A 57,193-nucleotide genomic window follows, 5' to 3' on the forward strand; every position below is an offset into this window, starting at 1 on the left:
GGCAAGTCATTGATCTGGGTCAGAGCCTAGTTCAGAGATGAATGGTTCTCGACAACACTCAGGGCTCCGCCCCGAGACCCCTATTTCTGCTGCTTTCTGGGGGAGGGCGCCTGCGGCGCAGAACGGGCACAAACAGGGACCCCAGATTTCGAAATCCGTTCATCTCTGAACTTCGTTCGTTCATCTTTGAACTTTTGGGCGACCGCCCCAGCGGCGATTGCGCCGCTATCACGGGTGGTGGCGGTCAGACAGAAATGCTGCGGCAGGGGCGCGCCAGATCTGCGTCGGGCGCCAGCAGAAGCGCTTCGGATCTGCACGGCGCCACTCGGCCTGCGGCGAACTTTTGCTGCAAGAGGTGCGCTGGACAGAGTTGGTCCTTACTAGGCCAGATCCACCGCGCGACGCCTAGCGTGCTCCAGCTCATCGACGCCGGCACGGTGCCGGTGCTCGACCTGGCGCAGTTGGACCAGGCTGGCGCCGAGGTAGGCTTGCAGCTGCTGGCCAGCGAGGTCCAGCGCGATCGCGGGCACGAGCAGGGCCCTTTGCCCAGCCAGTGCAGATCCGTACGCCTGGAGGGCCGCTGAAGCGGCCGGAGCACACTCGACCAAGCCGAGGCCTGCTCAGACCCACCGCGAACCACCTGGCGTGCTTCATCGCATCGGTGGCCTGGCATAAAAGTTCAGAGATGAACGGTTGCCGGGTTCAAAGATCAATGAGTACGAATCCGCCAAGTGGTTGATCTGCAGCTTCTGGGAGCGGTCGCCTGTTCAGAGATGAATGGTTCCCGGAAGACGCGACGGCGATAGCCTTGTGGCGCTTCGTGAAGCCGCGTGGAGGGCTGTTCGCGAACCATGACGAGGCTTCTGCGTTGGGCGCCAGCAGAAGCGCTTCGGAGTTGCATGGCGCCACTCGGCCTGCGGCGAACTTTCGCTGCAAGAGGTGCGCTGGGCAGAGTTGGTCCTGACCAGGGCGTGGCCTGGCCAGATCCACCGCGCCGCCTAGCGTGCTCCAGCTCATCGACGCTGGCACGGTGCCGGCGCCTCTGCTCGACCTGGCGCAGCTGGACGAGGCTCTCGCCGAGGCAGGCTTGCAGGTGCTGGCCTGCGACGTCCAGCGCGATCGCAGGCACGAGTTGGGCCCTTCGCCCAGCAGTGCAGATCCGTACCCCTGGAGGGCCGCTGAAGCGGCCGGAGCGCCCTCGACCAAGCTTAGCTCGGAACCTTGGGGCGGCCCCGGTGGGCGCCTGCCGGTCCCTCCAGCCGCCTTCGGTCGGCGGAGTGGGGGAGGGCGACCAACATTGCTAGGCCTGCGAGAGCCATGCCTCTGGCGGGCCTTGGCTACGCGACAATGGAGGTATGTCAGCTAGCCGAACTTCCCCTTCCGGTCCTCACAGGGCTTCATCTGGTCAGCTGAGCAAGCGGGAGACTGCGTTGGAAGAGGTCCGCCGACTTCTCGCGTCGGCGCGTCTATTGATGGCTGAGTACGGTCTCTCCGAAGCCGATTTGAAGGTCGAGAGAAGCGCCCCTGACGCTGTGCAATCGCGAGGCTACAAGTTGCCTGCTGAGTTGCGAAAACAGATCTTGGATTCGGCGCCGGGCAGTGGCGCTGGTTCTTCAAAGCGCGCGCTCGTCCCGGGCGTCGACGCAACGGGGGCGCAAGGGGCAGGTGACGCTCCGCAATCGCGAAGCTACGAGCTGCCTGTGGAGTTGCGAACGCAGATCTTGGATGCGGCGCCGGGCAGTGGCGCTGGTTCTTCAAAGAACTCTCTCGTCCCGAGCGTCGAAGCAACGGGGGCGCAAAGGGCAGATGACGCTGCGCAATCGCCAAGCTACGAGTTGCCTGTTTTTTTGCAAAAGCAGATCTTGGATGCGGCGCCGGGCGGTGGCGCTGGTTCTTCAAAGAACGCTCTCGCCCCGACCGTCGACGCAACGGGGTCGCAAGGGGCAGACTGGCAATCGCGGTGTAGGGCGGTTAGAGCTGACTTTGAAGCGCGCGGGGTGGTGGTCGCCGATTGGGCGCTGGCGAATGGTTTTCAACCGAACGCTGTCTACCAAGTGCTGGGCGGCTACGTCCAGGCCATGCGGGGCAATGGCCACCGTATCGCTGTAGCGCTGGGCATCAAGCCACAGCCTCCCAAGTAGTCTGCGTCGGGCAGACCCGCGCAGGAGGGCCCGTCTGAGGCCTCTATGTCTTTGACGCACTCGAACCCGCCAAGCGCGTTGGCCCATGACGCGGTTCGATTACCGCTTTCGGTGCTGAAGGCATTCGGCCTTCCGGTGTCGGACCGAACAATCCGCGCGGAGGAGTTCGAGCGCGGACTTCGTACTGAGCAACCCGGTGTGGTGATCCGTCACAGCAGGTCGAAGCCGCGCAAGTGAGCGTGCGCGCCGAGGCCACAGCCGCCCACCCCGCGCTGCCGGCCCCTTGCACCGGCCGCGTGTCAGCAACTCGGATGCTCGACTTGGAGCAGCTGGACCAGGTGCCGAGGTTTGGCTGCAGTTGCTGGCCAGCGATGTCCAGCGCGATCGTGGGCACGAGCTAGGCTCTTGGCGCCAGCCAGCGCGGGTCTGTACGCGTGACGTTCCGCTGTAGCGTGCCGGAGCACACTCGACCAAGCCGAGGCCTGCTCAGACCCACCGCGAACCACCTGGCGTGCTTCATCGCATCGGTGGCCAGGCATAAATGTTCAGAGATGAAGCAGCAAAACCCGTAAAAGTTCAGAGATGAACGGGTACGGGGTTCAAAGATGAATGAGCACGAATCCGCCAAGTGGTTGATCTGCAGCTGCTGCGAGCGAAAGTCAGTTCAGGGATAAATGGTTCTCGGCAGCGGCACACCACCCCATGCGGGTGTGACCGAGTGCCCGACCGGGGTGCCGCTGCTATCCTCGCCCGGCCCTTTTCCGCGCCCGGCGCCACGCCCGGCGCGCCCCTCACGACCTGACCCTCCGCAGCCCATGATCGTCGGCATCGACCTCGGCACGACCAACAGCCTCATCGCCGTCTTCCGCGACGGCCGCCCGCAGCTGATCCCCAATGCGCTGGGCGACTTCTCCACCCCGTCGGCCGTGGCGCTCGACGAGACCGGCAAGCTGATCGTCGGCCTGGCCGCCCGGGAGCGGGCCGCCACCGATCCGGGCCGCAGCGCGCAGGCCTTCAAGCGCTGGATGGGATCGGATCGCACGGTGACCCTGGGCGACCGCAAGTTCCGCGCGGAGGAGCTCTCCGCGCTGGTCCTGCAGTGGCTGAAGGCGGACGCCGAGGCCTTCCTGGGCGAGCCGGTCACCGAGGCGGTCATCACCGTCCCCGCCTACTTCAACGAGGCGCAGCGCCGCGCGACCCGCACCGCGGGCGAGCTGGCCGGGCTCAAGGTCGAGCGCCTGCTCAACGAGCCCACCGCCGCCGGCCTGGCCTACGGCCTGCAGGACCGGCCCGACAACAGCACCTTCCTGGTCTTCGACCTCGGCGGGGGCACCTTCGACGTGTCGGTGCTCGAGTACTTCGACGGCGTCGTCGAGGTGCGCGCCAGCGCCGGCGACACGCGCCTGGGCGGCGAGGACTTCGCGCACGCCGCGGGCAAGCTCTTCCTGGAGCGCTGCACCGGCCTCTCCCCGGCCGAGCGCGAGCGCCTGCTCCAGGACCCCACCCTGTGGTGGCGCGCCGCCGAGCAGGCCAAGCGTGACCTCAGCGAGCGCGATCAGACGGTGATGGGCCTGATGCTGGACGGCCGCCGGCTGGAACTGGAACTCACCCGCGCCGATCTCGAGACCGCCACCGCCGAGCTGCTGCAGCGTCTGCGCCGCCCGATCGAGCGCGCGCTGCAGGACGCGCAGCTCTCGCCGACGGCGCTGGACGAGGTCGTGCTGGTGGGCGGCGCGACGCGCATGCCCATGATCCGGCAGCTGATCACGCGGCTGTTCCAGCGCCTGCCGCTGCGCACCATCGATCCCGACCAGGCCATCGCGCAAGGCGCGGCCGTGCAGGCCGGCCTGAAGGCCCGCGACGCGGCGCTGGAGGAAGTCGTCCTGACGGACGTGATGCCCTTCTCGCTGGGCGTGATCAGCTCGCAGCAGATCGGCCAGCAGCGCGTGGGCGACCGCTTCAGTCCCATCATCGAGCGCAACACGCCGGTGCCGGTCTCGCGCATGAACCGCTACGTGACGGTCAGCGACAACCAGTCCCATGTCGAGCTGGACATCCGCCAGGGCGAGTCCCCGGTGGGCAGCGACAACCTGCACCTGGGCAAGCTCGAGATCGAGTTGCCGCCGCTGCCCGCAGGCCAGGCCGAGGTCGAGGTGCGCTTCACCTACGACGCCAACGGTCTGCTGGAGGTGGACGTGCGGGACGTGCAGCGGGGGCGCACCGCCAGCACGCTGATCCGCAACACGGCCACCGAGATGAGCGAGGCGCAGATCGAGCAGGCCCTCGCGCGGCTGCGCATGCTCAAGCGCCATCCGCGCGACGAGGAGGAGAACCGCTACCTCATCGAGCGCGCCAAACGGCTCTACGAGGATCGCTTGGGCGCGGAGCGCGAGGCGATCCAGCACTGGCTGTCGCAGTTCGAGCAGGTGCTGGATACCCAGGACGGCCGCGCGATCCGCCAGGCCCGCGTGCAGATGCGCGAGGCGCTGGACAGCGTCGACGGCGGCTTCCGCTTCTGATCGGGGCGCGGAGCACGGCGATGGACGACGACGGCACCGACGACTGGATGGACGACTGGCGCGCCGACTGCGCGCGCGTCGGCCTGGCCGCACCCAGCACGGACCTGGCGGCGATCAAGCGCGCCTACGCGAAGACGCTGCGCGTCACGCGGCCCGATGACGACGCCCAGGCCTATCAGGCCCTGCGCGAGGCCTATGACCGCGTGGTGGCCCATGCCCGCGGCGAGCAGGCGCGCCAGGCCGCGGTCGCTACCGCGGCGGCGGGAGCAGACGTCGAGGTCGAAGTCGCGACCGAGGTCGCGGTCGAAATGCCAGACACCAGGCGCGTGTCGACCCCGGCGCCTGAGGCGCCGGCAACATCCTGGGCTTGTCGAGCTTCCGAGGCCCCCGCGGCGTCCGCCGCCGACGTGCCCCGCGCGCACCACGAGGACGACGCGACCGACGACGCGCCTCGCTACTCGCCCGAGGCACTCGTCGCCTGGGTCGAGGCGCAGGTGCTCGCCGGCGAGCAGGCCCAGGTCGCGTTGTTGCCGCCGTTGCGCCTGGCGTTGCAGCGGCTACCGCTGTCGAGCATGCCCGAGGCCTCGGTGCGCTTCGCCGATCTGCTGATCCGCGTCCGGCCGGTGGCATCTCCGGCGCTGGTCCAGTTGCTGGTGCAACAGTTCGGATGGGTCGGCGACTTCCGGGCCGAACGGCTGCTGGGCTCGTACCGGATGCATCTGCTGCAAGAGCGGCTCGCCCGGGAACCCGTCACGGACCCCGCGCTGCTGCGCGAGTACGGTGTGCTGAGCCGCCTGCAGCGTCTGCGCATGTCCCGGCAGTCGCTGTCGCGCTGGCGCGCGGGCCTGGCCGTGCTGTTGATGGGGCACACGCTGCTCGTACAGCTGGGCCGCGCGGGCGATCCGCTGCTGCGGCGACTGGGCATCGACGCGGTCGGTGACCGGCTGATGCGCGACACGGCGCGTCTGGCGATCGCCGTCCACCTGGCACTGATGACGCTGCTGGTGCTGGTGCTGATGCTGCTGGGTGGGGTCGAGACGGACCGCGCACTGAACGGCACCTGGCTGATCGCCCTGACCGCCGTCGCCTTCCCGGCCGGCTGCTGGCTCCTGCAGATGGGACTGGGCTTCGTTTGGGGCCTCTGCGGGATCTCGCCCCTCAAGCGGCTGGACGGGCCGAGGTGGCAGCGCATCGCGCCCTGGCTGGGCACGGCCACGCTGATCGCCGCGGGCGTGCTCGCGACGCAACCGGGCATGGACAAGGGCGACGCGCCCGACTGGGTCGTGATCCTCGGCCTCCTCGGACTGGTGCTGTCGATCTCGCAGCTGGCGATGTTTGTCTCGGCGCTGATGCTGTCGGTGGCCGTGTTGATCCCGCTGCTGCCGACGCCCTCGCCGCTGTGGATCGGTGGCGTCCTCGCCTGGACCACCGCCGGCATGACCGCGCTGCGTCAGGGCCTTTACCGGCCCGACGACGAGCCCGTCACCCGCGCCCATCCGACCTGGCCGCGCGGCGGTCCGCTGGCGCTGGTCCCGCTGTGCACGGTCGGCTTGCCGATGCTGCTGGGCTGGCTGGCGGTGCGCTGCGGATTGCGGCTGGTCATCGGCGGTTTCATGATCGCCGGCGCGGCGCTCGTCGTCCTGCACGACAACGCGCTGCCGCTGGGACTGGCGACACCGGTGCCGCTGATCGGCATGGCGCTGCTCCTCGCGGCGCAGCGCGTCGGTTGGCGCTGGGGCCAGCGGGTGGTGGCGCGGGCGCCCGATCACGCGCACGACGGAGACGCGGCATGAGCGCGGACCTCGAGGATCACGATCCGTCGACGGCGGCCTGGCGCGAGGACTGCGCCCGCATCGGCCTGGCCGAGCCCAGCGTCGACCTCACCGAGATCAAGCGCGCCTACGCGAGGACGCTGCGAGTCACGAGGCCCGACGACGACGCCCAGGCCTATCAGGAACTGCGAGAGGCCTACGACCGCTTGCAACTGCACGCTCGCCGGATCCAGGCGAGCGCCCAGCGCGTCGAGCTCGCGCCGGCCACGGACCAGCCCGGCGCCGATCGAGCCGAGACGGCAATCGGCGAAGGCCCGGCGCCGTGCGAGCAGCGCGGCGCGGACCACGGCAGCGGCTCGCGCATCGATGCGCGGGATCTCCCCTTCGTTGGCATGCCGGACCTGCGCAAGGAGGTCGACACGCCACCGCCGCGGGCGGATGCGCCGATGGCCACGCCGATCGGCGAGCCCGATGCCGAACCGGCGCGCGATCCGGACGCCGAGGCCCTCTCCGATTGGCGGACGCCGGAGGAGCTCTGCCATTGGCTGTTCCAGTTGCGTCGTGACGGCCAGGCCGGCCTGCGCACCGCGATGCCGGCGCTGCGCGAGGCGCTCGCCGCGATGCCGCTGACCGCGCAGTCGCGGGCCTCGGTGTGCTTCGCCCACCTGCTGCTGGACACCAACGCCGAGTTCCCCATCGTGCTGGTCCAGCTGCTGCGTCAGACCTTCGACTGGGAGAACGATTTCCGCGTCGAGCGCCTGCTCGGCCGCGAGCGCGGGGCCGCCCTGCGCGCGCTGCTCAGCGTGCTTCCGCCCCCGGTGAGCGACCCCGCGCTGATCCGCCGCTTCGGGCCGACCGCGGGCACCGCGCTGCTGGCGGGTTCGCCGCGCGCCGGCGACCAGCGACTGGCGGTGCTGATCGCGCTGCTGATGGGCCGCTCGCTCGACCGCGACATCCACCTCGCCGGCTGGCGCGTGCTCAATGGCCTGGGCGCCGCGAAGTCGGACCTCGCCGCCGCGCGCGCACCGCTGCGACTCTTCGCTCCCACCGCCTACCTGCTGTTGCTGGGCCTGGCGATGTTCGGGCTGATGCGACTTCACGACGTGGACATGGCCACCACCGGCAAGCTCGTGTTCAGCGGCGGCTTCGGCCTGCTGATGACGCTGTGGCTCTACCTGATCGGTCTGGGCGTGCTCGAGCGCCTGCGGACCTGGCTGGGGGCGACCGCCCTCGGCGCCTGGCGGCCGCCCGGCTGGACGGCGTTCTGGCCCTGGGCTGGCGTCGCGCTGATCGCCGCGTCCGGCTGGATCGGCCACGGCACGCCGCTCACGCCCGGCATGCCGCTGGCGGCCAGCCTGGCACTGGTGGCCGGGCTGCTGCTGGCGCTGCCGACGGAGTCGCAGGCCAGCACCACGCTGGCGCTCATGTTCTGCTACCTCGCGTCGACCTGGCTGGCCATCGACGTTCGTGTGATGGGCGTGCTCGGCGCGTGGCTGATCAGCGGCGAGCTGGTCCTGCGGCTGGGCTTCTACGACCCCACGCGAGCGGACGATCCGTCCCGCCCGTTCGCCTCCGCCCCGCCGTCCATCGCGGCCGTCCCGCTGCTCTGCACCGTGGGGCTGCCGCTGCTGATGAGCTGGCTGTCCCGCGCGTCCGGGCCCCTGCTCACCATCGGCGCGATGCTGCTCGCCAGCGTGCCGGTGATCAGCGCGCTCAGCGACGGCGGGCAGCACAGCGCGCTGACGGTCAACTGGCCGACGCGCGTGGCGACGTCGATGGGATGGCTGTACGCGTCGCTGATCGCGCTGCTGCTGATCCAGGCCGCGGCCCGCGGGCTGGGCCGCCGGCTCGCGCTGCGCGGCTTGCGCGGCGCTTGAGGAAGCCCCGCGCCCCGGCGCCTGGTCCCGTCGGTGCGCTTCGTCGGCACCGCCTCACGGGACGACCTGCCATCCCGACGACGACCAGCGCAGCAGCACGTCCGACAGCGGATTGGGCGACTTGCCCATCACCTCGCGCACCTGGGCGCGCAGCGCGTCGATCGCCGTCGGCGAGTCCTCGCCGATGTAGAGCACCGTGCCGTTGTCCGGCGCCGCCACGATCAGCACGCCGTGCTGCGCGTCGGCCAGCGGCTTCCAGTCGTCGATGAAGATGAGCCGGCTGGGTTGCGGCACCGTGCCGTCGATGCGGCCCACCTCGCCGGACGGCGCGGGCTTGGCCGTCTGCAGCACCTGCGGCAGCGCGTTGTAGGTGTTCTTGCGCGCCTCCTCGCGGGCCTGGTCCACCGACAGGTTCAGCGTCTTGTAGTCCTTCTCGCTGATCAGCCGCGTGGCGCGCGTGGTGTCGAAGACGGGCACCGTCACCAGCGGTCCGACGAAGGGCCGCGGCCGGTAGGTGGTCGCGTCGCCGCGGTTGTCGCGCTGCGCCTGCTGCACCGACGCGGCCGTGCGCACCGCCAGCCGCAGGGACTCGCGCGTGGCCGGAATGGTGGACGCGCGGAATTGCTCCGCCGTCGTCTTCACGAAGACGTTGACGTCGTCGGCGCAGTTGCCGCGGTTGGACTCGCAGCCCGCATAGAGCTTGTCCAGCTTCGTGCGCTGGGCCGCGATGCCCAGCACCAGCGGCTCGCGCACGGCCACGGTCTCGCCGCCGAGCTGCTGGCGCAGCAGCGAGGCGACGTACTCGGTGAAGCCGCTGGCGTCGTGCGGCACGCCGCCGACCTGCGCGAACGCAGGCGCGCCCAAGGCGCAGGACAACGCGGCCGCCGCGGCCAGGGAGGAAGCGGATCGAATGCGCAGGACCGGCATGAGGACCTCCGGGTGTTCATGGGGAGGTCCGCATCAGGCAAGCGGCGATCCCGGCCTTCGCTGGGCGTACGACAACGCCGACGGCGGCCCCGCGCGATCGCTCGCGCGCGGGCCGCCGTCGGCCGGGGCCGATCCTCGACGGATCGGGCGTCAGCGGGCGCTCAGCCCGCCGCTCAGCCTTGCACGCGGAACTGGTCCGCCACCGCCAGGCCTTCCATCGCCGGATCGCTGATGGACGGCGCGCCGGTCTCCACGTGGCCGGCGAAGCGGCGCAGGAAGTCGGTCTGGCCGGTCACCCGCACCGACACGTCGTACCAGAAGGCGCTGGCAGCGATCGACAGACGCAGCTCGCTGCGGCTGCGCGCCGGGACGCTCACCACCGTCGGCGCGGTGCTCTGGTACTTGTTGTGCGCGACGCTGAAGCTCGCCGCCACCGGGCCGGTGTTGACCAGGGTCAGCAGCAGCTCGCCGGTGGCCGGGCTGGCCTTGACGATCACGTCCGGGTTGGGCTGGCCGGCCGCCGCGACGCGTCGCGCGTTGCCGGCGAAGTGGCGGTGGAAGCCGTTGGGGCCCAGCACCCACAGGTCGTAGGCGCCGGTGGCCGTCGGCGCGAAGCTGCCGGTGATGGACTTGCCGGCCTCGACCGTGTAGCGGCGCGGGATGTCGCCCAGGCGCAGGCGGTCATAGACGTGGAACACCGCCGCGGCCGCACCGGTGTTCTGGAAGCTCAGCGCCACCGCGGTCGCGTTGGGACCGGCGCCGGCGGCCAGCGCGGCCGTCGCCTGCAGGTCGTAGGGCAGCGCGCGGGCCGGGCGCACGCCCGTGTTCTGCGACGGCAGCTGCAGCGTGGTCGGCGCGGTCGGCGTGGTCGTGCCGGGCAGCGCGCGCGCCTTGTTGGCCAGGGCCACCGTGGCGGGCAGCTTGGAGAAGAACTCGCTGTCCTCGGGGTCGGCGAAGTTGAAGCACGAGGTCAGGTCGCCCGCGACCGCGCGGCGCCAGGCGCTGATGTTCGGTTCCATGATGCCGAAGCGGGCCTCGATGAAACGCAGCACCGAGGTGTGGTCCGCGACCTGCGAGTTCACCCAGCCGCCCTTGCTCCACGGCGAGACGACGTACATCGGCACGCGCGGGCCCATACCGTAGGGGCGGTGCAGGTAGGTGGCCGAGGCGCCGTTGAGGATCTCGCAGTGCTCGCCGGTGAAGTCCACCGTCGAGGCGCCGGCCATCACGGCCTGCGCCGGGTCGGCGTTCCAGCTCACGTAGGACGGCGCGGCCGGCGGCGGCATGTGGTCGAAGAAGCCGTCGTTCTCGTCGAAGTTGATGAACAGGACGGTCTTGCTCCACACGTCCGGGTTGGACGTCAGCGCGTCCAGCACCTTCGAGGTGTAGTCCGCGCCCTGCGCCGGGCTGGACGGTCCGGGATGCTCGGAGCCCTCGGCGGTGGCGACGATCCAGGACACGGCCGGCAGGCGGTTGTTGAGCACGTCGTCGCGCAGCAGGTCCAGGTCGCGCGTCGAGACGCCGCGGTCCTTCAGCGCCTGCGAGAAGCCGGCGCGGCCGTACCAGGCGTCGCGGAACACCTTGAACCCGGCCAGCGGGTTGTCGGTGAAGTTGTCGCCCATGTTCTCGTAGACCTGCCAGCTGATGCCGGCGGCCTGCAGGCGCTCCGGATAGGTGGTCCAGGTGTAGTCGGTGGCCGGATTCGCGTTGAAGGAATCGTGGCTGTTGTCGGTCGACGGGCCGTTGCCCTTGCGCAGCGGATCGTTGGTGCCGGTCCAGATGAACAGGCGGTTGGTGTTGGTGCCGGTCTGCGTGGCGCAGTGGTAGGCGTCGCAGAGCGTGAACGCGTTGGCCAGGGCGAACTGGAAGGGCAGGTCCTGCTCCTTGAAGTGGCCCATCGAATGGTTCTGCTTGGCCTTGGGCCAGTTGTTCATGCGGCCGTGATCCCAGGCGGCCTGGGCGTCGGTCCACGAGTGCGGCGTGCCCGTCACGCGCATGAAGGCGAAGTTCTGCGCGGTGTTCAGGTGGAAGGGCGCGATCGCGCCGGGCGCGGCGTTGTTGACCGTGGGCTGGACCCAGACGTTGCGGGACTTGACGTTGGTCGAGTCGGCCACCGGCGCCGGGAACGGATCGCCGAAGCCGCGCACGCCGTTCATCGTGCCGAAGTAGTGGTCGAAGGAGCGGTTCTCCTGGGTCAGGATGACGATGTGCTCGACGTCCTGGATGGTGCCGGTGCGCACGGCGGCCTTGATGGACAGCGCGCGGGCGATGGCCGGCGGGAAGGTGGTCAGGGCGGCGGTGGCGCCGGCGGCCGTGGCGACGGCGCGGAGGAACTGGCGGCGGGGCGGATGCTGCTGCGTCATGGCGGTTCTCCTCAGGCGGCGATGGCGGTGGAAGCGGAGGCGCCGGCCTTGCGGCGGCGCACGATCAGCGCGGCGAAGGCCAGGCCGCCCAGGGCGAGCGCGCCGGAGGCCGGCTCGGGCACGGCGGCGCTGAAGGTCAGGTCGTCCATGACGAAGAAGGCCGGATCGCTGCTGCGGAAGACGATGCGGTCGACCAGGCCGGCGTAGCCGCTGTTCAGGAAGGTGGGCGTGTCGCTCAGGCCCAGGGTCAGGGTCGAGGCGACCAGGCTGCCCGCGAAGTACATGTCGACAGCGACGTTCACGCCCTGGAAGCCGGCGAACCAGGCGCCCTGGAAGGTGCTGGGGCTCAGGAAGCCGATGGCGCTGGTGGCGCTGGAGCCGTCGAAGCCCAGGGTGGCGCGACGGTCGCCGGAGTGGGCGGTGTAGGGCGACTGCTCGCCGGCGAACTGGAACCAGGAGCTGGCGGACCAGTCCAGGCCGGCGTAGTTCGCGGGCAGCGTGCCGTCGTCCTTCAGGTCGTCGAAGGTGACGACGGTGGCGGAAGCGAAGGGCGCGGCCAGGGCCAGCGTGAGCGGGAACAGGACGGCGCCGGCCAGACGGGCCAGGCGGGCGGGGCGAGCGATGAGCTTGCGCATGGGAGTCTCCAGAGGATCTGCGGGAGGGGCGTTCACGCGCGGGGTCAGGTCTTGCCTGAGCGGGTGAACGTGGAACGCGGCGGATCGTCGGAGGACGGGGTGACACTCCGGTGAACGCTCGGTGTCAAGGGTGGGGACCTACCTTCATCTGAGGGGGAAGGTCGCCGGAAGCCGGGGCGCGTCGTCAAACCGACGCGGGAGCGTCATGTAACGCTGGATGTGGCGAGGGTGGTGACGGATGTGACGAGACGATTCGGCGGGCCGCCGTCGCTGCAGCCGCAATGACCTTGATCAGTCTCTGCAGGGGGACTGACCTCCCTGAATCAGCACCCCCATCAAGACCGCATTTCGGAGGAGATACAGACGGCCGTTCGTTGCCGAGACTCTGCGGGTCGGGCCGTGGGGTCCGGTCAACAAGGAACACACCATGCATGCAGAGATCGATCCGCACCGGGCGGGACGGACTGGGATGAATGTCGCCGACCGTCAGCACGAGCCGCTGGATGCGGCGTCCTTTGAGGAACTGCTCCTCAACCTCCAGCATCCACATCTGGCATTTGGCGACGCCGCCGATGCGGACCTTGTCGCCAGGTGCGAGATGGCCGATTGGCAGGCTTGTGCTGAGGCGATGAGAAGGGTGCTGCGGCGCAGCGGGCTTTCAGCCGAGCACGCGTTGAAGTTGCTGAAGCTGGCGGGGGACTTCACCCGTCTTCATCACATCCGTCTGCAGGGTGCTCCATGGCTGTGCACGTTCGAGATGGACGATGACTTCTGGATCCGCTACGACGTCCACACCTGTCTGGACTACGACCATGTGACCATCTGGGACAACCGGTTCGACGACCTCCTCACAAAGCACCAGCTCAATCGAGAGCGCTTCTTCCTGCGCTTTCTGGACGGCGGCCCGCGCTGAGCGGCTTGCAGGCATTCGCGCCGGAGGGTTCATGTTCCACCAATCTCACGACTGGCTTCGGCTCGCCCGGGAGCTCGGGCAGCGCCCCGACGAGACCGCTCAGCGGTCAGCCATCAGCCGCGCGTATTACGCGGCCTATCACTGCTGCCTGACCTGGGAGCGGCTGCTTCCCGCCCCAGGCGTGGACGGAGGATTGCCAAGCGTCCATTCGGCGCTCATCGCGCGGCTGGAACATCCTCACCGAGCTTGCAGTCGCATCGAGGCAGCGCGCTCCAGGACGCTGGGAAAGTTGCTGCGTGCGCAGCGGACACGAAGAGCGACAGCGGACTATCAGTGGGACAAACCGATATCGACCGATCTGGTCGACAAGCAGTTGCGGGCGGCGACTCTGGTCATACGCGAATGCGACCACACGGCCTCTCCGCGAGCTCCCCGCAGTTCGCCTAGCTCCGCCCCTCGGCGAAGCGCTGATACCAGGCCACCGCGTCCGCATTCGCCATCGCATCGCGCTTCATGACCTGCTCGGCGGCGGCGCCGAGCAGCAGCTTCTTGATCGGCAGCTCCATCTTCTTGCCCGAGAGCGTGCGCGGGATCGCCTCGACCTGATGGATCTCGTCGGGCACGTGGCGCGCGGACAAGGCCTTCTTGATCGACTCCCGCAAGCGCCGTTGCAGCGCGTCGTCCATCGCCACGCCCTCGCGCAGGTGCACGAACAGCAGCAGGCAACTGGGACGGCCCAGGTACTCCAGGTCGACGACCAGGCTGTCCAGCACCTCGGGATGCGTCTCCACCGCGCGATACAGCTCCGCCGTGCCCATGCGGATGCCGTGGCGGTTGATCGTCGCGTCCGATCGGCCGTAGATGATGCCGCCGCCCGTGGGCGTGATCCTCAGCCAGTCGCCATGGCGCCAGATGCCTTCCCCGTGCGGGCCGCGATACATGTCGAAGTAGCTCGACAGGTAGCGCTCGTTGTCCTTGTCGCCCCAGAAGTACAGCGGCATCGACGGCATCGGTCGCGTGCAGACCAGCTCCCCGACCTCGTCCACCAGCGGACGGCCGTGGCCGTGTTCATCAGCCTCGGAGAAGGCATGCACCGCCGCGCCCAGGCTGCGCACCTGCATCTGCCCGCGCACCAGCGGCTCGGTGATCAGCCCGGTCAAGAAGGCCCCCGCGAAGTCGGTGCCGCCGCTGATGATGCAGATCCAGATCGGCTTCCCGTCGGGCTTCGGGCAGTTCGCCCAGATCCAGTCGTAGCTCTCGTCGGCGAGCGGACTGCCCGTGCTGCCGATCGCGCGCAGACGGCTCAGGTCGCCGTGCTTCAGGGGCTCGACACCGGCCTTCAGGCAGCTCGCGTAGAAGGCCGCGCCGGCACCGAAGAAGGTCGCGCCGGAGAGCGCCACGAATCGCCACAACGTGCTCCAGTCCGGGGCGTCCTTGGGACCGGCGGGACTGCCGTCGAAGAGGCAGATCGTCGTGCCGCCCATCAGCGCGCCGACCTGGCAGTTCCACATGATCCAGCCCGTCGAGCTGTACCAGTGGAAGCGGTCCCCCGTGTCCACCGTCGCGCCGACGTTGTTGTGGATGCCGCCCTTGAGCATCTCCATCATCACGCCGCCATGGCCGTGGACGATGGGCTTGGGCAGGCCAGTCGTGCCGCTGGAGTAGACGATCCACAGCGGGTGGTCGAAGGGCACGGCCTCGGGCGCGCGGGGCGCCGGATGGGCGATGAGGTCGGACCAGCGATGGGCGCGGCGGGAGGTGCTCGACAAGGGCGCGGGATCGGCGGAGGGGTCGAGGTTGCCGAGCAGCACGACGTCGTGGACGGTCGGGAGCTCGTCGAGCATCTGCGTGAGCAGGCCCATGCGATCGATGGTCTGGCCGGCGTAGCGCACGCCGTCGGCGGCGATCAGCACCTTGGGTTCGATCTGGCGGAAGCGGTCGAGCACGGCCACCGGACCCATGTCGGGCGAGCAGACCGACCACACGGCCCCCAGGCTCGCCACCGCGAGGAAGGCCACCGCGGTCGCGGGGACGTTGGGGAGGTAGGCGACGACGCGGTCGCCGCGGCGCACGCCCAGGTCGTGCAGGGAGGCGGCGAGGGCGCCGACCTGGCGCCGCAGCTCCGGCCAGGACATCTCGCCGAGCGAGCCGCGCGCGAGCATCGTCTCGTCGGCGTGCACGATGGCCGGATGCCCGGCCGCATGGGCGGCGTCGACATGCCGCAGGGCCTGCGAGGCCACGTTCAGCGTCGCGCCGCGGAACCACACCGCGCCGGGCATGCGCTCCTCGCAGAGCGCGGCGTCGAAAGGCGTCTCGGAGCGCACGTCGAAGTGGTCCCAGATGCTGCGCCAGAAGGCGTCGAGCTCCGTCACCGACCAGCTCCACAGCGAGGGGAAATCCTCGAAGGTCAGACCGCGCTCGTCGCGCAGGAAGCGCAGGTAGTGGTCGATCTGCGGCGTCGGGGTCATGCGAGGCTCCTTGTCGAGGAGCGATGACGATAGCGCTTGTCGCCGTCGGTCGCCGTCACTCAGGCGACCGAGCGGGAACGCCCCCTCACCCCAGCCCTCTCCCCCTCCCGGGGGCGAGGGAGTGGATGGCGGCGAGCTCGCAAGGCTGCATCCGCGGCATCTTCCGCATCTCCCGCGTCTACTGCGTCTGCGTCTGCGTCGGCGACGGCTGCAGCGGCAAAGGCTGCGGCGGCGACCGATGCGTCAGGGACGCGGCAGGAGGTGCCGCGCTCAGCGCGCCGGCTGCCGGGTGGTGTCGATGTCCACGTAGGGCCAGAAGATCTGGTTGAAGTAAGGCCGGCGGAAGCCGATGAGCCAGGGCTGCGACAGGTCGTTCAGGATGCGGTGCACCCGGAACTTCTGCGGCATGTAGGCGGTCAGCAGCTTCTGCGCCTCGCGCAGCTGGGCCTCGCGCTCCGGGCCGTCCGGCATCACCAGCATGCGGCGATAGATCTCGTCGTAACGCTCCAGCTTGAAGCGCCCCAGGTTCTGTCCGCCGGACGCCGGGCCGTACATCAGCTCCAGCCCGATCTGCGCGTCCGGGGTCGTGTTGTTGAAACCCAGCTGCCAGATCATCAGCTGCCCCGCCCGCGCCGCCTTCAGGTTCTCCGGCCACTGCGCGGTGCGGATGCGGATCCGGATGCCCAGCTTGTCCATGTCGCGCTTCCACAGCTCGTCGTAGGGCTTGGAACGCGAATCGGGCGTGGACGCGATCTCCAGCACCAGCGGCTTGCCGTCCGGCAGGTCGCGCCAGCCGTCGCCGTCCTTGTCCACGTAGCCGTAGGTGTCCAGCAACGCCTTGGCGCGGGGCAGGTCGAAGTCGCCGTTCTCGCTCTTGAACTGCTCGTCGTAGCCCCAGGCCATCGGCGACACCACCGACTGCGCCGGGATCGCCTGGTGCTTGCGGGTGGATGCGATCTCGGTCGGGATGTCCGTCGCCAGGCCGATCGCGCGGCGCAGCGCGACCTTCTCCGGCGTGTAGCCCCCGACGATCGGATCCTCCATGTTGAAGTAGTACATGGTGCGGTCGCTGGCCAGCGAGCGCACCAGCCGCAGCCCCTGCTTCTCGAGGTTGGGCGCCAGGTGCCCGTGCGGCACCACGAGCTCCGCGTACTCCTCGGGCAGTCCGAACATCAGGTCGAACTCCCGGTTCAGGAAGGACAGCCAGCGCGGCTGGCCCTCCTCGATGATGCTGATCTCGACCGCGTCCACCATCGGCAGCCGCCGCCCCTGGAAGCGCGCGAGCAAGGCCTGACCCTCGGCGTCGTCCGCGTTGGGCTGCGCCTCGTAACGGACCTCCCGATAACCGGGATTGCGCACCAGCCGGATCAGCGAGCTGCGCCGCCACTTGTCCAGCAGGAAGGGCCCCGTGCCGACCGGGTGCGCCATGATCCGGTCGCCATAGTGCTCGACCACCTCGCGCGCCACCGCGCCGTAGGTGTCGCCGCTGGCGAGGTTGTAGAGGAAGCGCGGCCGCGCCTCCTCCAGCTTGAACTGCAGCGTGTAGCGGTCCAGCGCGCGCACGCCCTCGATGGGCTTGTCGTAGTCGAAGGGCCGCTTGCGCTTGAGCGCGTCGTCGCGCAGCCCCTGCAGGCCGAGGATGCCCTCCTGGCGGAAGCTGGAGTACAGCGGGCTCTTCACCGCCGGGTCGTAGAAGCGCTTGAGCGCGTAGACGTAGTCCTCGGCGACCAGCTCGCGCCGCCGGCCCTTGAAGGCCGGATCGTCGGCGAAGTAGATGCCGGGCTTGAGGCGGATGGTCCAGGTGCGGAAGTCCTCCGACACCTCGGGCATGGCCGCGGCCGTGTTGGGCTTGAGCTTGAAGGGCCGCGCCAGGTAGTCGTAGTTGTAGAGCGACTCGAAGATGTGGGCCGTGACGATGCGCGAGTACAGGTCGCTCAGCTGCGCCGGATCGAAGCCGGTCTCCGCGACCAGGAAGGCGTAGCGCAGGACCTTGGGCGGCTGCGCCGGGCCGGGCGTCGACGCCCCCGGCGCGGGCGTCGCGGTGGCGACGGCGACGGCGGCCTCGGCCGGGGCCGCGCGCGCCGGCGACAGGGCGGCTCCCGCGCCCATCAGGGTCAGCGCGGCGACGAGGAGGGAACGGCGTGTGCTCATCGGATCAATCCCTGTGCGGCTCGTGACGGAAGGTCGAGCGCGTCCTGTCGGTTCGGGAGCGCCCCGGGGCGCCGCGGCGCTCAGTGCGCGGTCTTGGCCAGCGCGGGATCGATGTCCACGTACTCCCACCAGTTCTGCCAGAACACCGTGCGGCGGTAGCCGATCAGCTGCGGTTGCGCGATGTCGGTGATGAAGCGGTGCCCGCGGTACTTGTAGGGCATGTAGGCCGCGGCATAGCGCGAGGACTCGTCGAAGAGATGCTGGCGCTCCGGGCCGTCGGGCAGGTGCGAGGCCTGCTCGTAGAGCTTGTCGAGCGCCGCCAGCCGGAAGCGCGCGTAGTTCTGCGCGCCGATCTGGCCGCTGTACATGCGGGCCAGCGAGTCCTGGCTGTCGGGCTTGGAGGCCGAGGTCGCCAGCGACCAGATCTGGTACTTGCCGGCGCGCAGCGCCTTGAGGTTCTCCGGCCACTGCGCCGGCTTGAAGACCAGGCGCACGCCGATGGCGGCCAGGTTCTTCTGCACGATCTCGTCGATCTGGCGCTGGAACAGGTCGGGCGTGGTCAGGCTCTCCAGCACCAGCGGCTGGCCGTCGGGCTGCTCACGCCAGCCGTCGCCGTCCTTGTCGACATAGCCGTACAGGTCCAGCAGCGCCTTGGCGCGGCCCGGATCGTAGGTGCTCATCTCGCTCTTGAACTTCGGATCGAAGCCCGTCGTCCCCGGCATGTAGAGCGACTGCGCCGGCATCGCCTGGCCGCGGCGCACCAGGCGCAGCTCGCGCTCCACGTCGATGGCCAGCGAGATCGCGCGGCGCAGCGCGATCTTCTCCACCGAGTAGCCGCCGATCACCGGATCCTCCATGTTGAACACGGTGAACATCACGTCCGAGGCCACGGTCCGGTAGGCGTGCATGCCCCGCTTCTCGAGGTTGGGCGCGATCTTGCCGTTGGGCATGGCCTGGCTGATGAAGTCCTCGGGCGTGCGCTCGATCAGGTCGTACTCGCCGCTGAGGAAGGACAGCCAGCGCGGCTGGTTCTCCTGGATGATGCCGACCTCGACGCGGTCGATCATCGGAATGCGGCGGCCCTTGAAGCGCTGCTTGAGCGCCTGGCCCTCGGCGTCGTCCGGCGCGGGGTCGACCTCCTGGTCGTAGAAGCGCTCGCGGTAGCCGGGGTTGCGCTCCAGCACCATCAGCGAGCTGCGCCGCCACTGCTTGAGCACGAAGGGCCCGGTGCCCACCGGGTGCGCCATCGAGTCGCCCGGATAGGCCTCCATCACCTCGCGCGCGACGGCCCCGTACAGGTCGCCCTGCGCGAAGACCTCCATCAGGCGCGGCCGCGTCTCGCGGGCATGGAACTGGATCGTGTAGCGGTCCAGCGCGCGCAGGCCGGCGATGGGCTTGTCGTAGTCGAAGGGCTTGCCGCTCTTGCGGACCTGGTCGCGGTACTCGTTCAGGCCGATGAGCTCGAGCTCCTCGATCTCGCTCCAGGCCGGCGAGGCCACCGCGGGATCCGCGAAACGCTTGATCGAGTAGACGTAGTCCTCGGCGGTCAGCTCGCGCCGCTTGCCCTTGAAGGCGGGATCGTCCGAGAAGTAGATGCCGGGCCGCAGCTTGACGGTCCACAGCTTGTAGTCCTCCGACACCACCGGCATCGCGGCGGCGGTCAGCGGCTTCATCCGCGCGGGCCGCGCCAGATGGTCGTAGGTGTAGAGCCCCTCGAACATGTGGGGCGTGATCATGCGCGAGTACAGGTCGCTGATCTTGGCCGGATCGAAGCCGGTCTCCGCCACGCGGAAGGCATAGCGCAGCACCTTGGGCGAGGTGGCGGCCTGCGTGGCCGACGGCGCCGTCGACGCCGTGGACGCCGCGGTCGAGCCCTGCGGCGCGGACGCGCCCGCGGCCCAGGCCGAGAGCGCCGGCACCGCGGCGAGCGCGGCCCCCAGCAACGCGCGACGGAAGGTGGAGGGGGAGGCGGTCGCGCGAGGCTTGGAGCTCATGGTCGTCTTACTTGGCCTTCAGATGGGCCTTGGCGATCGCGTCGGCGTCGATGTCGACGAACGAATAGAAATCGCGCTGGTACAGGTTCTTGTCGTAGCCGACGACCCAGGGCTGGGTCATGTCGGTGAAGATGCGGTGCACGTGCACCTTGTAGGGCATGTAGGCGATCAGCAGGCGCTGCATCTTCTCGATGACCGCCAGGCGCTCGGGACCGTCGGGCATGCCGTGCTGCTGGCGGTACAGGGCGTTGTACTCGGGCAGGTCGAAGCGCGCCTTGTTGGACTGGCCCTTGCTGCCGACATAGCCCAGGCTCAGGAAGTTCTCGCCGTCGGGGACGTCGGCGCTCCAGCCCATGCCCCACATCATGAGCTTGCCCGCGTTGGCGGACTTGAGGTTCTCCGGCCACTTGGCAATCTTGAACTTGATGCGGACCTTCAGCGCATCCATGTTCTTCTGCCACAGCTCGGCCAGCTGGCGGTTGGCGCCGTCGGGCTGGGTCGAGTACTCGATCACCAGCGGCTGGCCGTCGGGCTGGTCGCGCCAGCCGTCGCCGTCCTTGTCGACGTAGCCGTACAGGTCCAGCAGCGCCTTCGCGCGGGCGCGGTCGAACTGGCTCATCTCCGACTTGAAGGTCTTGTCGTAGCCGGTCACGCCGGGCGAGATGATGCCCTGCGCGGGGATGGCCTGGCCGCGGCGCGGCCGCAGGATCTCCTCGTCCAGGTTCACGCCCAGCGAGATGGCGCGGCGCAGCGCGATCTTCTCCGGCGTGTAGCCGCCCACCAGCGGGTCCTCCATGTTGAAGAAGGAGACCGACACGTCGGCGCGCTCGTAGCGCACGGCGCGCAGGCCGTCCTTGGCCAGGTTGGGCGCGATGTGGTTGTGCGGCATGCCGACGGGCGCGAACTCCGCCGGCAGGTCGTCCAGCAGGTCGAACTCCTTGCGCAGGAAGGACAGCCAGCGCGGCTGGTTCTCCTCGATCACCGCGATCTCGACGCGGTCGATCATCGGCAGCTTGCGGCCCTGCAGGCGGCGCGCGGCCTCGGCCAGCTCGGGCACGGCGGTGGCGGGCGGCTGCTCGTGATAGCGCTCGTCGCGGAAGTTGGCGTTCTTCTCCAGCACGATGCGCGAGGAGCGCCGCCATTCGGCCAGGCGCCAGGCGCCGGTGCCCACGGGGTGCTCCATGATCTTGTCGCCGTAGGCCTCGATGACCTCGCGCGCGACGATGCCCACCATCGGATCGGCGAAGTGCAGCAGGAAGCGCGGATCGCTGTTGGCCACGCGGATCTCGACCGTGTAGCGGTCCAGCGCGCGCAGGCCCTCGACCGGACGGTCGTAGTCGAACGCGGTCTTGTTCTTGAGCGACTCGGCGCGCACTTCCGACAGGCCCAGGATCTTGGCGCCCTCGAAGCGGTACAGGTGGCCGCTCTTCACGCGCGGGTCGTAGTGGCGCTTGATCGTGTAGACCAGGTCCTCGGCGACCAGCTCGCGCTTCCTGCCCTTGAACGCGGCGTCGTCGGCGAAGTAGATCCCCGGACGCAGCTTGAAGACGAAGCGGCGCGCGTCATCGCTGACTTCCGGCATCCCCTCGGTGACGGCGGGCTCCAGGCGATAGGGCCGCGCCAGATAGCCGTAGCGCAGCGGCGCGTCGAAGATGCCGGCGGTCACGTTGCGCGAGTACAGGTCGGTCACCTGCGCGGGATCGAAGCCGGTTTCCGCCGCGCGGATCGCGTAGCGCAGCACCTTGGGGGCGGCCGGCGTGTCGGGGGTCGGCGCATCAGCGGCGCCCGCGATGCCCGTGCCCATGGCCATGGCGGCGGAGATGACGGAAAGAGAGAGCGCCCGGGCGATTGCCCCGGCCGTGCCGCGTCGGATCAAGATGCTGTCCTCGGAGAGAAGCCAAACGAGAAAGCGCGCCAGTCTAGGGGCCGCCGCGCGCGCTGACCATGCCGGCAACCCGAGGGCATCACCCGCGTCGACGCGGTGGGGCGCACTGCGGATCAAAGCCCCGGTGCGACGTGTGTGCATCATCAGTTTTCTTCGATGGATTCAGGGCAAATGCCGGTGCTGCTCCAGGGGACGCTCACGTAGACTCCCGCGTGATTTCGAACCCGCAGGCCCCGGCCGTCATGAGCGTCCGGGGTTTTGCTTTTCTCTGTCGTCCCACTTCGCGTCAGCGAAGCCCGGGCGACGCTTGACCGGAGTACCGCGGCGATGGCGGCATACCTCATCAGGCGCCTGTGGCAGATGGTCCCGACCTTGTTGGGCGTCGTGCTGCTGGTGTTCTTCCTCTTCAAGTGGTTTGGCGGCGACCCCGCCGAGGTGCTCGGCGGCATGAACGCCAGCGCCGACCAGATCGAAGCCATCCGCGAGCAGCTCGGCCTGAACAAGCCGATCTGGGAGCAGCTGCTGATCTTCCTGCAGCAGATCGTGACTTTCGACTGGGGCAAGAGCTGGGCGACCAACGAGGCCGTCTCGCACCTCTTCGCCACGCGCATGCCGGCCACGCTCACCGTGATGCTGCCGATCCTGGTGCTCGAGGTGATCCTGGCCATCCCCTTCGCGCTGGCCGTGGCCTACATGCGGGGCAGCCTGACCGACCGCGCCGTGATGATCCTGACCACCGTGGCGGTGTCGATCTCGCTGCTGGTCTACGTGATCGTGGCGCAGTACGTCTTCGCGTTCCGTCTGGGCTGGTTCCCGGTGCAGGGCTGGAGCGACTCGCTGTGGACCAACCTGACGACCTACGCGCCGCTGCCGGTGTTCGTCGCGGTGGCGGTCGCGCTGTCGCCCTACACCCGGCTGTACCGGACGTTCTTCCTGGACGAGATCGGCCATGAGTACGTGCGCACCGCGCGCGCCAAGGGCCTGACCGAGAAGGTCATCCTGCTCAAGCATGTGCTGCGCAACGCGATGATCCCGATCATGACCAACATCTCGGTGGCCCTGCCCGGCGTGTTCGTCGGCTCGTTCCTGCTGGAGGTCTTCTTCTCGATCCCGGGCCTGGGCCGCGAGATCCTGCTGGCGGTCAACCGCAACGACTACCCGGTGATCCAGGCCTTCGCGATCTACATCGCGGCGCTGACGATGGTGGTCAACCTCGTCACCGACATCCTCTACAAGCTGGTCGATCCGCGGGTGGTCCTGAAATGAGCGCAGTGCTTTCGAATCAAGCGGCGACGGCCGCCGCGCCCAAGCGCTCGCAGGGCGTGTGGGCCGCCTCCTGGCGCCGTCTGCGCGCCGACAAGGTCGGCATGGGCGCGATGGTCGTCGTGATCCTGTCGCTGCTGCTGGTGATCGCCGCGGGCTTCGGCCTGGTGGCCGGCAACTGGCAGAAGGAGACCGGCGTGCCCAACGCGCCGCCGACCTTCATGGGTCCGGCCCCGGCCGAGGCCACCGGCACGGTCGCCCAGCCCAAGGGTCCCAACGTCGACCTGAGCGACATCGACCCGCTGGCGCCCAAGTACGCCGAGTGGGCCGAGAAGGCCAAGCAGTACAAGACCGACGAGGCGCCGCGCGCCGAGACGCTGCCCTTCGGCGGCGACCGGCTGGGCCGCGACGTGCTGGCCAAGGCCATCAAGGGCGCCGAGGTCTCCATCATGGTCGGCCTGCTGGCCGCGCTGGTGGCGACGGTGATCGGCACCGTGCTGGGCGCGCTGTCGGGCTTCTACGGGGGCAAGGTCGGCGACTTCCTGGAGTGGGTCTACAACGTCTTCACGGCGATGCCCAACATCCTGCTGATCTTCGCCTTCGCGGTGGTCTTCGGCCGCGGCGTGCTGCCGGTGGTGATGATCCTGGGCCTGGCGGGCTGGACCGGCATCTACCGCCTGGTGCGCGCCGAGTTCATGAAGCACTCGGTGCGCGAGTACGTGCGCAGCGCCGAGGCCATCGGCGCGAGCAAGACCTCGCGCATGTTCAAGCACATCCTGCCCAACGTGTCGCACGTGGCGCTCGTGCAGCTCTCGCTGCACGTGGTGAGCTTCATCAAGAGCGAAGTGATCCTGTCCTACCTGGGTCTGGGCGTGAGCGTGGACCAGGTCTCCTGGGGCACGATGCTGGCCGAGGCCCAGAGCGAGCTGATCCTGGGCTACTGGTGGCAGCTGGCCGCGGTGACCGGCTTCATGGCGGTGTTCGTCACCGCGTTCGCCCTCTTCACGGATGCGCTGCGCGATGCGCTCGATCCGAAACTGCGCGGTCTGGAGTAAGCCATGCTGTTGAGCATTCAAGACCTGAAGGTCGCCTTCCGCATGGGCAAGACGAACGGCGTCATGCAGCGGCAGCTGGCCGTCAAAGGCGTCAGCTTCGACATCCCGGAGAACGGGACGGTGGCGCTGGTGGGCGAGTCGGGCTCGGGCAAGAGCGTGACGGCCATGTCCATCCTCAACCTGCTGCCCGACAACGCCGAGCGCAGCGGCCAGATCCTGTTCCAGGGCCGTGACCTGCTGAAGACCTCGCTGCGGGAGCTGCAGTCGGTGCGCGGGCGCGAGATCGCCTGCGTGTTCCAGGATCCGATGAGCTCGCTGAACCCGGTGTTCCCGGTCGCGGACCAGATCATGGAGCCGCTGATGAAGCACCTGGGCATGACCAGGCGCCAGGCGCTGGTGCGCGCCGAGGAGCTGCTCAATGAAGTCGGCATCCCCGATCCCAAGCGCCGCCTGAAGAGCTATCCGCACGAGATGTCCGGCGGCCAGCAGCAGCGCGTGATGATCGCCGTGGCGCTGGCCTGCAACCCCAAGCTGCTGATCGCCGACGAGCCCACCACCGCGCTCGACGTCACGATCCAGCGTCAGGTGATGGAGCTGCTGGCCAAGCTCAAGGACACGCACAAGATGAGCATGCTGTTCATCTCGCACGACCTGGGCGTGGTGGGCGAGATCGCCGATCGCGTCGTGGTCATGCGCCACGGCGAGATCCGCGAGCAGGCGCAGGTCGCCGACATCTTCCACCACCCGCAGGACGCCTACACCAAGGCCCTGCTGGCCTGCCGCCCCTCGCTGGACGAGAACCCGGCGCGTCTGATGGTCATCGACGACCACATCGCCGGCCGCTCGGCCCAGGGCACGGGCAAGGCCAAGGACCCGGACGCGCCGGTGATCCTGGAGGCCAAGGGGCTCAGGAAGAGCTTCTTCTTCAAGTCGGGCCTGTTCAGCAAGACCGAGTTCAAGGCCGTCAAGGGCGTGGACTTCCAGCTGCGCAAGGGCCACACGCTGGGCGTGGTGGGCGAGTCGGGCTCCGGCAAGACCACCATGGGCCTGACGCTGCTGCGCCTGCACGAGCCCACCGGCGGCGAAGTGCTGTTCGACGGCAAGGACCTGCTCAAGATGAGCGGTCCGGAGTGGCAGAAGATGCGCCGCCGCATCCAGGTGGTGTTCCAGAACCCGTATGCCTCGCTGAACCCGCGCTTCACCATCGCGCAGACGCTGCTCGAGCCGATGGAGATCCACGGCATCGGCAAGGACCATGACGAGCGCCTGGCCACGGCCAGCGCGCTGCTCAAGAAGGTCGGGCTGGACGAGAGCGCGCTGCACAAGTACCCGCACGAGTTCTCCGGCGGCCAGCGCCAGCGCATCGCCATCGCGCGCTGCCTGACGCTCAAGCCGGAAGTGCTGGTGCTGGACGAGGCGGTGTCGGCGCTGGACGTGTCGGTGCAGGCGCAGGTGCTGAACCTGCTCAAGGACCTGCAGGACGAGTTCGGGCTGAGCTACATCTTCATCAGCCACGACCTGGCGGTGGTGAAGTTCATCTCCGACGAGGTGCTGGTGATGCAGCACGGCGACGTGGTCGAGCAGAACGACGCCCGCCAGCTGCTGGCCGCCCCCAAGGAGGAGTACACCCGCCGCCTGCTGGGCGCGATCCCCCGCGGGTACCAGGGCGCGGCGCAGACCGCGGCCGCCTGACCGGCCCGGCGCCCTCCGGGACGCCCCATCGCGGGGCGCCGGAGGGCCCGCGCTCCCCACCACGGAAGGCAACTTTCCACAAGTGCGAAGCCTGTCCCCCGTTGGCGCGGGGGGAGCTCCTGCACCCCGTGGATGGCGTGGCTAGAATGGCCTGCAAGTTTTGTGCCGTCAGGATTCCCCATGCCGCTTCGTCGCCCTCTTCTGCTGTGCAGCGTCCTCGCGCTGGCCCTGCTGTCCCCGTGGGCGCAGGCGGCCAAGGATGACCGCAACAAGCCGTTGAACCTGGTCTTCGACCGGGAAGGCGCGATCGACAAGGTCAAGCAGCGCTCCGAGTTCAACGGCAACGTGATCCTGACCAAGGGCTCCATGGTCCTGCGCGCCGAGCGCATGGACGTGCAGGAGACGGCCGACGGCTACTACCAGGCCTACGCCAACGGCAACACCGGCAAGCAGGTCCAGTTCAAGCAGGACCGCGACACCCCGGGCGAGCGCATCGAGGGCCGCGCCGACCAGATCGAGTACGACACCCGCAGCGAGACCATCCGCCTGGTCGGCAACGCCGAGGCGCGGATCATGCAAGGCGACCAGCTCAAGCAGGCGCTGTCGGGCGCGACGCTGAACTATGACAACCGCACCGAGCGCCTGGTGGTCGAGACCGGCGCCGGCTCCCCGCACCCGAGCGGCCGCGGCCGCGTCGTGCTGATGCCCCGCAACGCCGCCAGCGAGCCGCTGCCCGCCAGCAGCGCCCCGCTGCCCCTGCGGCCCAGCATCAACCTGACGCCGCGTCAGACCCCGCAATGAGCCAAACCCGCGTGAACACCGCCGCCAGCCGCCTGCAGGCCTGGGGGCTGCAGAAGACTTACGGCGTGCGCAAGGTGGTCAAGAACGTCCACCTGGACCTGCACAGCGGCGAGGTCGTGGGCCTGCTGGGCCCCAACGGCGCCGGCAAGACGACCAGCTTCTACATGATCGTGGGCCTGGTCCGGGCCGATGCCGGCGAGATCCAGATCGACGGCCAGCCGGTGCAGGACCTCCCCATCCATCAGCGCTCGCGCCTGGGCCTGAGCTACCTGCCGCAGGAAGCGTCCATCTTCCGCAAGCTCAACGTCGAGGAGAACATCCGCGCCGTGCTGGAGCTGCAGCTCGACGAGAAGGGCAAGTCCTGGTCGTCGTCGCGCATCGACGCGGAACTGGACAAGCTGCTCAACGAGCTCTCCATCGAGAAGCTGCGCGACACGCCGGCCCCGGCGCTGTCGGGCGGCGAGCGCCGGCGCGTCGAGATCGCGCGCGCGCTGGCCACGCAGCCGCGCTTCATCCTGCTGGACGAGCCTTTCGCCGGCGTGGACCCGATCGCGGTGCTGGAGATCCAGCGGATCATCCGCTTCCTGAAGCAGCGCGGCATCGGCGTGCTGATCACCGATCACAACGTGCGCGAGACGCTGGGCATCTGCGATCGCGCCTACATCATCAGCGAGGGGGCGGTGCTCGCCGAAGGCACGCCCCAGCACATCGTCGAGCATCAGGACGTGCGCAGGGTCTACCTCGGCGAACACTTCAAGATGTAAGGGCCGGGAGTCGACATGAGGCCGACGCTACAGGTACGCCTGTCCCAGCATCTTGCGCTGACGCCTCAGCTGCAGCAGTCCATCCGTCTGCTGCAGCTGTCGACGCTGGAGCTCCACCAGGAGGTGGAGCAGATGCTCGCCAGCAATCCGCTGCTGGAGACGGACGAGGAGTTCGACGCTCCGCTGCCCGCCTCGACGCAGGAACGCCTGACCGAGCGCGAGGAACGCGAGGAACGCGTCGCGCAGAGCGACTCGGAATCGACCACCGGCGACGCGCCGGCCGGCGACGAGATGCGGGCCGAGGAGTTCGGCACCACCGAGCGCGACGACTGGGAGAACGGCACCGAGGGCGACGACTTCGACGGCATCCGCGACACCGAATCGCCCGACGAATCGCTGCAGGACGTGCTGCGCGGTCAGATGCCGGGCATGACGCTGGGCGAGCTGGACCGCGCGGCGCTGCTGGCGCTGATCGAGTCGCTCAACGAGGACGGCTATCTGGAGGACCCGCTCGAGGAGCTGGTCGCCGCCATCCTGGGCGAGGAAGCCGACGAGGAGCAGCGCGAGGAGCTGCTGGACCGCTTCAAGGTGGCGCTCAAGTGGCTGCAGTCGATGGAGCCCGCCGGCGTCGGCGCGCGCGACCTGGGCGAGTGCCTGGAGTTGCAGCTGCGCGTGCTGCCGCGCTCGCCCGAGCAGGCCCTGGCCATCGTGATCTGCCGCCGCCATCTGGAGCTGCTGGCCAAGCGCGACTGGCGACGGATGATGTCGCTCACCGGCGCGGACGAGGAGCTGCTGCGCGAGGCGCAATCGCTGATCGCCGGCCTGGAGCCCAAGCCCGGCCGCCGCTACGCGCGCAGCGAGAACCGCCCCGTGGTGCCCGACGTGATCGTGCAGAAGGCGGGGCGCAACTTCCGCGTGATGATCAATCCGGATGTGCTGCCCAAGCTGCGCATCAACGACCTGTACGCGCAGGCGCTGCGCGCGACGCGCGGGGGCGTGAGCAACTCGCCGCTGGGCGGGCAGCTGCAGGAGGCGCGCTGGTTCATCAAGAACATCCAGCAGCGCTTCGACACCATCCAGCGCGTCAGCGAGGCCATCGTCGAGCGCCAGCGCGGCTTCTTCACGCATGGCGAGCTGGCGATGAAGCCGCTGGTGCTGCGCGAGATCGCCGACGAACTAGGGCTGCACGAGTCCACCATCTCCCGCGTCACGACGGCCAAGTACATGGCGACGCCGTGGGGGACCTTCGAGCTGAAGTACTTCTTCGGTTCGAGCCTGTCGACCGAGGCCGGCGGCAACGCGTCGAGCACGGCGGTGCGGGCGCTGATCAAGCAGTTCATCGCTGCCGAGGACGCGACGAGCCCGCTGTCCGACAGCCAGCTCTCGACGATGCTGGGCGAGCAGGGCATCACCGTCGCCCGCCGCACCGTCGCCAAGTACCGCGAGGCGCTCAAGCTCGCTCCGGCGAATCTGCGCAAGACGCGCTGAGGTCACGCCCGACGCGGACGCCAGACCACGCCCGCTCCCGCCAGTGGGAGCTGCCGTCTTGCCCCCTCTTCCGCTGCGCGGGAGAGGGCGGGGGTGAGGGCCGTCGATCCGTCTGAGACCGTCAGTGGGACAATCCCCGCTCGATCCCCCGGCGCTTCCGCGCCCGCACACCCCGCCCACACGATGTCCGAGTCCGCCTACCACCTGTTCCTGCCCTGCGCCGCCGGCGTCGAAGACTGGCTGGAGGACGAGGTCCGGCGCATCCTGGGCCCGGACGAATGCCTCGAGGGCCCCAAGGCCTTCCGCGGCGGCGTCGGCCTGTACGGCACGCTGGGCGCGGTCATGCGGCTCAACCTGCACAGCCGCCTCGCGCAGCGCGTGCTGATCGAGGTCGCCCGCGAGGAGTACCAGCACGAGGACGACATCTACGCGATCGCCCGCACCGTGGACTGGACCCGGTGGATCACCCCTCGCCAGACGCTGCGCGTGGACACCACCGCGCAACGCTCCCCGCTGCACAGCCTGAACTTCGCGACGCTGCGCGTGAAGGACGCCGTCTGCGACGTGCTGCGCGAGGACTCCGGCGAGCGTCCCAGCGTGGACACGCGCTGGCCCGATCTCCCGCTGCAGCTGCACCTGACGGAGTACCTCGCGACGGTCTACGTCGACAGTTCCGGCGAATCGCTGTTCAAGCGCGGCTGGCGCGAGGACAAGGGCGACGCGCCGCTGAAGGAGACGCTGGCCGCGGCGATGCTGGCGGCCGCGGGCTGGAAGGGCACGCGGGCCGAAGGCGGCGCGCTGCTGGACCCGTGCTGCGGCTCCGGCACCATCCCGGTGGAGGCGGCCACCATCGCCTGCAACATCGCCCCCGGCATCCAGCGCCGCTTCGCCTTCGAGAAGCTGCGCCCCTTCCAGTCGCAGCTGCCCGCGTGGCGCGCGATGAAGGACGAGGCCCGCGCCGCCGAGCGCCCCTCCGAGGTCCCGATCTTCGCGAGCGACGTGTCGTTCCGGATGGTCGACTTCGCGCGCCGCAATGCCGAGCGCGCCGGCGTGGCCCAGTACATCCAGTTCAACGGCGGCGACGCGCTGGAACGCCCGGCGCCGCAGCTGCCCGACGACGTGCCCGGCACGCTGATGCTGAACCCGCCTTACGGCGAGCGCATCGAGGTGCGCGGCAAGGCCGGCACGCACCGCATGGACGGTGGCGCGCTGTCGGAGGAACGCGATGCCGGCGACGACTTCTTCCCGCGCCTGTCGGCGCATTGGAAGCGCGCGTACACGCAGCACCCGGCGGGTTGGACCGCCTGGCTGCTGTGTCCCGAGATGAAGCTGCCGAGCAAGATGCGGCTGAAGGAATCGCGCCGCATCCCGATGTGGAACGGCCCGATCGAATGCCGGCTGTTCCGCTTCGACCTGGTGGCGGGCTCGGCGCGCAAGCCGAGCGCTGACAAGGACGAATAGCTTCGAACAACCCGCCCCTCCTTGGAGGGGATGGGGTCACCCCCGACGATGCGATTTCTTTCCGATGGGAGGGCCGAGATGATTCATGCAGACCTGGGACCCGAACTGGAGGCCGTCGTGCTGAATCTGATCGAGAACGGAACGTATTCGTCGCGGGCGCAAGTGCTGCGCGAGAGCGAGGAGTTGCGGGGCTGGCGAGAGGCGCAAGTCAGCGAGTTCACCGACCTGCTGGAGCGTCGTCTGACGACGCCATCCTCCGCCTACATCCCAGTGGATGAGGCATTCGATCGACTGTATCGTGAGCTCGGCATCCAAGGCGGTGGCATCGAATGAAGGTCAGCCTCCACCCGGAGGCATGGGCGGATTTGCGGTCGATACACCAATACATCGCGGCAAGGAACAGGCGACGCGCGGACTCGTTCATTGGCGAGTTGCGCGCGAAGATCGCCAGCTTGAGTCGCATGGGTGAGTCATACCCCTTGCTCCAAGGCTTCCAGAGCAGCGGGCTTCGACGATGCACGCACGGCAGCTACCGGATCTTCTTTCGCGTCCTCGATGGCGACGCCGTCGAAGTCACTCACGTGATGCACACCTCGCGAGACCACACACCACTGCTGGCGGCCTGGAGCCGCCCGGCGGATCGACCATGAATCTGCGCCCGGACTAGCACTCGCCCAGCGCCAACCACCCCAGCACCGCCAACGGCGCCGTGTCCGCTCGCAGGATCCGCGGACCGAGCTTCGCGGCATGGAAGCCGCGGGCACGGGCGGACTGTTCCTCGGCCTCGCTGAGGCCTCCCTCGGGTCCGCTGAGGACCACGACACGATTCGACTCGCCAGAGGACGCCGTCAGCACCGACAGGGGCTGCGCGGCGACCGGGCTCAGCAGCCAGCGCTGCTCGCCAGCATCGGTCTGAGCGTCCGCATCGAGTTCCGCCAACCAGGCGCTCAAGGTCTTCACCGCCGCGACCTGCAGCGGCTTCGCGCGGCCGCATTGCTCCGCCGCCGCGATCGCCACGCCCTGCCAGTGCGCGCGCTTCTTCTCCGCGCGCTCGCCGCTGAGCCTGAGCACCGAGCGCTCGCTCATCAGCGGCTGGATCGCCACGGCGCCCAGCTCGCAGGCCTTCTCGACGATGCCGTCCATCCGGTCGTTGGCCGGCATCACCACCGCCAGCGTCACCGCGCGCCGCAGCTCGCGGTCCACGGCCTGACGCGACTTCAGCGCGACCCGCACCTCGCTGCGGCCCATCGCGGTGACCTCGGCGGTCCATTCATCGCCGCTGCCGTCGAAGAGCGTGACCGCCTCCCCCGGCTGCAGCCGCAGCACCTGCACGTGACGCGCCGCGCCCGGCGGGAGCGCCAGATCGTCGCCCTCGCCCGAGGTGGCCAGCGCCACCTCGACAAACAGTCGAACCGCCAACCTTCACTCCTTGTGCTTGCGCACCCAGCTCGCGAAGGCGACCATGACCTTGCGCAGGAAGGCTTCGGTCTCCGGCTTGGCGATGCCGCCCTCGGCGGTGAACATCTCGCCCGCGCCGCCCAGGTAGACCTCGGGCGAGGGCAGCAGCGGCGTGTTCAGGCAGGCCAGCACCTGGCGCAGATGGTGGTGGGCGCCGAAACCGCCCAGCGCGCCGGGGGACAGCGTGATCACCGCGGCCGGCTTGCCGTCGAAGGCGTTGTGGCCGTACGGGCGCGAGCCCACGTCCAGTGCGTTCTTCAGCGCGCCGGGGATCGAGCGGTTGTATTCCGGGCTGACGAACAGCACCGCGTCCGAGCCCTTGACGGCCTCGCGGAACTTGACCCAGGCGGCGGGCGGCTCGGCCGCGTCGTCCTCGTTGTAGAAGGGCAGGTCGCCGATCTCGACGATCTGCAGCTGCAGCTCGGCCGGGGCCAGCTGCGCCAGCGCGAGCGCCAGCTTGCGGTTGTAGGAGGCCTTGCGCAGGCTGCCGACCAGCACCGCGACGCGATAGGAAGTGGACATGAGTTCCCCAACGATGGATGACGAACGGGCCGCGACCCCGGTCAGGAGGCCGCAGGCCGCCGCGATCCGAGGTCAGTGAAAGCCCAGTGTCGCACGCAGTTCGTGGGCCGCGGCGTCGCCCTTGCTCGCGCGCACGCGATCGATGATGTCCAGCGCCAGCGTCTGCAGCTGCTGCAGGTCGGCGCACTGCTCGACCTCCAGCGTCAGCTTGTAGCCCTTGAGCAGACCCTGCCCCTTGGCGAAGGCGGACAGCGCCGTGTACAGCTGGGAGAAGTCCAGCGTCGAGGTGGGCGTGCCCGCCAGCCGCGAGGGCGCGGGCTTGGACGCCGAGGCCCCCGAGATCCGGGACGACGGCCCGGCGGCCGACGATCCCGCGCCGATCGGCGTCGCGATCGCGCCCATCGGTCGCGACAGCGGCGCGCCGGCGGTGACCTGCACCAGCCGGTGCTGCAGCAACAGTTCCAGATCCGCGGGAGTCGCGCCCTGCACCAGCCCCAGCCAATCGCCGCCGGACTTCCCGGCATCGATCACCAGCAGCAGGTTGCGGGCGACGCGCGCCTGCACCAGCGCGCGCGACTTGATCTCCGCTCGTCCGGCCTCGGTCTTTTCGTAGCGTTCTTCGAGCACGGCCTTGCCTCCTCCAGGGGGCGAAGCTTAGGCCGTCACGGGCGCGATGCGCCCGGGCAGATTCCCGCGGAACGGTGACGAAAGGCTACTTCTTGTCGCGCAATTCACGCCGCAGGACCTTGCCGACCGGCGTCTTGGGCAGCTCGTTGCGGAACTCGATGATGCGCGGACGCTTGTAGCCGGTGAGGTTGGCCTCGCAGTAGGCCTTCACGTCGGCCTCGGTCAGCGCCGGGTTCTTGCGCACGATGACGACCTTCACCGTCTCGCCCGCCTTCTCGTCCGGCACGCCCACCGCGGCGCATTCCAGCACGCCCGGCATCAGCGTCAGCACGTCCTCGATCTCGTTCGGATAGACGTTGAAGCCGCTGACCAGGATCATGTCCTTCTTGCGGTCGACGATGCGGAAGTAGCCGCGCTCGTCCACCGTGCCGACGTCGCCGGTGCGGAAGAAGCCGTCCGGCGTCATGACCTTGGCGGTCTCGTCCGGGCGCTGCCAGTAGCCGGCCATCACCTGCGGGCCGCGGATCGCGATCTCGCCGGGGCTGCCCGCCGGGACCTCGTTGCCGTCGTCGTCCAGCAGCTTGACCTCGGTGCCGGGCAGCGGCAGGCCGATCGAGCCCGTGTAGGCGGTGCTGTCGGTCGGGTTGCAGCAGGCCACGGGAGAGGTCTCGGACAGGCCGTAGCCCTCGACGATGGGGCAGCCGGTCTTGTCCAGCCACAGCTTGGCGGTGGCCTGCTGCACGGCCATGCCGCCGCCGACCGAGATCACCAGGCCGCTCCAGTCCACCGATCCGAATTCCGGGTGGTGCGCCATCGCCATGAACAGCGTGTTCACCGCCGGGAAGCTGTGCACCTTGTGGTGGCTCAGCTCCTTGAACACGGCGGGCAGGTCACGCGGATTGGGGATCAGCACGTTGCAGCCGCCCACCCGCATCGACAGCATCAGATTCGTGGTGAATCCGAAGATGTGATACAGCGGCAGCGCGCAGACGCTCATGAGCTGCTCGCCGGCCGGGATCTTCTTGAGCGCCGGCTGGTACCAGGCCTCGCACTGCAGCGTGTTGGCCACCAGGTTGCGATGCAGCAGCACCGCGCCCTTGGAGACGCCGGTCGTGCCGCCGGTGTACTGCAGCACCGCGATGTCGTTGGGACCGGTCTGCGGCCGGGTGTAGGTGAGCGAGCGGCCCTTGGCCAGCGCGTCGTTGAAGCGCACGGCGCCGGGCAGCTCGAAGGCCGGCACCAGCTTCTTGACCTTGCGAACCACGTAGTTGATGACCAGGCCCTTGGCGAAGCCCATCATGTCGCCCATCGCGGCCAGCACGATGTGCTTGGTCGGGACGTGGCCGATCACCTGCTGCAGCGTGGCCGCGAAGTTCTCGATGATGACGATCGCCTTGGCGCCGGAATCCTTGAGCTGGTGCTCCAGCTCCCGCGGCGTGTACAGCGGATTGACGTTGACCACCACGTAGCCCGCGCGCAGCACGGCCGCGACGGCGACGGGGTACTGGGGGACGTTGGGCATCATCAGCGCGACGCGGTCGCCCTTCTCGAGTCCCAGGCCCTGCAGGTAGGCGGCCATCGCGCGCGAGGCCTCGTCGATCTGCGCGAAGCTGACGGACCGACCCAGCATCTTGTAGGCCGGCCGCTCCGGAAACTGCTTGAACGCCGTTTCCATCAGCTCGACCAGCGAGGGATGGACATCCGCATTGATCGCGGCAGGCACCCCCGCCGGATAGTGCTTCAGCCAGCTTTTCTCCATTGTTCTGTCTCCAAGGTATCGGCGCGGATTCTCGCCGATCGCCATGCGCCCCCCATCAGGGGATTCGATAGAGCGCACAAAGTGGAGAGATGACTCCAGAACGCATCGGGTAGGCCACGAATCAGCGCAGCGGCAAGGTCAGGACCAGCGCGGTCCCGCCGCGGGCCCCGTCGTGGCGGGGTTCGCGCCAGTCGATGCGGGCGCCGAGCTGCCCGGCGCGGCGGCGCATGCCGCGCAGGCCGTTGCCGGCGCGGCCGGCCGGATCCATGCCGCGGCCGTCGTCGGCGATCAGCAGCTCCACCGCCCGCGCGCCCGGCGGGCCCTCGGCATCGACGACCACGCGGGTCTCGAAGCGCACCCGCGTCGCGCCGGCGTGGTGAATCACGTTGCTCAGCGCCTCCTGCACGATGCGGATCAGCTCGCGGCCGCCGACACCGCGCAGCGCCGGCACCAGCGGGACGTCGGCGAGCTGCCAGTCCAGCGTCAGGCCCGCGTCCTGCAAGCGCGGCGCGAGGCGGTGCCGCAGGTTGGCCAGCAGCAGCGTGAGGTCGCCATCGGTCACCGCCAGCGCGTCGACCGTCAGACGCATCTCCCGGATGCACTCGTCGAGCAGCCCCACCATGGACTCCGAGGCGACGCCGCGTTCCGCGCACAGGCGCGCGGTCACCAGCTGCGAGCCCAGGCCGTCGTGCATCTCCTGCAGCAGCCGCTCGCGCTCCTGCGCGGCGGTGCGCTGGCGCTCGCTGTCCTGGAGTTGCTCCCAGCGAGCCTGCAGCTCGCGGGTGCGCGCGTCGAGCGCCTGCTCCAGCCGCACGCGCGCCATCGCCTCGTCGCGCAGCGAGCCGACGAAGCGACGCTGCAAGGCCACGCCCGCCATCGCGATCAGCGCGCCGTGCCCCACGACGTTGATGTCCACGACGCTCATCTGCCGCGACAGCACCAGCGCGAGCCAGCTCACGTAGAGCCAGACCCACCCCGACAGCGCGACCGCGCAGGCGCCGACCAGCGGAGCGCGCCGTGTCGTGCCCAGCGCGGCGCGTGCGGCCAGCAGCGTCGCGGTGGCCAGCACCACCGCGCGGCTGCCCAGCGCCCACCAGGGCCAGGGGTGGTGGAAGTCGGTCCAGCTCCAGCCCAGGAACGCGGCGGCGCCGTCGATGACGGTGCCGAGCACCAGATAGCCCGCGGCCATCCGTTCCGGCCAGCGCGCGGCGATTCCCGACAAGCGCGCCACCAGGAACAGCAGCAGCGCCTTGGACAGCACGTCCGCCAGGTCCAGCGTCACCCGCCACCACGGCGCCGGGAACAGCGCGCCGTTGAGCAGGTAGGGCGACAAGAGCAGCGCCGTGCAGAGACAGAAGACCCCGGTGACGCCGTAGAGCCATTCCTGCCGCAGGGCCAGCCAGACCATGAGCATGAAGGCGCCGATGACGATCCCGGCGAGCGCCGTCGTGACCCGCGCGACCTGCCAGAAGCGGCGTCCCTCCTGCAGCGTGCGGATCTGCGAGGACGGACCCAGCAGCGGGGCCGACAGCCCGGCGCCTTCGAAGCCAGGCCGCGCCAGGCGCAGGCTCAGGCGGTGATCGCCCGCGGGGAGCAGGGCCGGCGGGATGCTGACCTGCAGGCGGCGGCCCGCCAGCAGCAGACCGCGTTGGGCGAGATCGTCCTCGTCCTCCGCGGCGTAGCCGCTGCCGGGGCTGGAGGTGGCGATCAGCTGCCCATCGAGGTAGACCGTCGCCGACGGTCGATGCTGGATCACCAGCCAGTACGGCGCCTGCGCCGACTGCTCGAGGCGGAAATCGAGCGCGAACCACAGCGGTCCCGGCGCATCCGTGTCGTGGATCTGCACCGGCAGCGCGACCACATGCCCCGGCGCCAGGGACACGGAGGGGGTCGTGGGCGTGGTGGAGGGGAGCGGGGTCGGCGTCGCCGTGGGGTTCAACGGGCGGGACACGACCCGGGGCGGCGCCACGAGCGGGTGGGCCGCCGCATCGGACGCGGCCGAGGTCTCCGGCAACGCGCCGGGGACCTGCGCGGGATCGTGCGCGTCCCCGGGCAGCAGCCGGGCCTCGGCGAGGCGCAGCACTTGCGGCGGCATCGCGGTGCCGTAGTGGCGCGAGAACAGGTGAACGGCCGCCAGCGTCAGCAGCGGCAGCACGATCAACGTCGCCAGCCGCCGAAGCGAAACGGCCGGCTTGGCGGCGCGGCTCTCCATCGACGACGTCAAGACGGCCAAGGCGACGCACTCCCTCGCAACGCGACTGGATGCCGGCCGGTGCCGCTGGCAGGGAGATCCAGGGGCGACGGGCCGGCGGCGGTCGATGCTATGCGATGGGCCCGGCGGGGAGCAACCACTCGGGCCGAGGGGCCCCGCGAGGTCCGACGGGCGGGTCGAGAGATCGCGGGACCGGCGCGTCCCGCGACGGGGCCCTGCCGGTCAGACCGGAAGCACGCCACCCGCGGCAGCTGGATCGAGCGTGAACTTGAAGTGCGCTTGCGGGCTGTAGTTGCCCGCCTGGTCGATCTGGCGAAGGATCACCTCCACCGCGGTATTGGAGGTCCGGTCGTAGAGGGACTGCGGGATCACGTCACCGGAGCCCATGAGCGCGATGTTGCCGAAGCGGTTCGAGCTCAGTTCCCACCGGGCCCCTGCCTCCAGGCCGACGATGCGCAGCGTGCCGTCCGCCGTGATGCCATCGCTGGAACTGCGGCCCGTGTCGTTGACCAGCTCCAGCCGGGGCGCCAATGGCGCCGTGCCGTCGATGGTGAACTCGCGGACGCTGCGCGTCTCGTTGCCGGCGGCATCGGTCACGCGCATCTGCAGGTGATGCAGGCCATCGCCGGGCTGCTCGGAGGTCGGAATGCTCCCCACCGAGGCGGCGGGCTTCCAGTCGATGCCGTTCCAGCTGTACTCGGCGTGGGCGCCGGACTCGACGGCGCCGAAATAGATCGTGCCCGGTTTGGTGAAGGCCACGCTCTCGCCGCCGGCCTGCAATGCCTCCACGCTGATCCCGGGATCGTTGGGCAGGCTCACCCACAGGGCCTTGGGCGGCGTCAGGTCCACGGTGAGCGTCCGTGAGAGCGCGGGCCCGATGTTCCCCGCCAGGTCGGTCTGCCGGAGGAGCACCTCGCGTTCGCCTTCCCCGCCCAGGCGCTCGGCCGACACCCGGGGTCGGTCGGCCTCTTGCCAGGTCGCGCCACCATCGACGCTGTAGCTCAGCGAGCCGCCCGACTCCAGACCCTGGGCGAGCAGCGCGTCGGCTCGACCGAGCAAGGAGGTGCCGCTGGTCGTGGCCACGAGCGGCGCCTGCGGGGCCTGGGTGTCCAGGTCGAAGACCAGCTGCGCGGTCAAGCCATGGTTGCCCGCCCGGTCGATCTGCCGGACCAGGGCCTCCTTGTGTCCGTCCGCGCCGAAGCGATCCCCCGCGATCTCGTGGCCGGTTCCCTCGGACCAGTTGACGCCGCCATCGACGCTGTAGATCCAACGCGCGCCGGTCTCCAAGCCACCGACCCGCACCGTGGCTCGCGCCGTGACGCGGTCGCTGTCGCTCGCGCCGGTATCCATCGCCAGCGTCAGGATGGGGGCGTCCGGCGCGACGATGTCCGGCCGCTCCGGCGTCGGGGTCTCGGGTTTGGGTGGCTCGGGCGTCGGCTCCACGGGCTTCGGCGTTTCCGGCTTGGGATCGCCAGGTGTCGGCGTCTCCGGCTGGGGAGTGACGGGCGTCGGTGTTGCTGGTCCGGGGGTTTCGGGTGTCGGCATCCCGGGGGTCGGCGTCCCGGGGGTCGGCGTCCCGGGGGTCGGCGTCCCGGGGGTCGGCGTCCCGGGCGAAGGTCGTTCGGCCTCCGGAGAGGTCGGCTCCGGTTTCTCTTCGGGCTTGGGCCGGAGTTCCGGTGTCGGCGTCACGCTGGTCGGCGGCTTCGCGTCTCCGGAGCCTCCCGCAACGGCGGCCACCGTGCCCACCGCGGCCGCGCCCCCGATACCGAGCAGGCCGAGCCCGCTGGCCAGCAATGGACTGGAACGATCGTCGCGCGGGGACATGTCCCCCGCGTCAGCGGATTCGGAGTCCAGTGCCGCCGGGGTCCCCGACGCTGGCATCGCCTCTGGGGAGACGGGCTCGATCAGGACCGGAGCCATCGCATCGGCTTCCACCGCTCGCACTGCCTCGGCAAGGGGCTGTCCTTCGGCATCCAAGCGCCTTCGCCTCATGCCGGGCGCCACGCTGGACGAGGGCGGATGCTCGGGGGCGGTGCCGGGCTGGGAGAGAAACGGGAGCTGCGAGCGATCGGACATCATGAGTGGTCTGCGAAAGGAAGACCCGCCAGTCTCCGCAGGACCTCGCCATGACGCATCAACTCAAGTACGTGCACCTCGTTGTCGCCATTCACCCTTCTTGAGATTCACGTCCCTCGAATGAGCAGGTGGCCTGTCGTCCGATCAGCGACGACGGAGGCACGTCCGGCCCCGGGCGACGGTCGTGTTCACTCGACCGCCTTCACCATGTCCTCCACGACCTTCTTCGCGTCGCCGAAGACCATCATGGTCTTGTCCATGTAGAAGAGCTCGTTGTCCAGGCCCGCGTAGCCGGCCGCCATCGAGCGCTTGTTCACGATCACCGTGCGCGCCTTGTAGGCCTCCAGGATGGGCATGCCGTAGATGGGGCTGCCCTTCTGCAGCGCGGCGGGGTTCACCACGTCGTTGGCGCCCAGGATGATGGCCACGTCGGTCTGACCGAACTCGGCGTTGATGTCCTCCATCTCGTGGACCTGGTCGTAGGGGACCTCGGCCTCGGCCAGCAGCACGTTCATGTGGCCGGGCATGCGGCCGGCGACCGGATGGATGGCGTAGCGCACGGTCACGCCGCGCTCGATCAGCTTCTGCGCCAGCTCCTTGACCGCGTGCTGGGCGCGCGCCACGGCCAGGCCGTAGCCGGGGACGATGATGACGCTCTCCGCGTTGCCCAGGATGAAGGCGGCGTCGTCGGCGCTGCCGCTCTTGACGTTGCGCTGTTGCGAGGAGGCTGCGGTCGTCGCGCCCTCGGCGCCGAAGCCGCCCAGGATCACGTTGAAGAAGGACCGGTTCATGGCCTTGCACATGATGTAGCTCAGGATCGCGCCCGAGCTGCCCACCAGCGATCCCGCGATGATCAGCATGCTGTTGTTGAGCGAGAAGCCGATGCCCGCCGCCGCCCATCCGGAATAGCTGTTGAGCATGGACACGACCACCGGCATGTCGGCGCCGCCGATCGGGATGATCAGCAGCACGCCCAGCGCGAAGCCCAGCGCGGTGATGAGGATGAAGTCGGTCCAGCTCTGCGAGTGCCAGAAGCCGAAGACGAAGAAGGCCGCGGCCAGGCCCAGCGCCAGGTTCAGCCAATGCTGGCCGGCGAAGGTCACTGGCGCGCCCTGGAAGAGCCGGAACTTGTACTTGCCGCTGAGCTTGCCGAAGGCGATCACGGAACCGGAGAAGGTCACCGCGCCGATGAAGCAGCCCAGCGAGAGCTCGATGCGATTGCCGCCCGGGATGGGGTCGCCGAGGACGGCGATGCCGAAGGCATGGGGCTCCGCGACCGCCGCGACGGCGATGCACACCGCGGCCAGGCCGATCATGCTGTGCATGAAGGCGACCAGCTCCGGCATCTTGGTCATCTCCACGCGCTGGGCCATGACGGTGCCGATGCCGCCGCCAACGACCAGCCCGCCCAGCACGTAGCCCAGCCCCAGCGTCTGGCCGCCGGCCAGCTTGAGGATGAGCGCGCCGGTGGTCAGCACCGCGATGGTCATGCCGGCCATGCCGAAGAGGTTGCCGCGGATGGAGGTGGTCGGGTGCGAGAGCCCCTTGAGCGCCTGGATGAAGCAGACGCTCGCGATCAGGTACAGCAGCGTGACGAGGTTCATCGACATGGGGTCAGTCCTTGCTCTTGGCCGCGGAGGCATCGGTGGCGGGACTGGCGGCGGGCTTGCGCTCCTTCTTCTTGAACATCTCCAGCATGCGGCGCGTGACGAGGAAACCGCCGAAGACGTTGACCGCCGCGAGCGCGACGGCCAGCGTGCCCATGGTCTTTCCCAGCGGGGTGTCGGTGAGCGCGGCGGCGAGCATCGCGCCGACGATGACGATCGCCGAGATCGCGTTGGTCACGGCCATCAACGGCGTGTGCAGCGCGGGCGTGACGGTCCAGACGACGTGGTAGCCGACGTAGATGGCCAGCACGAAGATCGTCAGGTTGATCAGGGTGGGAGAGACGGCGTCCATGCGGAGAGGCTCCTGTGATGCGACGTATCGGTTTCCAGGTGCGCGACGGGTCCGGTCGCGCGCGGGGTCAGGCCTTGCGCAAGACCTGGCCCTCGTGGGCGACGAGGCAGGCGGTGACGATGTCGTCATCGGCGGGCAGGGCGAAGCCGGCCTCCTTCGTCAGCACCAGCTTGAGGAAGTCGAGCAGGTTGCGGGCGTAGAGGGCGGAAGCGTCGGCGGCGACCAGCGCGGGCAGGTTGGTCTCGCCCACCAGCGTGACGCCGTGCTTGCGCACGGTCTGGCCGGGCTCGGTCAGCGGGCAGTTGCCGCCGGCCGGGGCGGCGATGTCGACGATGACGGAGCCGGGTTTCATCGCGCGGACCATCTCCTCGGTGACCAGCACCGGCGCCGGGCGGCCGGGGATGAGCGCGGTGGTGATGACGACGTCCGCCTGCGCGACGCGCTTGGCGACTTCCAGCTGCTGGCGCTGCAGCCAGCTGGGCGGCATCGGGCGGGCGTAGCCGCCGACGCCCTCGGCGGCCTGGCGCTCCTCGTCGGTCTCGAAGGCCACGTCGATGAACTTGGCGCCCAGGGATTCGACCTGCTCCTTCACCGAGGGCCGGACATCGGAGGCCTCGATCACCGCGCCCAGGCGCTTGGCGGTCGCGATCGCCTGCAGGCCGGCGACCCCCACGCCCAGCACGACGACGCGGGCCGCCTTGATGGTGCCGGCGGCAGTCATCAGCATCGGGAACAGGCGCTGGTAATGGAAGGCGGCCAGCATCACCGCCTTGTAGCCGGCCAGGTTGGCCTGGCTGGAGAGCACGTCCATGCTCTGGGCGCGGGTGGTGCGCGGCGCGGCCTCGAGCGCGAAGGCGGTGAGGCGGGCATCGGCCAGGGCTTGCAGGCCGTCGCGGTCGAAGGGGTTGAGCATGCCGACCAGGACGGTGCCGGGCCTGAGCAGGGCCAGCTCCTGCGCGTCGGGCGCGCGGACCTTGAGCACCAGCTCGGCGGCGAAGGCCTGCTCGCGCGGGACGATCTCAGCGCCGGCGGCGGCGTAGGCCTCGTCGGTCACGCTGGCGTTCAGGCCTGCGGATTGCTGGACGCGCAAGGCATGTCCTTGCGCCACCAGCTTCTTGACGGTCTCCGGCGTCGCGGCCACGCGCGCCTCCCCCGCCGCGGTTTCCTGCGGCACTCCGATCAGCATCTGGATTCCCTCGCTCTGAATCAGGGTCGGGCGGAGCTTAGCCGCTGGGACGGGCCGGGCGAGACCCGCACGAGACAGGGGTTTTCACCAAGCGGCAAGCTTCCGGCAAAGCTGTTTCGAGTGGTGAACAACGGTCCTCGCCGGGGGTGAGGATGGCGTTAAATGTGGACTCGAAAGGAGTCAGACCATGATCAAGAAGATTCTCCTCAGCAGTGCGTTGGCTGCGGCCGCGCTGGCGCCGATGGCGTCGCGCGCGGCGGATGTGGGCGTGTCGGTGACCATCGGGGAACCGGGGTTCTACGGAACCATCGACATCGGAAATGTGCGGCCGCAGGTCGTTTATGAGCGGCCCATCCTGGTGGAGCGGGTGCCGCGCCCGCTGCCGGCGGTGTATCTGCGGGTGCCGCCGGGGCATCAGAAGAATTGGGCCAAGCATTGCGCGCGGTACAACGCGTGTGGACGGCCCGTGTATTTCGTGAGGGACGACTGGTATCGCGACGTGTACGCACCGCGCTATCGCGAGGAGCACACGGAGTACCGCTGGCGTCCCGATGGACGCCGGGATTGGGATGACCGTGGCCCTGGACGCGGCCCGGATAGGGATCATGACCGCGGTCGCGGGCATGGACACGGCCGCGACAAGGATCGCGACCGCGATGACGACCATGACCGCGGCCGCCGCTGAGATCGGCGCGGCACGATGAAGAAAACCCCGGCTTGCCGGGGTTTTTGCTTTTGGGGCGCCCGTCGACCCAGGTGTCGGATTCAGGGAACACCTCCTCCAGGGGGGGCGCTGGGCGCCGGGAGCCGTCACCCAACCCCCTCACAATGCGGCCCCGACCCCACATCGAGGTGGCCGGTCCCGCCTCCCGGCGGCGAGCCGAGCCGCCCATCAGGAAGGACCATGACCGAACGATTCAAGCCCAGCGTCACCGTCGCCGCCGTGATCGAGCAGGACGGGCGCTATCTGCTGGTCGAGGAGCTCACCCGCGACGGATTGCTGCTCAACAATCCCGCCGGCCACCTCGAACAGGCCGAATCCCCCATCGACGCCGTCCTGCGCGAAGTCCTCGAGGAAACCGCCCGGCCCTTCACGCCGGACGCCTTCCTCGGCGTCTACATGTCGCGCTTCCTGCGCCCCGACCGCGGCGACGACGTCACCTACGTCCGCCTCGCCTTCACCGGCTCGGTCGGCGATCAGATTCCCGGTCAAGCGTTCGACGAGCCCATCCAGCGCACCCTCTGGATGACGCTCGACGAGATCCGCGCCTCCCGCGACCGTCATCGCAGCCCCCTGGTCCTGCAATGCGTCGAGGACCACGCCGCCGGCCGCCGGCTGCCGCTCGAGTCCCTGGTCAGCCATCCGTCGCTCTACGCGCCGACCGCCTGGCCGCACTGAGGCCCGTCGGCGCGCGCCGCAGTCCGTCCTCGCCCTGAAACGACGACAGGCCCCGCGGGGCCTGTCCGGTGCGTCGCGTCGCGAAGCGCTCAGAGCGTCATTGCCGCGCTCATCGCCTGTTCCATGTGGCGGGGCTGGCGGCGCAGCGCCTCCAGCTCGTTGACCGCGCAGCGCGCCAGCGTGACCAGCGCCTCGCGCTGACGCTCCCGCAGGCGGCGCGGCAGCCGGTCCATCACGCACAAGCTGCCGACCACCTCGCCGCCGTACAACGCCAGCGGCACCGACGCGTAGAAGCGCACATACGGCGCGCCCTGCACCAGCGGATGGTCCGCGAAGCGCGCGTCGTGCCAGGTGTCCGGCACCTCGATCAGCGGCCCCTCGTTGACCACGTGCGAGCAGAAGCCGCGATCGCGCGGCAGCAGCCGCACGCTCAGCCCCGACACGCCGATCAGGCGGTGATCCTCGTGATCCAGCAGGCCGATCGCGGCCATGCCGCTGCCGCTGATGTCGCAGGCCAGATCCGCCAGCTCGTCGAAGGCCTCGTGCACCCGCGACTGCACGTCCAGGCCGTCGACCGCGGCCTGACGCTCGTCCTCGCCCGAGGTCAGCGGGGGCAACCAGCTCCGCAGCAGCGCCAGCACCTCGTCGGTCTGGCGGCTCTTGTCGAAGAAGCCGGAGATGCCGTGCTCCGCGCAGGCGCGCCGCATCTCCTCGTAATAGCTGTTGCTCAGCACGACCACCCGGGCGCCGATGCCGAGCTGGCGCACCGCCCGCAGCACGCGCAGGCCGCTGCCCGGCTGCAGTGCCAAGTCCATCAGCACCACGTCCGGCTGGGTCCGGGCAATCACCTGGATGGCGGACGGCTCGTCCGCCGCCTCCCCCACGACATGCAGCCTGGGTTCGCTCGCCAGCAGGGCCTGCAGTTGCAGGCGCACGGTGCTTGAACTCTCGACGATGACAACGTTCATGACACAACTCCCTTATGGCATCAGTGTCTCCTTCAGGTCCGGCGCCGGGCAGTCAGCGTTCACGGCACCCGCTGTGCGCCTCCGCGTAAACCCGTGTCAGCCATCCCTTACAGCGGGCGCGATGGCCGCCCGCTCGGGCGCCGGTCGCCCCAGGCCGGACAGGTCTTGCCATCCTTTGGGACAATCCCGCCCCATGTCCCCGTCGTCTCTCCCTCCGGGCGCCCTCGCTGGCGGCCCCAAGCAACGCCTCGTCGTCGGCCTGTCCGGCGGCGTCGATTCCGCCGTCTCCGCCTGGCTGCTCAAGCAGGCGGGCCATGAGGTCGTCGGCATCTTCATGAAGAACTGGGAAGACGACGACGACAGCGAGTACTGCTCCTCCAACATCGACTTCGTCGACGCTGCCGCCGTGGCCGACGTCATCGGCATCGAGATCGAGCACGTCAACTTCGCCGCCGAGTACAAGGACCGCGTCTTCGCCGAGTTCCTGCGCGAGTACCAGGCCGGCCGCACGCCCAATCCCGACGTGCTGTGCAACGCCGAGATCAAGTTCAAGGCCTTCCTCGACCACGCCATGCGCCTGGGCGCCGAGAAGATCGCCACCGGCCATTACGCCCGGGTGCGCGACGTCGCCGGCCGCACCCAGCTGCTCAAGGGCCTCGACCCGCTCAAGGACCAGAGCTACTTCCTGCACCGTCTGAACCAGGCCCAGCTGCGCAAGACCGTCTTCCCGGTCGGCGACCTGCCCAAGACCGAGGTCCGCCGCATCGCCGAGGAGATCGGCCTGCCCAACGCCAGGAAGAAGGACTCCACCGGCATCTGCTTCATCGGCGAGCGCCCGTTCCGCGAGTTCCTCAACCGCTACCTGTCCCACCAGCCCGGCCCCATCAAGGACGAGCGCGGCCGCAAGGTCGGCGAGCACGTCGGACTCTCGTTCTACACGCTGGGCCAGCGCCAGGGCCTGGGCATCGGCGGGATCAAGGAGAAGGGCGCCCCGCGCGGCGGTGGCGCGCACGAGCCCTGGTTCGTCGCCCGCAAGGACCTGGAGACCAACACCCTGGTCGTCGTCCAGGGCCACGACCACCCGCTGCTGCTCAGCCGCAGCCTGGTCGCGCAGGACCTGAGCTGGACGGACACGCCGCCCGACTTCGGTGGCTTCGGCGCCAAGACCCGCTACCGCCAGGCCGACGCGGCCTGCGCCCTCACGCCTGGTAGCGGAACCATCCGCCTGGACTTCCCCCAGCCGCAGTGGGCCGTCACGCCGGGCCAGAGCGCCGTGCTCTACGACGGCGAGGTCTGTCTGGGCGGCGGCGTCATTTCCGAGGCGATCGCCTGAGCGCGCGCCGGGCGGGATGCCCGGCACGGCGAGCCTGCAACTCATCCTCCGAATCGGGGTACTCGTCGCATCCGGCGACGGCGAGGGCGATCGGCCCATGACAATGCACACATTCCGGCCAGCAAGTCATGGGGATTTGCTGGCCGGTGTCTTGTGTCCGTCGTGATGCCTGTCACCCGCCTGGAAGCTCCCCCCTTGGATCGCCTGTTAGCCCGCATCGCCCAACCGGCCTTCGTGCTGCGCATCGCCGCCCTGGCGATCTGCCTGCTGGAGCTGGCCTCGGCGATCTGGGGCCTGATGGGCAACCCGACCGAACCCTACGACGGCGTGCTTGCCAGCCTGTACCGCCGCACCGGCGGCGACAGCCACGACGCGCCCTTCGTGCTCGTGTGCCTGGGCCTGGTGATGCTCTTCGCCTGGCACTTCTGGCAGCTGGCGCGGCAACAGCACCTGGACCAGCCGCCGCGCGACGCGCTCGCCCGCGTGCTGCTGCTGGACCTGCTGGCGCTGCTGGTCACGCCCGGACTGCCCTTCCTCGTCACCGTGCTGGCGGCCTTGCTGCTGAACGTGCGGCGCGCCTTTGTCTTCGCGCTGGCGCAGGTGGTGATCAACGTCGCGCTGTACTGGCTGCTGCCCAGCGAGGCGCAGCGCATGGAACAGCTCCAGCCCGACCTGCCCTGGTGGCTGAACACGCTGGGGCTGGCGATCTCGATGGTGGCGCTGCACGGGATGGCCTTCGGGCTGGGCCGGCTGGCCGCGGCGGAGGCCGAGCGCCGCCGTTGGTTCCAGGCCATGCTGGCCGAAAAGCACAGCGGCGAGCGCCTCCAGATGGAGCAGCTGCGCTACGCCGAGCGCATGCACATGGCGCGCGAGCTGCACGACGTGATGGGCCACCACCTGACCGCGCTCAACCTGCACCTGCAGCTGAGCGAGGCCCTGCTCCAGCGCCACGACGAGGCCGGCGCCGCGCAGGCCGTGGAGAAGGCCAAGCTGGGCGCGGCGGGGCTGCTGGCGGAAGTCCGCGCGGCGGTGTCGCGCGAGCGCGAGAGCCAGCGCATCAACCTCGAGACGGCGCTGCGCACCTTGGCCGACGGCATCGCCAGCACGCAGATCGAGCTGGCGCTGGATCCGGTGGCGCAAGACCTGACCCCGCGCTGCGCGCATGCGTTGCTGCGCTGCGTGCAGGAGGCGGTGACCAACGCGGTGCGCCACGCCGGCGCGACCCGCGTGAAGGTCAGCCTGTGCACGGTGGACGCCGATGGCGGCGTGTCGACGAGCGGCACGCAGGTCCAGGTGCGGGTTGACGACAATGGCCGGGGCACGCGCAAGCTGCGCGAGGGCAACGGCTTGAAGGGCATGCAGGAGCGCATGGCCGAACTGGGCGGGACGATGCAGGTGCTGCGGCATCACCCCGGCTTTCTGATCGAACTGAACTGCCCCCGGCGCGCATGACGGCGCCGATCATTCGGCGGCGCCCGCGGGGCGGCCGTCAAGGAGACGAGATGAGCGACAACACGATCAAGCTGCTGCTGGTGGAAGACCAGCAACTGGTGCGCGAAGGTCTGAAGGGCCTGCTGGCGCTGCATGAGGACATCCGCCTGATCGGCGAGGCCTCGGACGGCGCGGAGGCGCTGGAGCTGCTGGCGCGCGAGCAGCCCGACGTGATCCTGTCGGACATGCGCATGCCGCGGCTGGACGGCATCGGGCTGATCCGGGCGCTGGCGGCGCGGGCGCTGAAGATCCCGGTGGTGCTGCTGACCACCTTCGACGACACGTCCGCCTTCGACGAGGCGGTGCGGGCGGGGGCGCGGGGCTTCCTGCTCAAGGCCATCAGTCCGGACACGCTGGTGCAGGCGCTGCGCGACGTGGTGGGCGGATCGACCGCCCTGCGGCCGCTGCTGACCGAGCGCATGGAGCGCGCCCCGGTGGAGCGCGCCTTCGCCGCGACGCCCGAGCCCGAGCCGCTCAGCCCCAAGGAGCTGCAGGTGCTGCGCCTGGTGGCCAGCGGTCGCAGCAACACCGAGATCGCCGCCCTGCTGGGCAACAGCGAGGGCGTCATCAAGAACCACTGCTCCGCGGTGTTCGCGAAGATGGGCGTGCGGGATCGCACGCAGGCCGTGCTGCGCGCGATCGATCTGGGCTGGATCTGATCCGCCCGCATCCGACCCGACGGGATCCGGTCGATCGCTCCGCCCTCACGAGCGGCTGAAGTCGAACTCCCTCGCCCACGAAGTGGGAGAGGGCGGGGGAGAGGGTCTTCGGGCTCTCAGATCCAGAGGTCGTAGTCCTGCAGGGCGCGGATGCGGCGCTCCACCGACAGGAAGTGGGCGGCGCCGACTTCACCGACGGCCTTGACCACGCGCGGGTGGTACTTCTTGTAGAGCTTCTGCTCCGCGTCCACGTAGCCCAGGTAGCCACGCGAGAAGTACTTCGACTGCGCGTTGGTGGGCTTGTCGCCGACGCCCACGAATTCCACCGACATGCGGGTGAACTGGCGGTTCAGGACCGACAGCTCGCGCTCGTAGGCCTCGTAGATCGGCAGGAAACGCTTGGTCTGGGCCTCGTCCAGCTGCATGGCCTTGAGCACGACCGCCTTGCGGTCGGCGCGCACGGCGTCGCGCAGGGTCTGCGCCTGGGCGGCGTCGGGCACCGGCGCGGGGTCGGCGAAAGCCGGCAGCGCGGCGGTCAAGGACAGGCACAGCGCGGACAGCGCGGCGAACTTCTTCATAACTCTTCCCTCGTGAACCGGCCGGACAGCGACCGCGCGCGAATTCTAGGGAGCGGGATTTGCCCTCGCCCCCCGGGACTTCACGGGGGGCGCCGCCCAGGCGCCGCAATCCGGCGGCAAGGGGAAGGGGTCGTCCATGGCCGAGCCCTCGATCAGGCCGCGCCGCAGCGCCTCGGTCGCCGCCTGGGTGCGGCTGCGGGCGCCCAGCTTCTGCAGCAGCGTCTTCACATGCGTCTTGACCGTGCCCGGCGCCACGCCCAGGCGCTGACCGATGGACTTGTTGTCCAGGCCGGTGCACAGCATCCGCAGCACGTCGTGCTCGCGCGGGGTGAGGTCGTCGCCCAGCCAGCCCTCGGCGATCAGACCGGCGGCCGTGCGGCACAGGTAGCGCCTGCCGGCGGCCACGGCCCGGGCGGCGTCGCGCAGCTCCTCGACCGAGCAGGCGGCATGCACATAGCCCAGCACCCCGGCCGACATCGCGTCCCGCACCCGGCCGCCATGCGACACCGGCCCGATCACCAGCCAATGCGCCGGGGCCATGCCACCGCGGCGCGGCTGGGTCGCCGAGGCGGCCAGCATCGCGAGTGCCCCTTCGTGATCGGCCACGATCAGGGGCGGGCGCTCCGGCACGGACGCCGCGGCGGGCTGGTTCTCCGCGCCGTCGCGGGCCCGGAAGAAGGGCGACAGGGCCGCGACCAGGCCGGCCCGCAGCAGCGGGTTGCGATGGACCACGACGGCTTCCGACAGGGTGGACGCTGCGCTGGCGGCACCGAAGGCGGTGGGGGCGGCGGCATTCGAGCGCTCGGTCACGGACATCTCTGACTCCCTGCGTTGAACTGCCGCGGATCATCGAGACCGCTGCCGTACGGCGGAAGCCCCGGTCGAGTCGAGTCCCCCTACCCGAAAGGGTAGTCGCCCCCCTCAACGGGGACGCCCGCCGGAGGGCCCCCCTATGATCGGCGCGCCATGGTTCCCTACGCCGCCAATCTCGAGCAGATCCGCATCCTCACCGTCGACGACCACCCGTTGATGCGCGAGGGCATCGCCGCGGTGATCGCCGACCAGCCCGACATGGTGGCCGTCGGCGAGGCGGGCAACGGCTGGCAAGGCCTGCAGATCTACGACCGGCTGCGCCCGGACGTGACGCTGATGGACATCCAGATGCCGGGGATGGACGGCCTGGAGGCGCTGGGCCGGCTGCGCACGCTCAGCCCGACCGCGCGGGTCATCGTGCTGACCACCTTCAAGGCCGACGCCCAGGCCTACGAGGCGCTCAAGCTCGGCGCCGCCGGCTACCTGCTCAAGACCCAGCTGCGCACCGAGCTGCTGGACGCGATCCGCGCCGTGCATCGCGGCAACCGCTGGATCCCCAACGAGATCGCCCAGGAGATCGCCGCCCACGCCGGGCGCGAGACCCTCTCCACGCGGGAGGTCGACGTGCTGGAGCAGATCGCCCAGGGCCTGAGCAACCGCGAGATCGGCGGCGTGCTGTCGCTGTCCGAGGACACCATCAAGGCGCGGGTGAAGACCATCCTGTCCAAGCTCGACGCGCGCGACCGCACGCATGCCGTCGTGCTGGCGCTCAAGCGCGGCCTGCTGCGGCTCTGAGCCCTCGAGGCGATCCCGCCGCCGTTCATGGCGGCCCTGTGACGCTCCGGTAACGCCGGACTGCCTCCGACGGGATAGCCGGCCTTGCGCCATACGCGGCTATCGCCGACCCGGGTCGATTCCTAGGATCCCTGCATCCCTCGGAGACCCTCATGACCTCAACCAAGACTCCCCCGGCCGACCCGACGCGCCGCGACGTGCTGGCCCTCGGCGGCCAGCTCGCGCTCGCGTCGGCCATGCCGTTCGCGATGGGCGGCGCCGCCGAGGCGGCCACGTCCTCTTCCTCCAACCCCACCACACATTCCCTTCCAGGAGCCCCCATGAGCTACGTCACCACCAAGGACGGCACCCAGATCTACTTCAAGGACTGGGGCACCGGCCAACCCGTCGTCTTCTCCCACGGCTGGCCGCTCAGCGCGGACGCCTGGGAAGACCAGATGCTGTTCCTGGGCCAGCACGGCTTCCGCGTCATCGCCCATGACCGCCGCGGCCACGGCCGCTCCAGCCAGAGCTGGAACGGCAACGACATGGACACCTACGCCGACGACCTGGCCGCGGTGCTGGACAAGCTGGACGTGAAGAACGCCATCCTGGTGGGCCACTCCACCGGCGGCGGCGAGGTCGCCCGCTACGTCGGCCGCCACGGCACCAAGCGCGTCGCCAAGGTCGTGCTGGTCGGCGCCGTGCCGCCGACGATGATGAAGTCCGCCGCCTACCCGAACGGCCTGCCCAAGGACGTCTTCGACGGCATCCGCGCCGGCGTGACCGCCGATCGCTCGCAGTTCTACAAGGACCTGACGACGCCCTTCTTCGGCGCCAACCGCACCGGTTCCAAGGTCTCGCAGGGCATGCGCGACAGCTTCTGGCTGCAGGGCATGCAGGGCTCGCTGAAGTCGCAGTTCGACTGCATCAAGCAGTTCTCGGAAACCGACTTCACCGAAGACCTGAAGAAGATCAACGTGCCCACGCTGATCATCCACGGCGACGACGACCAGATCGTCCCGATCGGCAACTCCGCCGAGCTGTCGGTCAAGCTGGTGCCCAACGCCAAGCTCAAGGTCTACCCGGGCGGCAGCCACGGCCTGGCCGCCACGGCCAAGGACCAGCTGAACGCCGACCTGCTGGCCTTCGCCAAGGGCTGATCGCCCGACTCCCGCCCCCCGGGCTCGGGGCCGTCCGTCCGCGGCGGCCCCGCCCTCGCGCCGACCGGCCGTGACGGCCCCGGCGTCCCTCGTTTCCGACTCGACGCCGACACGCGCTGGACTACCTTTGCATGAGACCGCCTCGCGCGCGTCGTGTCCCTTTCCTTCTGGAGATCTCCATGTCCATCACCGCCAAGGCCGCTCCCGGCGCCAAGCTGCTGAACCCCACCGACCACACCCTGGTCATGATCGACTTCCAGTCGCAGATGGCCTTCGCCACGCACTCGATCGGCGCCAACGACCTGCGCACCCACGCCGCGCTGGTGTCGCAGGCCGCCGCCGGTTTCGGCGTGTCGACCATCCTGACCACCGTCGCCGAGAAGAGCTTCTCCGGCCCGATGTTCGAGGAAGTCACCGCCCCCTTCCCCGGCCAGAAGCTGCTGGACCGCACCTCGATGAACACCTGGGAAGACCAGGCCGTCATCGACGAGATCAACCGCATCGGCAAGAAGCGCATCGTGCTGGCCGGCCTGTGGACCAGCGTCTGCATCGTGGGCCCGGCCCTGTCGGCGATCGACCAGGGCTTCGAGGTCTACGTGATCACCGACGCCTGCGGCGACGTCTCGGTCGAGGCGCACAATCGCGCGGTCGAGCGCATGGTCCAGGCCGGCGCGCAGCCGATGACCTCGCTGCAGTACCTGCTCGAGCTGCAGCGTGACTGGGCCCGCAGCGGCACCTACGACCTGACCACGGGCATCGCCCGCAAGGTCGGCGGCTCGTACGGCATCGGCATCAATTACGCCAAGACCATGTTCAACGCCCACGAGGGCTGATCGCAGGAAGGCGGCCATCATGAATGCATACGTCCTGTCGGCCGCCGTCGGCCTGCTCGTCGGCGTCCTCTACGGCGTCTTCAACGTGCGATCGCCGGCCCCGCCGGTGATCGCGCTGGTGGGCCTGCTGGGCATCCTCGCCGGGGAGCAGATCCCCGGCCTGGTGCGCCAGTGGATGCACCGCGACAACGCCACGCCCACGCACGTGAGCTGGCTGGAACAGAAGGTGCGGCCGCACATGTTCGGCCGCATGCCCGGCTGCAACGAAGCCGGCACCGGTCCCGCGACCTCGGCCACGACGGCGCCCTCGGCGAACCCGCCGACCGCCTCCGCCGATCCCGCTCGCGCGACCTCGACGACCACCCCCGCTGCGGCGATCCCTGTGGAGACCAAAGATGTCTGAACGCCAATCTCCGGCCACGCCCGATCTCGTCCTCTTCAACGGCCGCTTCACCACGCTGGACCGCTTGCGTCCGCAGGCCGAGGCCGTCGCCATCAAGGAGGGGCGCTTCCTGCGGGTGGGCGACAACAGCGAGATCCTCGCGCTGGCCGGCGCCGGCACGCGCCGCATCGACCTGAAGGGCCGCGGCGTGCTGCCGGGCCTGATCGACAACCACCTGCACATCATCCGCGGCGGGCTGAACTTCAACATGGAGCTGCGGTGGGACGGCGTGCGCAGCCTGGCCGACGCGATGGCCATGCTCAAGGCGCAGGTCGACATCACGCCCGCGCCCCAGTGGGTGCGCGTGGTGGGCGGCTTCACCGAGCATCAGTTCGCCGAGAAGCGGCTGCCCACGATCGACGAGCTCAACGCCGTCGCGCCGGACACGCCCGTCTTCATCCTGCATCTCTACGACCGGGCGCTGCTCAACGGCGCCGCGCTGCGCGCCGTCGGCTACGGCCGCAACACACCGGAGCCCCCCGGCGGCCAGATCCTGCGCGACAGCGCCGGCAACCCCACCGGGCTGCTGCTGGCCAAGCCCAACGCCGCGATCCTGTACGCGACGCTGGCCAAGGGCCCCAAGCTCCCGCCGGAGTACCAGCTCAACAGCACGCGCCACTTCATGCGCGAGCTCAACCGCCTGGGCGTCACCGGCGCGATCGACGCGGGCGGCGGCTTCCAGAACTATCCCGACGACTACGAGATCATCCAGAAGCTGTCCGATGCCGGCCAGCTGACGATCCGTCTGGCCTACAACCTGTTCACCCAGAAGGCGGGCAAGGAGAAGGAAGACTTCGTCAACTGGGCCCAGTCGGTGAAGTACAAGCAGGGCGACGACTACTTCCGCCACAACGGCGCGGGCGAGATGCTGGTCTTCTCCGCCGCCGACTTCGAGGACTTCCGCCAGCCGCGTCCGGACATGCCGGAGCAGATGGAAGGCGAGCTCGAGGACGTGGTGCGCATCCTGGCGCAGAACCGCTGGCCCTGGCGCATGCATGCGACCTATGACGAGACCATCTCGCGCGCGCTGGACGTCTTCGAGAAGGTGCATCAGGACACGCCGATCGACGGCCTGAACTGGTTCTTCGACCACGCGGAGACGATCTCGACGCGCTCGATGGACCGCATCGCCGCGCTGGGCGGCGGCGTCGCGGTGCAGCACCGCATGGCCTATCAGGGCGAGTACTTCGTCGAGCGCTACGGCGCGCGCGCCGCCGAGGCGACGCCCCCCGTGGCCGAGATGCTCAAGCGCGGCATGAAGGTCTCCGCCGGCACCGACGCGACGCGGGTGGCCTCGTACAACCCGTGGGTGTCGCTGTCCTGGATGATCACCGGTCGCACCGTGGGCGGGCTGCAGGTCACGCCGCAGCGCAACTGCCTGGACCGCGAGACGGCGCTGCGCATGTGGACCGAGAACGTCACCTGGTTCTCGAACGAGCAAGGCAACAAGGGCCAGATCGTCGCGGGCCAGCTGGCCGACCTGATCGTGCCGGACCGCGATTTCTTCGGCTGCCCGGAATCGGAGATCGCCGACATGAGCGCGCTGCTGACCGTGGTCGGCGGCAAGGTCGTGTGGGGCGCGGGCGACTTCGCGCCGCTGGACGAATCGGCGCCCCCGCCGGCGATGCCGGACTGGTCGCCGGTGCGCCGCTTCGGCGGCTACGGCGCCTGGGGCGCGGAGGGCAAGCCGCTGCAGGCGGCGATGCAGCGCGTCGCCTGCTGCGACACCTCCTGCGGCGTGCACGGCCATGCGCATGCGAATGCCTGGGCCTCGTCGGTGCCGGCTTCGGACCTGAAGAGCTTCTGGGGCGCGCTGGGCTGCGCCTGCTGGGCGGTCTGAGATGAGCGCCGTGCGACCGGTGCGGACCACCGGACCGGCCGGCGCCTCCGTGGCGCCGCGCTGGGTGCGCGCGATCCTGCAGTGGCCGGCCTTCGCGCTGGCACTGCGGATCGGATTGGCCTCGGCCTACCTGATCGGCGGGCTGGACAAGCTGCTGGACTTCGACGGCGCGGTGGCCGAGCAGGCTCACTTCGGCCTGCAGCCGGCCGTGCTGTGGGCGGTGCTGGCGATCGCGGTGGAAATCGTGGCTTCGCTGCTGCTGATCGTGAATCGGCAGGTGTGGCTGGCGGCCGGCGCGCTGGGCGTGTTGACGCTCGTGGCGATGCTGGTGGCCAATGATTTCTGGCACATGACGGGACAGGCGCGCTTCATGGCGAAGAACGCCTTCCTGGAGCACCTCGGCCTGATCTGCGCGCTGGCCATGGCGGCGCGGCTGGCGGTGCTGGAACGAAAGGACATGGAATGACAGGCGCGAAGCGACTGCTGTGGGCCAGCCTGGCCCTGGGCTTCATCGGGGGATACGTGGACACGGTGGGCTTCGTGGCGCTGTTCGGTCTGTTCACGGCCCATGTGACGGGCAACTTCGTGCTGATCGGCGCGGAGCTGAGCCGACCCAGCACGGGACAGGGTCAGGTGTTGCTGAAACTGCTGGTCTTCCCGACCTTTGTGGCGGCGGTGGCGCTGGCGCGATTGATCGCGCTGCGCTGCGAGCGCACGGGGACCGTGGCGAGCCGGCCGTTGCTGATCACGCAGGCGGTGTTCCTCACCGCGGCGCTGGCGGCCAGCCTGGGCATCGTCGACCTGGGCCCGCGCGCGCCGTGGGCGATGGCGACGGGCCTGCTGATGACGGCGGCGATGGGCGTGCAGAACGCGGCGGGCCGGCTGGCCTGGCCGGCGCTGACGCCGACGACGGTCATGACCGGCAACGTGACGCAGGTGGTGATCGATACGGTCGACGTGCTGCGCGGCGCGGCGGGTCCCGACGTCAAGGACCGGCTCAAGCGCTTCATCTGGCCGGTGGTCGCGTTCGGCGCGGGCGCGCTCGCGGGTGGCGTGGCCTACATGGGCTGGAGCTTCTGGTCGCTGCTGCTGCCGCTGGCGCTGCTGATCGGGCTGGTCGTGATGGACGTGCGGCCGGACAAGAAGGTCTGAGGCCCCGCCGGCCGGCAGCCTTGTCGGCCGGCCGCTGGGCGTGGCAAGCCCTGACCCTCTTCTTGATGAAAGCTTGACGCCGGCCCGGGAGGGCCGGCGATAGCATGGCCGGCTTCACAGGGAGAAGGCCATGAACGACAAGCGTCCACACACGACGCGCTCGCGGACGCGAAGCGCAATCCTCGCGGGGATAGCTGCGATCACCGTGATCGCTGGAACCGCCGTCACCACGGCGGCCTTCGCCGCCGAGCCGGCATCCCTTCCCGCCGCGTCCGCTCCATCGACCGCGAGCGCGTCGGCGTCCGCGCCGATGCCCTCGGCTCTCGTCGGCAAGGAGACCCCGATCAGCGTGGACCGCGGCGACTTCGTCCTGCGCGGTGCGCTGCTGGAGCCGCCGAACTTCGACGGCCGCTGGGTGGCGCTGCTGATCGCCGGCTCGGGGCCGACGGACCGCGACGGCAACTCGCCCGGATTCAAGACGGACACGCTGCGGTTGGTGGCCGAGGGCCTGGCGCGCGCCGGCATCGCCAGCGTGCGCTACGACAAGCGCGGCATCGGCGAGAGCGCGAATCTGCTGCTCAGCGAAGAGAAGCTGCGCTTCACCGACTTCAGCGAGGACGCGGCGGCCTGGGTCGATTGGATCCGCCGGGATGGGCGCTTCCGCCGCGTGGCGGTGATCGGCCACAGCGAAGGCAGCGCGCTGGGCATGCTGGTCGCGCAGGCCAAGCCGGTGGACGCGTTCGTGTCGCTGGATGGACCGGCGGACGATCTGGTCACGACGCTGGAGCGTCAGCTCAAGCGGCAGCTGGAGCCGGTGCCGCCGGTGTGGGCGCAGACGCAGAAGGTGCTCGCGTCGCTCAAGCGCGGCGAGACGACGAGCGAGGTGCCGCAGTTCGCCGGCCTGCAAGGGCTGTTCCGCGCGAGCGTGCAGCCGTACCTGATCTCGGCGGGCCGGGTGGTACCGGTGGCGGAGATCGCCAAGCTCAAGATCCCGGTGGCGATCGTGCAAGGCGGCAACGACATCCAGGTCCTGCCCGACGAGGGTCAGCGCCTGAAGCAGGCCCTGCCCGACGCGCAGCTGCGCGTGTTCACGGGGATGAACCACGCGCTCAAGGACGGGAAGAAGGGGGATCTGATGGCCTATCGGGAACCGGTGCTCACCGAAGGCGTGGTGGACTTCGTGGCGGGGTTCTTGAAGGCGGCATCGAAGTAGCCGAAGTCGCCCGCCACCGCGCCCGCACTCCTCAAATGAAAAGGCCCGCGACGCAAGCGTCGCGGGCCTTCCTCGATCGATCCCGGATCACCCGGGACCAGCGCTGTCGCGCCATTGATCAGAACGGAATGTCGTCATCCATGTCGTCGAAGCCGGTCGCGGGCTTCGGCGCGGGGGCTTGGCGCGGAGCCGGAGCACGGGGAGCCGGGGCGCGCGGGGAGTCGAAATCACCGCTGTCGCGGCCGCTGCCGCCACCACCGCTGCGCTCGGCCGAGCGCTCGCGGCTGTAGCCGCCACCGCCGCCGCCACCACCCATGTCATCGCCGCCGCCATCACGGCCGCCCAGCAACTGCATCTGCTCGGCGATGATTTCCGTCGTGTAGTTGTCCTTGCCTTCCTTGTCCTGCCACTTGCGGGTCTTCAGGCGGCCTTCGACGTAGACCGGACGGCCCTTCTTCAGGTACTCGCCGGCGATCTCGGCCAGGCGGTCGTAGAACACCACGCGGTGCCATTCGGTCTCTTCCTGGCGCTCGCCGCCTTCGCGGCTCTTCCAGTTGCGGGTCGTCG

At 69.6% G+C, this 57,193-nt stretch carries 48 protein-coding genes (1 of these 48 cut by a window edge); 28 read left to right on the forward strand and 20 right to left on the reverse strand.

Annotation, left to right across the window (positions count from 1 at the left end; all coding sequences use genetic code 11):
* Window positions 1-410: 410 nt before the first annotated feature.
* The 5 genes from MCHT01_RS26950 to MCHT01_RS24400 all read left to right on the forward strand — a co-directional run bounded on the left by MCHT01_RS26950 (window position 411) and on the right by MCHT01_RS24400 (window position 8,309).
* A complete protein-coding gene (locus tag MCHT01_RS26950) occupies window positions 411-584 on the forward strand; it encodes a hypothetical protein (RefSeq protein WP_169806204.1) in 174 nt (57 codons plus the stop codon).
* Between the two features lie 846 nt (window positions 585-1,430).
* A complete protein-coding gene (locus MCHT01_RS25880) occupies window positions 1,431-2,141 on the forward strand; it encodes a helix-turn-helix domain-containing protein (protein WP_245643639.1) in 711 nt (236 codons plus the stop codon).
* 815 nt (window positions 2,142-2,956) lie between these two features.
* Window positions 2,957-4,660 (forward strand): Hsp70 family protein, encoded by a 1,704-nt coding sequence (locus MCHT01_RS24390; RefSeq protein ID WP_067070066.1) that lies wholly within the window; start codon window positions 2,957-2,959, stop codon window positions 4,658-4,660.
* Between the two features lie 20 nt (window positions 4,661-4,680).
* A complete protein-coding gene (locus MCHT01_RS24395) occupies window positions 4,681-6,453 on the forward strand; it encodes a hypothetical protein (protein WP_067070069.1) in 1,773 nt (590 codons plus the stop codon).
* The gene (locus MCHT01_RS24400) at window positions 6,450-8,309 is read left to right on the forward strand and encodes a hypothetical protein (protein ID WP_067070073.1); all 1,860 of its coding nucleotides are present in this window, start codon (window positions 6,450-6,452) and stop codon (window positions 8,307-8,309) included. Before MCHT01_RS24395 ends, MCHT01_RS24400 begins: the two co-directional genes overlap by 4 nt.
* A gap of 54 nt (window positions 8,310-8,363) precedes the next feature.
* Here the strand turns inward: MCHT01_RS24400 and MCHT01_RS24405 are convergent, their stop codons facing one another.
* The 3 genes from MCHT01_RS24405 to MCHT01_RS27205 all read right to left on the reverse strand — a co-directional run bounded on the left by MCHT01_RS24405 (window position 8,364) and on the right by MCHT01_RS27205 (window position 12,234).
* Window positions 8,364-9,236: a hypothetical protein gene (locus tag MCHT01_RS24405; protein WP_067070076.1), complete on the reverse strand. Its 873-nt coding sequence runs from the start codon at window positions 9,234-9,236 to the stop codon at window positions 8,364-8,366.
* 173 nt (window positions 9,237-9,409) lie between these two features.
* Window positions 9,410-11,599 (reverse strand): phosphocholine-specific phospholipase C, encoded by a 2,190-nt coding sequence (locus MCHT01_RS24410; protein ID WP_067070079.1) that lies wholly within the window; start codon window positions 11,597-11,599, stop codon window positions 9,410-9,412.
* 11 nt (window positions 11,600-11,610) lie between these two features.
* A complete protein-coding gene (locus MCHT01_RS27205; RefSeq protein ID WP_067070082.1) occupies window positions 11,611-12,234 on the reverse strand; it encodes a PEP-CTERM sorting domain-containing protein in 624 nt (207 codons plus the stop codon).
* Window positions 12,235-12,661: 427 nt separating this feature from the next.
* Between MCHT01_RS27205 and MCHT01_RS24420 the strand changes: the two genes are divergently transcribed.
* Window positions 12,662-13,147 (forward strand): hypothetical protein, encoded by a 486-nt coding sequence (locus tag MCHT01_RS24420; RefSeq protein ID WP_148661705.1) that lies wholly within the window; start codon window positions 12,662-12,664, stop codon window positions 13,145-13,147.
* 443 nt (window positions 13,148-13,590) lie between these two features.
* On the opposite strand, the gene MCHT01_RS24425 is transcribed toward MCHT01_RS24420, so the two are convergent.
* The 4 genes from MCHT01_RS24425 to MCHT01_RS24440 all read right to left on the reverse strand — a co-directional run bounded on the left by MCHT01_RS24425 (window position 13,591) and on the right by MCHT01_RS24440 (window position 21,570).
* The gene (locus tag MCHT01_RS24425) at window positions 13,591-15,615 is read right to left on the reverse strand and encodes an acetoacetate--CoA ligase (RefSeq protein ID WP_067070087.1); all 2,025 of its coding nucleotides are present in this window, start codon (window positions 15,613-15,615) and stop codon (window positions 13,591-13,593) included.
* Window positions 15,616-15,885: 270 nt separating this feature from the next.
* Window positions 15,886-17,766 carry an ABC transporter substrate-binding protein gene (locus MCHT01_RS24430; RefSeq protein WP_245643641.1) on the reverse strand — a complete coding sequence of 627 codons (1,881 nt, stop codon included), beginning with the start codon at window positions 17,764-17,766 and terminating at the stop codon, window positions 15,886-15,888.
* An 80-nt stretch (window positions 17,767-17,846) separates the two neighbouring features.
* Window positions 17,847-19,760 carry an ABC transporter substrate-binding protein gene (locus tag MCHT01_RS24435; RefSeq protein WP_067070090.1) on the reverse strand — a complete coding sequence of 638 codons (1,914 nt, stop codon included), beginning with the start codon at window positions 19,758-19,760 and terminating at the stop codon, window positions 17,847-17,849.
* Between the two features lie 7 nt (window positions 19,761-19,767).
* Window positions 19,768-21,570 carry an ABC transporter substrate-binding protein gene (locus tag MCHT01_RS24440; RefSeq protein ID WP_067070093.1) on the reverse strand — a complete coding sequence of 601 codons (1,803 nt, stop codon included), beginning with the start codon at window positions 21,568-21,570 and terminating at the stop codon, window positions 19,768-19,770.
* Window positions 21,571-21,972: 402 nt separating this feature from the next.
* On the opposite strand from MCHT01_RS24440, the gene MCHT01_RS24445 reads away from it, so the two are divergent.
* From MCHT01_RS24445 to MCHT01_RS27955, 9 genes are all read left to right on the forward strand, one after another.
* Window positions 21,973-22,911: an ABC transporter permease gene (locus MCHT01_RS24445; protein WP_067070095.1), complete on the forward strand. Its 939-nt coding sequence runs from the start codon at window positions 21,973-21,975 to the stop codon at window positions 22,909-22,911.
* Entirely contained in the window at window positions 22,908-23,963 is a 1,056-nt protein-coding gene (locus MCHT01_RS24450; protein WP_067070098.1) for an ABC transporter permease, read from the forward strand. Before MCHT01_RS24445 ends, MCHT01_RS24450 begins: the two co-directional genes overlap by 4 nt.
* 3 nt (window positions 23,964-23,966) lie before the next feature.
* Window positions 23,967-25,655, forward strand: a complete 1,689-nt coding sequence (locus tag MCHT01_RS24455; protein ID WP_067070101.1) for an ABC transporter ATP-binding protein — start codon at window positions 23,967-23,969, stop codon at window positions 25,653-25,655.
* Between the two features lie 180 nt (window positions 25,656-25,835).
* Window positions 25,836-26,456: a lipopolysaccharide transport periplasmic protein LptA gene (gene lptA, locus MCHT01_RS24460; RefSeq protein ID WP_067070104.1), complete on the forward strand. Its 621-nt coding sequence runs from the start codon at window positions 25,836-25,838 to the stop codon at window positions 26,454-26,456.
* Window positions 26,453-27,220, forward strand: a complete 768-nt coding sequence (gene lptB / locus MCHT01_RS24465) for an LPS export ABC transporter ATP-binding protein (RefSeq protein WP_067070106.1) — start codon at window positions 26,453-26,455, stop codon at window positions 27,218-27,220. Before lptA ends, lptB begins: the two co-directional genes overlap by 4 nt.
* A 15-nt stretch (window positions 27,221-27,235) precedes the next feature.
* A complete protein-coding gene (locus MCHT01_RS24470) occupies window positions 27,236-28,708 on the forward strand; it encodes an RNA polymerase factor sigma-54 (RefSeq protein WP_067070109.1) in 1,473 nt (490 codons plus the stop codon).
* Between the two features lie 183 nt (window positions 28,709-28,891).
* Window positions 28,892-30,169: a THUMP domain-containing class I SAM-dependent RNA methyltransferase gene (locus MCHT01_RS24475; protein WP_067070112.1), complete on the forward strand. Its 1,278-nt coding sequence runs from the start codon at window positions 28,892-28,894 to the stop codon at window positions 30,167-30,169.
* Window positions 30,170-30,247: 78 nt separating this feature from the next.
* Entirely contained in the window at window positions 30,248-30,502 is a 255-nt protein-coding gene (locus tag MCHT01_RS24480) for a hypothetical protein (RefSeq protein ID WP_067070115.1), read from the forward strand.
* Window positions 30,499-30,819 carry a type II toxin-antitoxin system RelE/ParE family toxin gene (locus MCHT01_RS27955; protein ID WP_067070118.1) on the forward strand — a complete coding sequence of 107 codons (321 nt, stop codon included), beginning with the start codon at window positions 30,499-30,501 and terminating at the stop codon, window positions 30,817-30,819. Before MCHT01_RS24480 ends, MCHT01_RS27955 begins: the two co-directional genes overlap by 4 nt.
* Before the next feature lie 13 nt (window positions 30,820-30,832).
* Here the strand turns inward: MCHT01_RS27955 and MCHT01_RS24490 are convergent, their stop codons facing one another.
* The 9 genes from MCHT01_RS24490 to MCHT01_RS24530 form a co-directional block, all read right to left on the reverse strand.
* The gene (locus MCHT01_RS24490) at window positions 30,833-31,588 is read right to left on the reverse strand and encodes a 16S rRNA (uracil(1498)-N(3))-methyltransferase (protein WP_084453323.1); all 756 of its coding nucleotides are present in this window, start codon (window positions 31,586-31,588) and stop codon (window positions 30,833-30,835) included.
* 3 nt (window positions 31,589-31,591) lie between these two features.
* The gene (locus MCHT01_RS24495; protein WP_067070121.1) at window positions 31,592-32,149 is read right to left on the reverse strand and encodes an NADPH-dependent FMN reductase; all 558 of its coding nucleotides are present in this window, start codon (window positions 32,147-32,149) and stop codon (window positions 31,592-31,594) included.
* 72 nt (window positions 32,150-32,221) lie between these two features.
* Complete coding sequence (locus MCHT01_RS24500) at window positions 32,222-32,776, reverse strand: hypothetical protein (RefSeq protein WP_067070123.1); 555 nt, start codon at window positions 32,774-32,776, stop codon at window positions 32,222-32,224.
* A gap of 85 nt (window positions 32,777-32,861) precedes the next feature.
* Window positions 32,862-34,535 (reverse strand): long-chain-fatty-acid--CoA ligase, encoded by a 1,674-nt coding sequence (locus MCHT01_RS24505; RefSeq protein ID WP_067070126.1) that lies wholly within the window; start codon window positions 34,533-34,535, stop codon window positions 32,862-32,864.
* A gap of 121 nt (window positions 34,536-34,656) precedes the next feature.
* Complete coding sequence (locus MCHT01_RS24510) at window positions 34,657-36,768, reverse strand: sensor histidine kinase (RefSeq protein ID WP_148661706.1); 2,112 nt, start codon at window positions 36,766-36,768, stop codon at window positions 34,657-34,659.
* A gap of 201 nt (window positions 36,769-36,969) precedes the next feature.
* Window positions 36,970-38,292 carry a hypothetical protein gene (locus MCHT01_RS27905; protein WP_169806203.1) on the reverse strand — a complete coding sequence of 441 codons (1,323 nt, stop codon included), beginning with the start codon at window positions 38,290-38,292 and terminating at the stop codon, window positions 36,970-36,972.
* Window positions 38,293-39,011: 719 nt separating this feature from the next.
* Window positions 39,012-40,433 (reverse strand): NAD(P)(+) transhydrogenase (Re/Si-specific) subunit beta, encoded by a 1,422-nt coding sequence (locus tag MCHT01_RS24520; protein ID WP_067070134.1) that lies wholly within the window; start codon window positions 40,431-40,433, stop codon window positions 39,012-39,014.
* Window positions 40,434-40,437: 4 nt separating this feature from the next.
* Window positions 40,438-40,782, reverse strand: coding sequence for an NAD(P) transhydrogenase subunit alpha part 2 (locus MCHT01_RS24525; RefSeq protein ID WP_067070137.1), 345 nt, complete (start codon window positions 40,780-40,782; stop codon window positions 40,438-40,440).
* A gap of 67 nt (window positions 40,783-40,849) precedes the next feature.
* Entirely contained in the window at window positions 40,850-41,968 is a 1,119-nt protein-coding gene (locus MCHT01_RS24530) for a Re/Si-specific NAD(P)(+) transhydrogenase subunit alpha (protein ID WP_067070140.1), read from the reverse strand.
* Between the two features lie 187 nt (window positions 41,969-42,155).
* On the opposite strand from MCHT01_RS24530, the gene MCHT01_RS25890 reads away from it, so the two are divergent.
* Window positions 42,156-42,653, forward strand: coding sequence for a hypothetical protein (locus tag MCHT01_RS25890; protein ID WP_218017945.1), 498 nt, complete (start codon window positions 42,156-42,158; stop codon window positions 42,651-42,653).
* Between the two features lie 219 nt (window positions 42,654-42,872).
* On the forward strand, window positions 42,873-43,367 hold the full coding sequence (locus tag MCHT01_RS24535; protein WP_067070143.1) for an NUDIX hydrolase: 495 nt from the start codon (window positions 42,873-42,875) through the stop codon (window positions 43,365-43,367).
* A gap of 89 nt (window positions 43,368-43,456) precedes the next feature.
* Here MCHT01_RS24535 and MCHT01_RS24540 read toward each other — a convergent pair whose 3' ends face one another.
* A complete protein-coding gene (locus tag MCHT01_RS24540) occupies window positions 43,457-44,335 on the reverse strand; it encodes a response regulator (RefSeq protein WP_067070145.1) in 879 nt (292 codons plus the stop codon).
* A 193-nt stretch (window positions 44,336-44,528) separates the two neighbouring features.
* On the opposite strand from MCHT01_RS24540, the gene mnmA reads away from it, so the two are divergent.
* From mnmA to MCHT01_RS24555, 3 genes are all read left to right on the forward strand, one after another.
* Window positions 44,529-45,668, forward strand: a complete 1,140-nt coding sequence (mnmA, locus tag MCHT01_RS24545) for a tRNA 2-thiouridine(34) synthase MnmA (RefSeq protein ID WP_067070148.1) — start codon at window positions 44,529-44,531, stop codon at window positions 45,666-45,668.
* Window positions 45,669-45,863: 195 nt separating this feature from the next.
* On the forward strand, window positions 45,864-47,120 hold the full coding sequence (locus tag MCHT01_RS24550) for a sensor histidine kinase (protein ID WP_067070151.1): 1,257 nt from the start codon (window positions 45,864-45,866) through the stop codon (window positions 47,118-47,120).
* Window positions 47,121-47,170: 50 nt separating this feature from the next.
* The gene (locus MCHT01_RS24555; protein ID WP_067070153.1) at window positions 47,171-47,818 is read left to right on the forward strand and encodes a response regulator; all 648 of its coding nucleotides are present in this window, start codon (window positions 47,171-47,173) and stop codon (window positions 47,816-47,818) included.
* Window positions 47,819-47,934: 116 nt separating this feature from the next.
* On the opposite strand, the gene MCHT01_RS24560 is transcribed toward MCHT01_RS24555, so the two are convergent.
* Entirely contained in the window at window positions 47,935-48,396 is a 462-nt protein-coding gene (locus MCHT01_RS24560) for a DUF2059 domain-containing protein (RefSeq protein ID WP_067070156.1), read from the reverse strand.
* Window positions 48,397-48,441: 45 nt separating this feature from the next.
* Window positions 48,442-49,212 (reverse strand): helix-turn-helix transcriptional regulator, encoded by a 771-nt coding sequence (locus MCHT01_RS24565; RefSeq protein WP_067070159.1) that lies wholly within the window; start codon window positions 49,210-49,212, stop codon window positions 48,442-48,444.
* 150 nt (window positions 49,213-49,362) lie between these two features.
* On the opposite strand from MCHT01_RS24565, the gene MCHT01_RS24570 reads away from it, so the two are divergent.
* The 8 genes from MCHT01_RS24570 to MCHT01_RS24610 all read left to right on the forward strand — a co-directional run bounded on the left by MCHT01_RS24570 (window position 49,363) and on the right by MCHT01_RS24610 (window position 56,626).
* Window positions 49,363-50,004: a response regulator gene (locus MCHT01_RS24570; RefSeq protein WP_067070162.1), complete on the forward strand. Its 642-nt coding sequence runs from the start codon at window positions 49,363-49,365 to the stop codon at window positions 50,002-50,004.
* Window positions 50,005-50,156: 152 nt separating this feature from the next.
* A complete protein-coding gene (locus MCHT01_RS24575) occupies window positions 50,157-51,146 on the forward strand; it encodes an alpha/beta fold hydrolase (RefSeq protein ID WP_084453324.1) in 990 nt (329 codons plus the stop codon).
* 179 nt (window positions 51,147-51,325) lie between these two features.
* A complete protein-coding gene (locus MCHT01_RS24580; RefSeq protein WP_067070167.1) occupies window positions 51,326-51,979 on the forward strand; it encodes a hydrolase in 654 nt (217 codons plus the stop codon).
* Between the two features lie 19 nt (window positions 51,980-51,998).
* The gene (locus tag MCHT01_RS24585) at window positions 51,999-52,382 is read left to right on the forward strand and encodes a XapX domain-containing protein (RefSeq protein WP_084453325.1); all 384 of its coding nucleotides are present in this window, start codon (window positions 51,999-52,001) and stop codon (window positions 52,380-52,382) included.
* Window positions 52,375-54,261: an amidohydrolase gene (locus tag MCHT01_RS24590; RefSeq protein ID WP_067070170.1), complete on the forward strand. Its 1,887-nt coding sequence runs from the start codon at window positions 52,375-52,377 to the stop codon at window positions 54,259-54,261. The genes MCHT01_RS24585 and MCHT01_RS24590 overlap by 8 nt, the downstream gene beginning before the upstream one ends.
* Before the next feature lies 1 nt (window position 54,262).
* On the forward strand, window positions 54,263-54,727 hold the full coding sequence (locus tag MCHT01_RS24595) for a DoxX family protein (RefSeq protein WP_067070173.1): 465 nt from the start codon (window positions 54,263-54,265) through the stop codon (window positions 54,725-54,727).
* Window positions 54,724-55,413 carry a YoaK family protein gene (locus MCHT01_RS24600; protein ID WP_067070175.1) on the forward strand — a complete coding sequence of 230 codons (690 nt, stop codon included), beginning with the start codon at window positions 54,724-54,726 and terminating at the stop codon, window positions 55,411-55,413. Before MCHT01_RS24595 ends, MCHT01_RS24600 begins: the two co-directional genes overlap by 4 nt.
* A 205-nt stretch (window positions 55,414-55,618) precedes the next feature.
* Window positions 55,619-56,626, forward strand: coding sequence for an alpha/beta hydrolase (locus MCHT01_RS24610; RefSeq protein WP_148661709.1), 1,008 nt, complete (start codon window positions 55,619-55,621; stop codon window positions 56,624-56,626).
* Window positions 56,627-56,744: 118 nt separating this feature from the next.
* Here the strand turns inward: MCHT01_RS24610 and ssb are convergent, their stop codons facing one another.
* A protein-coding gene (gene ssb / locus MCHT01_RS24615; protein WP_067070183.1) for a single-stranded DNA-binding protein crosses the window boundary here: on the reverse strand, window positions 56,745-57,193 show its 3' portion. It continues 100 nt past the right edge of the window; the window shows 449 of its 549 coding nt (coding positions 101-549); its start codon lies off the right edge, out of view; it ends in the stop codon at window positions 56,745-56,747.

It is taken from the genome of Mitsuaria chitosanitabida ATCC BAA-476 = NBRC 102408, assembly GCF_001598255.1.
GTDB lineage: Bacteria > Pseudomonadota > Gammaproteobacteria > Burkholderiales > Burkholderiaceae_C > Roseateles > Roseateles chitosanitabidus.

Bases quoted from the DNA above. Each gene is read 5' to 3' on its own strand.
- MCHT01_RS24395 (WP_067070069.1), top strand. From the start codon at position 4,681: ATGGACGACGACGGCACCGACGACTGGATGGACGACTGGCGCGCCGAC.
- MCHT01_RS24410 (WP_067070079.1), bottom strand. From the start codon at position 11,599: ATGACGCAGCAGCATCCGCCCCGCCGCCAGTTCCTCCGCGCCGTCGCC.
- MCHT01_RS24435 (WP_067070090.1), bottom strand. From the start codon at position 19,760: ATGAGCTCCAAGCCTCGCGCGACCGCCTCCCCCTCCACCTTCCGTCGC.
- MCHT01_RS24535 (WP_067070143.1), top strand. From the start codon at position 42,873: ATGACCGAACGATTCAAGCCCAGCGTCACCGTCGCCGCCGTGATCGAG.
- MCHT01_RS24565 (WP_067070159.1), bottom strand. From the start codon at position 49,212: ATGTCCGTGACCGAGCGCTCGAATGCCGCCGCCCCCACCGCCTTCGGT.
- MCHT01_RS24585 (WP_084453325.1), top strand. From the start codon at position 51,999: ATGAATGCATACGTCCTGTCGGCCGCCGTCGGCCTGCTCGTCGGCGTC.
- MCHT01_RS24455 (WP_067070101.1), top strand. From the start codon at position 23,967: ATGCTGTTGAGCATTCAAGACCTGAAGGTCGCCTTCCGCATGGGCAAG.
- MCHT01_RS24430 (WP_245643641.1), bottom strand. From the start codon at position 17,766: ATGAGCACACGCCGTTCCCTCCTCGTCGCCGCGCTGACCCTGATGGGC.
- MCHT01_RS25890 (WP_218017945.1), top strand. From the start codon at position 42,156: ATGATCAAGAAGATTCTCCTCAGCAGTGCGTTGGCTGCGGCCGCGCTG.
- MCHT01_RS24580 (WP_067070167.1), top strand. From the start codon at position 51,326: ATGTCCATCACCGCCAAGGCCGCTCCCGGCGCCAAGCTGCTGAACCCC.
- MCHT01_RS27955 (WP_067070118.1), top strand. From the start codon at position 30,499: ATGAAGGTCAGCCTCCACCCGGAGGCATGGGCGGATTTGCGGTCGATA.
- MCHT01_RS24445 (WP_067070095.1), top strand. From the start codon at position 21,973: ATGGCGGCATACCTCATCAGGCGCCTGTGGCAGATGGTCCCGACCTTG.
- MCHT01_RS24520 (WP_067070134.1), bottom strand. From the start codon at position 40,433: ATGTCGATGAACCTCGTCACGCTGCTGTACCTGATCGCGAGCGTCTGC.
- MCHT01_RS24405 (WP_067070076.1), bottom strand. From the start codon at position 9,236: ATGCCGGTCCTGCGCATTCGATCCGCTTCCTCCCTGGCCGCGGCGGCC.
- MCHT01_RS24540 (WP_067070145.1), bottom strand. From the start codon at position 44,335: ATGAACGTTGTCATCGTCGAGAGTTCAAGCACCGTGCGCCTGCAACTG.
- MCHT01_RS24530 (WP_067070140.1), bottom strand. From the start codon at position 41,968: ATGCTGATCGGAGTGCCGCAGGAAACCGCGGCGGGGGAGGCGCGCGTG.
- lptA (WP_067070104.1), top strand. From the start codon at position 25,836: ATGCCGCTTCGTCGCCCTCTTCTGCTGTGCAGCGTCCTCGCGCTGGCC.
- MCHT01_RS24450 (WP_067070098.1), top strand. From the start codon at position 22,908: ATGAGCGCAGTGCTTTCGAATCAAGCGGCGACGGCCGCCGCGCCCAAG.
- MCHT01_RS24595 (WP_067070173.1), top strand. From the start codon at position 54,263: ATGAGCGCCGTGCGACCGGTGCGGACCACCGGACCGGCCGGCGCCTCC.
- MCHT01_RS24560 (WP_067070156.1), bottom strand. From the start codon at position 48,396: ATGAAGAAGTTCGCCGCGCTGTCCGCGCTGTGCCTGTCCTTGACCGCC.
- MCHT01_RS24480 (WP_067070115.1), top strand. From the start codon at position 30,248: ATGATTCATGCAGACCTGGGACCCGAACTGGAGGCCGTCGTGCTGAAT.
- MCHT01_RS24425 (WP_067070087.1), bottom strand. From the start codon at position 15,615: ATGACCCCGACGCCGCAGATCGACCACTACCTGCGCTTCCTGCGCGAC.
- lptB (WP_067070106.1), top strand. From the start codon at position 26,453: ATGAGCCAAACCCGCGTGAACACCGCCGCCAGCCGCCTGCAGGCCTGG.
- MCHT01_RS24495 (WP_067070121.1), bottom strand. From the start codon at position 32,149: ATGTCCACTTCCTATCGCGTCGCGGTGCTGGTCGGCAGCCTGCGCAAG.
- MCHT01_RS24525 (WP_067070137.1), bottom strand. From the start codon at position 40,782: ATGGACGCCGTCTCTCCCACCCTGATCAACCTGACGATCTTCGTGCTG.
- MCHT01_RS24475 (WP_067070112.1), top strand. From the start codon at position 28,892: ATGTCCGAGTCCGCCTACCACCTGTTCCTGCCCTGCGCCGCCGGCGTC.
- MCHT01_RS24600 (WP_067070175.1), top strand. From the start codon at position 54,724: ATGACAGGCGCGAAGCGACTGCTGTGGGCCAGCCTGGCCCTGGGCTTC.
- MCHT01_RS24505 (WP_067070126.1), bottom strand. From the start codon at position 34,535: ATGGAGAAAAGCTGGCTGAAGCACTATCCGGCGGGGGTGCCTGCCGCG.
- MCHT01_RS24555 (WP_067070153.1), top strand. From the start codon at position 47,171: ATGAGCGACAACACGATCAAGCTGCTGCTGGTGGAAGACCAGCAACTG.
- MCHT01_RS27905 (WP_169806203.1), bottom strand. From the start codon at position 38,292: ATGCCGACACCCGAAACCCCCGGACCAGCAACACCGACGCCCGTCACT.
- MCHT01_RS24570 (WP_067070162.1), top strand. From the start codon at position 49,363: ATGGTTCCCTACGCCGCCAATCTCGAGCAGATCCGCATCCTCACCGTC.
- MCHT01_RS24420 (WP_148661705.1), top strand. From the start codon at position 12,662: ATGCATGCAGAGATCGATCCGCACCGGGCGGGACGGACTGGGATGAAT.
- mnmA (WP_067070148.1), top strand. From the start codon at position 44,529: ATGTCCCCGTCGTCTCTCCCTCCGGGCGCCCTCGCTGGCGGCCCCAAG.
- MCHT01_RS24440 (WP_067070093.1), bottom strand. From the start codon at position 21,570: ATGGCCATGGGCACGGGCATCGCGGGCGCCGCTGATGCGCCGACCCCC.
- MCHT01_RS24470 (WP_067070109.1), top strand. From the start codon at position 27,236: ATGAGGCCGACGCTACAGGTACGCCTGTCCCAGCATCTTGCGCTGACG.
- MCHT01_RS24575 (WP_084453324.1), top strand. From the start codon at position 50,157: ATGACCTCAACCAAGACTCCCCCGGCCGACCCGACGCGCCGCGACGTG.
- MCHT01_RS27205 (WP_067070082.1), bottom strand. From the start codon at position 12,234: ATGCGCAAGCTCATCGCTCGCCCCGCCCGCCTGGCCCGTCTGGCCGGC.
- MCHT01_RS24400 (WP_067070073.1), top strand. From the start codon at position 6,450: ATGAGCGCGGACCTCGAGGATCACGATCCGTCGACGGCGGCCTGGCGC.
- MCHT01_RS24590 (WP_067070170.1), top strand. From the start codon at position 52,375: ATGTCTGAACGCCAATCTCCGGCCACGCCCGATCTCGTCCTCTTCAAC.
- MCHT01_RS24390 (WP_067070066.1), top strand. From the start codon at position 2,957: ATGATCGTCGGCATCGACCTCGGCACGACCAACAGCCTCATCGCCGTC.